Genomic DNA, 57,671 nt, shown 5'->3' with positions numbered 1-57,671 from the left:
TTGCGCATTGCGTTGCCCGAAGGTTATGAGGCGCAGATCAGGCCTCGTAGCGGATTGGCCTTGAAGAAAGGCATTACCGTGCTCAATAGTCCCGGAACGGTGGACGCTGATTACCGAGGTGAAGTGATGGTGCTGCTGATAAATTTCTCGCAAGATGACTTCGTGATAGAAGATGGAGAGCGTATTGCGCAGATGGTGATAGCCCGTCATGAGCAGGTAGCCTTTGAAGAGGTGGAGTTATTGGATGAAACCGAAAGGGGTACGGGCGGTTATGGCCATACCGGCGTGAAATAGCCGGTGTGGGACTGTGGCTTCGGTATCGGAATATCCCATGTGATATGCTAAATAATATTCGACATATTTTATTCTTGTTTTGGGTGACGTTGCTTTGTGGCGTGGCCCAAAAAGCCGTTGCGGGTGATACGTTGTCGTATCAAGAGCAGCGGCGTTATGACTATTTTTTCTTGGAAGGACTGCGTCAATATCATGCGGAGAAATTCGACGCGGCCTTCGATTTGCTCAATCATGCATTGCAAATCAATCCCAAAGGAGCTGAGACTTATTATCTGCTGGCTATGTTTCAAAGTGAACTTGAGCAGGACAGCCTCGCCATGACCTATCTTCAGAAGGCGGTGAATTTGCGTCCCCATAATGTGACCTACCGTGAACAGTTGGCCCGCTATTATGTCAATGCCAAACAATTCGACAAGGCTTTGCAGGCGTATGAGGACTTATATCAGACCGACAAGAGCCGCACCGATGTGCTTGAAATCCTGATTCAAATCTATCAACAGCAGAAAAACTATGAGAAAATGTTGAGCTGTTTGGAGCGAATGGAGCTGGTAGATGGGAACAGTGAGGAGCTGACCTTGTCGAAAGTGAGGGTCTATGAGCTTACTAATAATAAGAAGGCGGCTTACAAAGCATTGAAGTTATTGGCCGATGAACACCCTTATGACTTGAATTATCGGGTGATGTTGGGTAATTGGCTCATTCAAAATGAAAGGGAGAAAGAAGCCTATAAGCTATTCAAATCGGCATTGGAAGAGGAGCCTGACAATGGTTACGCGTTGAGTTCCATGTATGATTATTACCGAGCCGTGGGCAATGAGCGTGAAGCTAAAATGCTGGCTGATCGTATATTGGGCAGTCGTAAAATGACGACGCAGGCCAAGGCGGGTATCATCCGACAGTTGATTCAGGAGTCGGAAGCGCAGGGTGGGGACAGTATTAAGGTACTCAAACTGTTCGATAAGGCGCTCGATGTCAACCCCACTGATACGGATATGTACGCCATGAAAGTAGCTTACATGACGTTGAAGAAAATGCCTGAAGATTCTATCAACTTGGAGTTGGGGCGTTGGCTTCAGATAGCGCCCGACAATGCTGGGGCCAGAATGCAGTTGGTACAGAACCTATGGACTAAGCAGAAGTGGGATGAGGTGATTAAAGTGTGCAAGCCTGCCACGGAATATAACCCCGATGAAATGGCCTTTTTCTATTTCTTGGGAATGGCAAATTTCCAAAAAGACCAATACGAGGAAGCCCTTGACGCTTTCAGGCGTGGGGTAAGCGAAATCCGACCGACCAGCAATCGCGACATTGTTTCGGATTTTTATGCCATCATGGGTGACATCTTGCATCAAAAAGGAAACACGAAAGAAGCCTTTGCCGCCTATGACAGTTGCCTGCAATGGAAGCCTGACCACTATAGTTGCCTGAATAATTACGCTTACTACTTGAGTGAGGAGAATATTAATTTGGAGCGGGCGGCCGAAATGAGTGCCAAAACAGTGAAGGCAGAGCCCAAGAATGCCACTTATTTAGATACGTATGCTTGGATATTATATAGGGATGAACGATTTGCCGAAGCTAAGATATACATAGATCAGGCCGTGGCAAATCTTGACTCTACACAGCATAATAATGTGATTTATGACCATGCCGGTGACATTCATGAGCGCCTTGGCGAGCATGAGGCAGCCTTGAGCTATTGGCAGAAAGCAATAGAAGCCGGTGGCGAAAAAGCTGTGATAGAGCGGAAAATGCACCCTAAAGCAATTGTGAAACCAAAGAAAAAAAGATAATGAATAGACTGAATATCCTAATGCCTTTGGCACTGGCAGGCTTGCTGTTGGTGTCATCGTGCGCCTCAAAGAAAAATATTGTGCGTGACACAGTGCCGTCCTCGGATTCCAGACCCTCGGTGGCCGTGGCCGAACAGAAGGCACAAGTGGAGAGTGCTCGTGAGTTACAGTTGCGTCAATTGCAGTTCGCGCAACGGGTATCCGATACGAAGGTGTATGTGAAAAACATCGTCGGAGATATGAAATTCAATATTAAGGCGGGTTCAAAGAACATCACCGTGCCCGGCGCCTTGCGGATGCGCAAGGATGAAGTCATCAGATTACAAATCTATATGCCCTTGTTGGGAACGGAGATAGGTCGTGTTGAGTTTACCCCCACGCACGTCTTGGTAATCGACCGTTTGCATAAGGAGTATGTGAAGGCCGATTATAACCAGCTCGATTTTTTGAAAGCAAATGGCTTGAACTTCTATACTTTGCAGGCCTTGTTTTGGAACCAGTTGTTCATTCCCGGACAGAAAGAAGTAGCAGAGCGAGATTTGGGCCAGTATGAGGTTAAGTTCGCTTCCGATGTAACTACGCTGTCTACGCGTAAGGGTAGCTTGTCCGTAGAGTGGTTAGCGAGCTCTAAGGCCGCGCAAATCATGGCCGCGACGGTGAAATATATATCCCAAAAGCATGGAGAGTCAACACTGGGCTGGGCGTATAATGATTTTAAGGCTGTTGGGTTGAAGAGTTTTCCTGCTACGCATAAGATACTTTTCCAAACGACGTCCGCAAAGAAGAAGCAGAATGTTACGGTAACCATCAATATGAGTGAAGTCACGACCAAGGATAATTGGGAGGCAACCACTAAAATCTCCGATCGTTACAAGCAAATTCAGGCGCAAGATGCCTTAAAGAAAATCATGAATCTCGGAATATGAGAAGAATCATTATCCTACTCTTAGCTGCAATGATGACGATGACCGTAGGCGCGCAAAAGCGGAATACGGCCAAAAAGAAGTCGACCCCCACAGTGAGTAAGTCGGCAAGGAAATCCGTTGCGTCGAAGAGAACATCGAAAAAAACAACTAAAAATACCGTTGCCCACTCGAATTCTTCTATTCGAGGACTACAGAAAGAACGTTCGCAAATACAGAAGAAGATACGTCAGCAGGAGCAAGCATTGCGGGCCAATCAGGCCGATGTCAAGAAGCGATTACAGAACCTGATGACCCTCAACTCCGCCATTGACGAGCGGCAAAAGTCGATTGATGGCATTCAGAGCGACATACATCATATTGAAGGCAACATTGATATATTGAAAACACAGCTCAAAACGCTCGAAGAACAGTTGCAGGAGCGTAAGGCAAAGTATATTAAGTCCATGCGCTACATGGCCCGCCATCAGACGATGCAGGATAAACTGATGTTTATTTTCTCCGCCAAGAACATGGCGCAGATGTATCGTCGTCTGCGTTTCGTGCGCGAATACGCCAACTATCAGCGGGCCCAAGGCGAGATGGTGAAGACCAAGCAGGCGCAGGTAGATAGCAAGCACGAGCAACTGAAGCAGGTACATGGCCAAAAGAACAACTTGTTATACAAGGACAAGAAGGAAAAATCGGCATTGCAGGGCCAGCAGGATGAGCAGCAGAAGATTGTCGCTTCCTTGAAAAACCAACAAAAAACGATACAAAAAATCATTGCGGAGCAGCGTCAGAAAGATGCGGCTTTGAACGCTCAAATCGATAAGTTGGTAGCCATAGAAGTGGAAAAGGCCCGTCAGCGGGCCATCGCTGAGGCCAAGCGCAAGAAGGAAGCGGCCGAGGCTGCCCGTCGTAGGGAGGCAGAATTGGCAAGGAAAAAGGCCGAAGCCGAGGCTGCCGCTCGTGAGAATGCCCGCCGAATAGAGGAAGCCAAGGCACGTGAAGCCAAACTGAAGGCCGAGGCTGAAGCTGCTGCCAAAGCCGCGGCGGAGGCTAAGAAGAATGAGGAAACCGCAGCCGCGGCCCGCCGGGAAAATGCCGAGCGAATAGCGAAAGCGGCCGAAGAGCGTAGGGCTAAGACCGAGCAGGCTGCCCGAGAGGCTGTGGCTGCCCGTCAGGCTGCCGAGTTGAAAGCCAAGACCGAGGAGAAACGGAATCGGCAAGAGATAACCGAAGCCCGTGAGAGCATGGCCGAAGCCCAACGGTTATCGACCGTCGACCGTATGGTTAGTGGTGGATTTGAGGCCAATAGAGGCCGACTGCCCATGCCGATTACCGGAAACTATAAGATTGTGAGCCACTACGGACAATATAATGTGGAAGGCTTGAAGGATGTGAAGCTCGATAATAAGGGTATCAACATTCTTGGTCAGCCGGGCAGCATGGCCCGTTCCATCTATGATGGTGAGGTCAGCGCGGTTTACGGATGGCAGGGAACGATGTTGGTCATGGTGCGTCATGGCGCGTATATTTCTATCTATTGCAACCTGAAATCTGTCAGTGTGAGCAAGGGACAGAAAGTTTCAGCCCGACAAGCCTTGGGCGCGATAGGTGCTGACAATATCCTTCAATTCCAATTAAGAAAAGAAACGGCCAAACTCAATCCGGAATTTTGGTTGGGCAGATAAGTCCCAATGTTATCCGATAGGTTGAGTAAGATTTGCTCATTGGTGTTTAAATAATTCATCGGGCATACTGAACTCAAGCGCCACCTTAATTCGTTCATCGATTAAGGTGGCGCTTGTCGTATTTCGGTTTGTATTTCTGAAATATTTTTTTGACCTTATATGTTTCAAATATCAAGGTATCTTTGAACGTTAAAAGCATAATATGTTGCATTTTACGTAAAATACGTTATTTTTGTAATAGGGCTGCTTTTAAAAAGTTAAAGATATTTTTCGTTTTTAAAAGAAATACTTATCTTTGTAATCTAATAAAAGAAATTTTTTTTATGCAAATAGAATGTCATCTGTCAGCACTTGTCCATGAACAGGCCAAAAAGTATGGTGATAACCCGGTTTTGACCTTTCGTAGTTTTGGAAGTCTGAAGTGGAAGACGGTTTCATGGAAGCAGTTCTCTTTGCGGGTAAAGCAAGTCAGCAATGCTCTTTTGAACCTTGGCATGAAACCACAAGAAAAGATTGCCGTCTTTTCGCAGAATTGTATTCATTATCTTTATACTGATTTTGGCGCTTATGGCGACAGAATTGTTTCTATACCTATTTATTCTACCAGCAGCGAACAGCAGATACAATATATCGTAAACGATGCGCAAGTGCGCTTCTTGTTCGTAGGCGAGCAGGAACAATACGACAAGGCACATAGGATTTTTGCGCTATGTCCGTCGTTGGAGCGTATCATTATCTTTGATGATAGCGTAAGAATCAGCGCTCATGACCCCGCGACTTTATATTTCGAGGACTTTATTAAGTTGGGCGAAGGCTTGCCTCGCCAGTCTGAAGTGGAAACTTTGTTGGGTCAAGCGTGCGAGGAGGACATCTGCAATATCCTTTATACCAGCGGTACTACCGGCGACAGCAAGGGCGTAGTCCTGACTTATAAGCAGTATCATGCGGCCATGAAAGCCAATGGTATGTGTGTCCCCGTGACGGGAAAAGACCGTGTTATCAATTTCCTTCCTTTCGCTCATGTGTTTGAACGTGCGTGGGCTTACTTGTCATTGACGGTCGGTGCGCAGCTGATTATCAATACTTATCCCAAGGAAATACAGCAAAGCATGCGCGAGACCCACCCCACTTCCATGGCCAGTGTGCCCCGTTTCTGGGAAAAAGTGTATGTGGCCGTGAAGCAGCGTATCGAAGATTCCAATCCCGTAGAGAAAGCCTTATTCAAGCGTGCGTTGGCTATCGGCCGCAAACGCAATATAGAATACTTGAGTAGAGGTAAGCGAGTGCCTTTGGCTTTGGAGCTACAATACAAGGTAGTGAACAACTCCGTGCTCAGCCTTGTGCGCAAACAGTTGGGCTTGACCAATCCCAATATCTTCCCGACGGCAGGCGCTTATGTCTCTCCCGAGGTTGAAGAGTTCGCTCACTCCATAGGACTTGACATGTTGGTGGGCTACGGTCTGACCGAAAGTCTCGCTACCGTTACCTGCGACCATCGTGGAAAAGCTTACACGGTAGGGTCGGTTGGCCGACCAATTGACGGCATTGAGATAAAGATAGGTGAGAATGATGAGGTCCTGCTCAAAGGTCCAACCATCACACCGGGTTATTACATGCGTGACTCCATTAACGAGGAAGCCTTCGATAAGGACGGTTTTTTCCATACGGGAGACGCCGGTTATATGGAGAATGGTGAGCTTTTCCTTAAAGAACGTATTAAAGACCTCTATAAAACATCGAATGGTAAATATGTCGCCCCGCAGCAGGTGGAAGCCTTGTTGCTCGTGGATAAGTACATAGATCAATGTGCCGTTATCGCCGACCAGCGCAAGTTCGTGTCAGCCTTGATAGTACCTGAGTTCAAGATGATAGAGGAATGGGCCCGCGATCATCAGGTAAAATTCGACGACCGTGAGCAACTTTGCGCAAGCCCGCAGGTTCATGACATGCTGATGGAGCGCATTGAGACCCTCCAACAAGGCTTGGCCCATTATGAACAAATCAAGCGTATAACGATTTTACCTCGTTATTTTTCAATGGAAACGGGTGAGCTTACCAATACGTTGAAGCTCAAACGTCCGGTAATTAATAAAATATACAAAGCGCTCATCGACAAAATGTACGAGGAGTAAACGAATTATGATAACCATAGATCAATTGAAAGATGTAGTGGAACGTGCGGAAGCACTCCATAAATATCTGAATATAGACCAAAAACAAGTAGAATTTGAGGAGGAACAACTCCGTACACAAGCACCCGACTTTTGGGAAGATCCCGAGCGGGCACAGGCTCAGATGAAGCTGGTAAAAGGCCTTGAGAAATGGCTCAAGGGCTATAAGGAAGTAAAACAAATGGCCGATGAATTGCAATTGGCCTTTGACTTCTATAAAGATGAAATGGTTACAGAGGACGAAGTCGACCGTGATTATGCCAAGGCCATTGAGGCCATTGAGGCGCTTGAGCTGAAAAACATGCTCCGACAGACGGAAGATCCCATGGAGTGTGTGCTGAAAATCAACTCCGGAGCAGGGGGTACCGAGAGTCAGGACTGGGCCTCCATGCTGATGAGAATGTACATGCGCTGGGCCGAGGCCCATGGCTATAAAACATCGATCATTAACTTGCAGGATGGCGATGAGGCCGGAATCAAGAGCGTGACGATGGAAATTACCGGAGGAGAATATGCCTACGGCTTCCTGAAAAGCGAGAATGGCGTGCATCGTTTGGTACGTGTCAGTCCTTTCAACGCCCAAGGTAAGCGCATGACGAGCTTCGCCTCGGTGTTTGTCTCGCCTTTGGTTGACGACACGATAGAGGTGTTTGTCGATCCCGCGCGCTTGTCATGGGACACTTTCCGTTCGGGAGGCGCCGGTGGTCAGAACGTCAACAAGGTGGAGTCGGGCGTGCGTCTGCGTTATTGGTATCAAGATCCTGACACGGGAGAGGAGGAAGAAATCCTCATCGAGAATACCGAAACGCGCGACCAACCCAAGAACCGGGCCAAGGCTATGTTGTTGTTGAAGAGCCAATTGTACGACCGGGCGATGAAAAAACGCTTGGAAGCACAAGCTAAGATTGAAGCGGGAAAGAAGAAAATAGAGTGGGGCAGTCAGATACGCAGCTATGTCTTTGACGACCGTCGTGTGAAAGACCACCGCACAAACTACCAGACTGCCGATGTCGATGGCGTGATGGATGGCAAGATAGACGAGTTTATCAAGGCCTATCTGATGGAATTCCCCGTCACCGATGAATAAAAATTTTCCGATAATAGGGGGAAATTGGTCTTTTTGCCTTTTATATATAAGAGAACGGTAAATAAAGTAACAAATCATACATCGGTAGGTTGCATTATGTCACATTTCAGGAATACATGTGCGCCCAACCACTTTTAGAAAACAGATATTATAACAAACAATATTTAATATAATCTGAACAGTCTATTTTAATAACCCAAGTGTCAGTTCATGACACACCTCATTCAAAGGTGGATGGGGTCATTTAAAAGATTTAGGTACAATGAGTGACAAGAGTAAAATGAATCGCGTACGACGTGAAGCAAGGCAGGAAGAACAGGCCAAGAAAGTTATCAATGGCATATTCGGCACTTTGATCATTTTGGCTATATTGTTTATGATTTATTCAATCATCATGTAATGAGCTCTTTGGAGATAGAACGTAAGTTTTTAATAAGAGGAGGCGACATCTTCAAGGATGTCGCCTTTTCTTCTTCCTATATCCGTCAGGGATATATTCCGGCCGACGGTGCCACTGTCAGGGTGCGCACACGTGACGACAAGGCCTATCTGACCATTAAGTCGCATGCCGGGGAGAATGGGCTGACCCGTTATGAGTTTGAGAAAGAAATAACGATGGAGGAGGCCCTTCAGTTGCTGAAACTCTGCAAGGGAGGCGTGATAGAGAAGCGGCGCTACTTGGTGGCCGTCGGCCGACACACCTTTGAAGTGGACGAGTTTTATGGCGACAATGAGGGGTTGGTCATGGCCGAAGTGGAGCTGAAAAGCGAGGATGAGGCTTTTGAAAAGCCCGATTTCATCGGTCAGGAGGTGACGGGCGATCGCCGTTATTACAATTCTAATTTGCTCACCAACCCTTACAAACGCTGGAAAGATAGGCTGTAAGAGCCCTATGGCTTAGCGAACGGAGCCTGCCAATAGGCACTGTCGACAAACTGACGTTAAGCATTGGAAGGTTATGGCTTAGGAAATGAAGCCCAACGGCAGGTTTTTTCAAATGGATATTCAAGGAATCTCTTTCGGTTATGGAGGAGGTTCCTTTTTGTGTTTGGTGGGGTTCCTTTGTATGGTTAATGATGTTTCTTTTTATGGTTAGTGAGAATTCTTTTTATGATTGATAAAATTTCCTTTTGCTGTTTGTGAGATGCGGTTTCGTGGTGGAGAGATTTTAAAAAAGCAAATCCGTGTTTCTTATTTTCTTATCGGGGAAACCTTTGCTTCTTATTCGGTCGTCGACTTTCATTCATAATGAATCTTTGTTTTGACCGTGAAAAACGTTTGCTTTATTCATAAAAGGCCTGCTTTTGGTTATGAATTGCTTTAAAAGTACGAAATAATTTTATACTTTTGTGCTTGAAAACCAAAAGTTACTTACAAATGTCACACGGACGGGCGAGTTTTGGTAGCAAAATAGGAATGATTTTAGCTACCGCGGGCGGTGCAGTAGGCCTTGGAAACGTTTGGCGTTTCCCTTATATGACCGGTGAGAATGGTGGCGCCGCCTTTATCTTAGTTTATTTATGCTGTGTCTTTGTGCTTGGTATTCCCTGCATGATTTCAGAGTTTATCATCGGCCGCCATGGCTCCGCGAACACCTATCGGGCCTTTGCCAAGCTGTCGCCCCGCGGCTCTTGGAAGCTGGTAGGCCTGATGGGGGTGCTCACGGGCTATCTTATCACGGGCTACTATGCCGTGGTGTCGGGCTGGTGTTTGCAATATGTCTACGCCTCGGTGATGGGCGAGCTCAAGGGCAATCCCGACTATGTGCTCCATTATTTTCAGTCTTTTTCATCCAATCCGATACGCCCCGTATTTTGGACAGTGGCCATATTGCTGCTTGCCCACTTCATTATCATTCATGGAATACGTGGGGGCATAGAGAAAGCCTCGAAGTTGCTCATGCCCACACTGTTTATCCTGCTGCTCGTTATCGTGGGAGCGTCGCTGTTGTTGCCCAATGCCGGCAAGGGCGTTGAGTTTCTGTTGAAGCCCGATTTCGGGCGTGTCGACCGCAATGTGTTCCTCGGTGCGCTCGGCCAGTCGTTCTATTCGTTGAGCATAGCCATGGGTTGCATGTGCACCTATGCCTCTTATTACAGCCGAAGCGTCAACCTGCTGAACTCCTCTTTGCAGATAGCGGCCATCGATACGTTCGTCGCCATCTTGGCCGGACTGATGATTTTCCCCGCCGCTTTCTCCGTGGGTGTCAATCCGGGCAGCGGCCCTTCGCTCATCTTTATCACCTTGCCCAATGTCTTCAATCAGGCTTTTAGCGGCATGCCCATGGTCGGTTGGCTTGTGTCCCTTATGTTCTACACGCTTTTGGCCTTAGCGGCGCTGACGTCGTTGATGTCGCTTCACGAGGTGAGCACGGCCTTTATCTACGAGGAGCTCCATATTTCGAGAAAGCGAGGAGCCGTCATGGTGACCGTAACCACTTGTATTATCGGCGCGTTTTGTTCGCTGTCGCTCGGAGCGGTCGATTTCCTGAGCTTTGGCGGCAAGTCTTTGTTCGACTGGTTCGACTTCGTTACGGGACAGATTTTCCTGCCCGTGGGCGGTTTGTTGACGTGTTTGTTCCTTGGATGGTTCGTTCCCCGGCAAATCGTCAGGGACGAGTTTACCAATTGGGGCACCGTCAGCCGGCGTTTCTTCGGCCTTTATCTGTTTCTCGTCAGGTACTTCTGCCCACTCGCCATATTGGCCATTCTGCTCCATCAGTTCAGCGTTATTTAACCGTCCGTAACGGAATGGGCGCCTTGCTTCGACCCTATTCCGCTATGGGCCTTACGTGCCGACTTTCCCAAAGCTGCCTTTCCGCCCGCTAATAGTGGCCTTCTGACCCGCTCGAAGGGCTGCTTTCAGGCGCTCAAAGCGGCTCTTTCGCAAAACCACTCCGTATGAAATGGAATAACCTTACCTATTTCCTGAAAAGCGACCGCATTGTACTGATTACATTGCTCATTACGGCTTTCCTCTTTATCCTCGGCATTTACTTCACTTCCGAGGGGCTCGATAAGTCGACGGCCATTGTCGGCGACACGCTGACGGCCTATTCGCATAGGCCGAGAAGCTATCATCGCCATTCCCACGGCTACTATAACGTGCCGTCGAAGGCCGCTGTCCTTTTCGATTTCGACCCCAATACGGCTGACAGCACGCAGTTCTTAGCCCTCGGTTTGCGTCCTTGGCAGGTGAGAAACATCTACAAGTATAGGGCCAAAGGGGGCATTTATCGCCGTCCCACTGACTTTGCCCGCCTTTATGGGCTTACCCGCAAGGAGTTTCAACGTCTTTTGCCCCATATCAAGATAGGCGCCGATTATCAGCCTGCCGCCACTTTGGCCGAGGCTGTTCCCGCCTTTGAGCGCGACACGTTGAAGTATCCCCGCAAGTTGCAGGCCCATGAGCGCATAGACCTTAACACGGCCGACACGACCCTATTGCGCCGTGTGCCGGGCATAGGTTCGTACTTTGCCCGTCAGATCGTGAACTACCGCCGCCATTTGGGTGGCTTTTACAGTGTTGGGCAGCTTCAGGAAATCGAGGACTTTCCCGAGGAATCGCTGGCGTATTTCGTTCTTTCCGACGCCTCCGTGCATCGTCTCAACGTTAATACCGCCACCCTTTCGCAGCTCAGTCGCCACCCCTATATCACCTATACGCAGGCCCGTGACATGGTAGACTTTCGTCGTCTCCGCGGCCCCATTCGCACCCTTGCCGACCTGCGGCTGCTCAAGTCGTTCGACAGTCGCTCCCTCAGCCGTGTGGAACCCTATCTGGCGTATTGATGATTTTTCAATAGCAATGAATAGGAAATGGGTAATTCTTGATGTTTTTCAAACCTATTATGAGAATAATTCAACCGTTTTGTCCGAAATAGGTGCTACTTTTGCATTTGTGAGAAACGCCCTTTTGTAGTTTCTCCCAAGCCTAATAGCAATGAAAAAGATAGCAATAGCAAAAACAGAAGAGCAGTTTGACGCCTTGGCAGCCTCACGAGTTATCGGCCAAATCATGCGCCGTCCCTCAAGCGTCATAGGTCTGTCAACCGGGCGTACCACCCATAACATGCACCGGGTGATAGCCCGTTTTTTCTCACAGTTCGACTTTGACCTCCATGATGTCACCTTTTTTGGAGTTGACGAGGTTATGAATGTGCCCCGGGAGTACGTGGGTGCCTGTTACACCATGCTCCGAAATGAGCTTATTGACGATCTTCGGATAGATGATTCCCATTTTCTAATGCTCCCGACCCATTCCGATGACTATCCGCGGACGTGCCATGCGTTTGAGCAAACCTTGGAAAGCTGTGGCGGTATTGACCTTTTGATATTGGGATTGGGTGAGAATGGCCATTTGGGATTTAATCAGCCGGGTACTCCTTTTGAGTCGGTCACTCGAGCGACACGGATGGACGAGCAACTCGAAAAACGTATTCGACGAGAAACGAATACCCCTTCTGATGTACTTCTTGGTGGGGTTTCGCTTGGGTTGAAGACCATCATGCACAGCCGTAAGATAGTGCTTGTGGCCAAGGGAGCGCATAAGGCCGATATGGTTCGCCAAATGTTGGAAGGTCCTATTACGCCCGATGTACCCGCATCTGTCCTTCAGCTCCATCCCGATTGTGAATTCCTATTAGATACTCAAGCAGCTAAATATCTTCAACATGAATACCAATAGCCCTCGCCATGAACGCAGTTACTTGCTGCCTTTCCTCTCAATGGTCCTTTTGTTCTTCATCGTTGGCTTCCTGACAACGGCCAACGCGCAGTTTCAAGCCCCATTGCGAAGTGCTTTCCTCTCGCAGGTGGGTGGCATGAAGAATAGCTTGGTAACCCTCATAACCTTCTCATGGTTCTTGGCTTATCCCCTTACAGGACCCTTGGGAGCACGTTGGGTCGATCGTCATGGTTATAAGTCGACGCTTATCCGAGGGCTTATGGTCATGGCTGTGGGGCTTGGGCTGTTCAGTCTTTCGTCGATAGTCACGTCGGCTTGGCCTTCCTCGATGGTTTGTATAGGCAGCGGTGCCATTCCCGTGGGCTTCTTCGTATTCCTGCTTGGGTCGTTTGTGGCCGGTGCTTCGGCCACGATTTTGCAGGTGGTCATCAACCCTTATCTCGTGGCTTGTGAGGTGCGCCACACGCAAGGCGTGCAACGCATGGCCATGGGAGGTACGGCCAATTCCATAGGAACTACGTTAGCACCTTATTTTGTCTCGGGAATCATCTTCGGCGGGCTGTCGGTCGAGGAAGTCAGTGTGGATAGGCTGACATGGCCTTTCCTGATTCTTATGAGCTTTATCATAATCCTTATCCTCGTACTCTCACGCTTCTCGTTGCCCGATATTCAGAAAGCGCATGTCGCCCGGGGCGAGAAGCTGAAGGAGAGTGTGTGGTCGTTCAGCCATCTGACATTAGGAGTTGTGGCCATCTTCTTTTATGTAGGCTGCGAGGTTTGTATTGGTGGAAATATCAATCTTTATGTAATCTCCGACCTTCATGGCAGCGTTGCCTCGGCCACACTGATGGCCACGCTCTATTGGGGTGGGTTGTTGGTAGGCCGGCTCATATCGAGTATGCTCAGCAAAGTGTCGCCTCGGGCACAGCTCACCTTTACTACGACGGCTGCCATAGCCCTTGTAACGGCCGCCATGCTGACCGATAATCCTTGGCTACTCATAGCGGTGGGACTTTGTCACAGCATTATGTGGGGGTGCATCTACACTTTGGCCGTGGCTCATTTGGGCAAATACATGTCCGCGGCGTCGGGAGTTTTCATGATAGGAGTCATCGGTGGCGCCGTCTTACCGCTCGTTCAGGGCATTATGGCCGATGGACTTGGAAGCTGGCGATGGTCATGGTCCATTGTGCTGGTGGGCGAAGTGTGTATGCTGGCCTATGCTTTGGTGGGGTCAAGAATCTATAAAACAGCTGACGAATGAAAGGATTGCGCGTATTACTACTGTTAGTCTTGTTGCCATGGACCATGGTTCAAGCTCAGCGATTGTGTCCTGACACGCTGCTAAGTCGGCAGCTCCATGCCTCGGCATTGCTCCATCGGCCGCTTCCCGTTGACCGTTCGCGCCAATTGGAAACCCTTACGGGCAGCAAACGGGTGGTGCGTGAAGGGGGACTTTCCTCACTTCGGTGGCACCATGAGGGCTTTGGCAGGGTGTATTCCCTGCCTGAAGGTTTCGGAATGGCTTTTCCCCGGCTTACCGGACAAAGGGCGCAAGGACGCCCTGATGACCCTGATTATGCCATTTATGGGCGTTGTCAGGCCATTGCCGAGCTGCCATCGCGGGATTGGACTGGCTATAATTGCCTTATGATGGACGTTAGGGCGGAGAGTGAAGGTACGGATGTGGTCAACCTGAATTTGATCATTGATGATGTACAAACTCACTCGTTAGGTGCTCACCTTATCAATTTGGATAATCATAAGTGCCGAAGGGTTTACTTTGAGTTGGGTGATCTACCCCGCAAAGCCGTGCGACGGCTCACTTTTTATGCCGATTTGAAGGGGTGTGATGCCACCATGGGCGACACGCTTCGTTATGACGTGACGGGCCTGCGCTTGTTGCAGGTGGAGCGTCCCGATAAGGAATGGGGATGGGAACCGCAGGAAGGAGAGGTGGCTTACTCCATGTCGGGGTATCTGCCAGACTACCAAAAGACGGCCATATTGAGGCTTCAGGATTTTCCGGTCGACTCTTTCCGCTTGATGAATGCCCACAGTGGGAAGGTGGCTTATCGCGGACGGATCAGGCCACAGCGTACGGGAATAGGTTCGTTTGGCATAATCGACTTTACGTCTTTTAGGTCGATAGGCGACTATTACCTGCAAATAGGTCCTTCTTATCGCTCGCCGGCTTTCCGCATTGGCACTGACGCCTTTGTCAATGCTACGTGGCGATTACTTAATTATGTCTTTTGTCAGCGTTGCGGCTATGCTGTGCCCGGCATTCACGGCCGTTGTCACACCGATTTATTTTCTGTTTTTCAAGGCGATACGCTCTCTTATGGTGGTGGATGGCATGACGCCGGCGACCTTTCGCAGCAGACATTGCAGACGGCCGATGTCGTTATGGCGTTGTTGGAGCTGGCTGTTCGTCGGCAGAAGGACCATCCGATACTCTCTTCAAGATTGAGAGAAGAGGCGGAATGGGGGCTTCGCTTCCTTATGCAGACCCGTTTTCCAAAAGGTTACCATGCCAGTAGCATGGGATTGTTGCATTGGACCGACAGCCAGAAGGGTACCGATGACGACATATTTAGCGTGAGGAAGCAGCATAACGCCTTTGATAATTACTTGTATGCGGCCTGCGAAGCCTATGCCGTCATGGCGTTGGGGGCAAAGCATGGTTATGCTGACAGCCTGCGGAAAATGGCCTTGGCCGACTTTGAATTTGCGCAGGAAAAGTTGAAGACCGATGGAATCGATGATTTCTCGATACCGATGGAGCACACGTATGCTACCTCCGCAAGTCTTTTTCATGCGGCCCGCAGTTGGTCGGCGTCAATCCTTTACCGGCTCACGGGAAAGAAACGCTATGCGGAGGTGGCCCGATCATCGGCTCGCTACATGCTTGCTTGTCAGGAACAGTGTGGGAATCGGCCCGAAATCAATGGCTTTTTCTATTGCGATACGACTCGTCGGGCTATTGTGCATGCCATTCATCAGTCGCGGTTGGAGCTGTTTGCCCGAGCCTTGACGGCTCTTTGCCAAAGCCAACACCAAGCGCCTGAGTATGGACGTTGGTCAACAGCCTTGCGACTTTATGCCTATTACCTGAAAAGCATGGTCCCTTATACGGCTCCCTACGACATGGCGGCCTGTGGTATCTACCTTCATGATGAATATAAAGACAGCATAGGTTTTTCAAAACTTCATCTATGGGCGCCCGCTCATGCCGATTCGCTCTTTCGTGTACAGCTTTCGGAGGGAGTCAAGCTCGATAATCGGCATTATGTAAAGCGTTTTCCCGCATGGTTCTCCATCTTCAATGGCAATGAGGCAATCATCCTTTCGCTGGGTAAGGCTGCGGCTCTTTGCGGGCAATTCTTGGGTGACCGTCAGTTGATGAATATAGGTTTGGGACAACTCTATTGGACTGTGGGGAAGAATCCGTTCTGCCAATCGCTCATCTATGGTGAGGGTTATCGCTATCCTTCGATGGATAGCTTTTCGTCGGGAGAGCTTACCGGTGCTATCCCAGTGGGTATTCGGTCGCTCGGGAATACGGATTTGCCTTATTGGCCGCTGGTCAACAATGCCTGCTACAAGGAAGTATGGATGACCTCGGCGGCCAAATTCATGTCTTTGTTGTCCGAGTATGAGTAAGTAAAATGAATGAATCGACATGCTAAGTATCATAATAATTATAATTCTGTTGTTAACGGTTGCAGGGCTTTTGGCCATGCTACTGCGCTTGAAAAAGGAGATCTCGAACTTGAAATCATCCCTTGTTACGGAGGATTCTGTACCCGAAGTGGGGGCCATGGGTAATAGGGAAGAGGCTCGGAATGAGGCTGCTGCCGAGCGGGAGTTGATATTGGTGGCTTCAGAGGATAGGCATGTGCTTCACGAACTGACCGAAGCATTGTCTGATAGTTATGAGGTTGTGCGGGCAGAGGATGGAAATAAGGTAGTTCAACTGGCGGGCGAAAGCAATCCGGCCATCATTATTGCCGACATGATGTTGCCCGGTATTACGGGCTTGGAGCTTTGTCGGCAAGTGAGGGGCACGATAGAAACCAGTCATATCGCCGTTATCTTGTTCTCATCGATGTATGAGCGCGAGAATGTTATCTATGCGTTGGAGGCTGGTGCGGATGAGTTTTTCACCACACCCTTTGACATTGAGATTATGAAGGTGAGACTTCGTAACATTTTGAATCGTTCTCAACTGTTGCGTGAAGAGGTTTCGACGATGAGCAAAGAGCCCGATCAGATAGATTATAAGAGTTTGCTCGACAAGGAATTCATGGACCGTGTGCTTAAAATCATTGAGCGTCAGATGGATAATGCTGACTTTACGATTAATGAGTTCTGTTCAGAGTTGGCCATGAGTCGCTCATCGGTCTATCATAAACTCAAGACCCTGACCGGCAATGGTCCCAATGATGTGATAAGGGTAGTGAGGCTTAATCGGGCCAAGGAGTTGCTTGAGCAACACCGTTATAATATCTCTGAGGTGTCTATGATGGTGGGTTTCTCTGATCCAAAGTATTTCAGCACTTGTTTTAAAAAGCAATTTGGCATGAGTCCCAGTAAGGTATAGATTGGGAAGAAGCCAACATATAAAGTTTTATTGATTAGCTATTTTAAGGATTATGGCACATACTTTTTTAGGAATTGTATTGGGAGGAACCCGTCTGATGATAGGCGAAATCAGCTTACAAGGTGAATTGCTGCGGAAGAAAGATTACAAAACGGTGTTTTTCAATCAGGCATCGGCACAAGACATGATAATCTCTTCCCTGCATGATTATGAGTCTCATGTGGGTTGGGTAGGCGTTAAGCCCGTTGCGATGGGTGTCGGTTTGATAGGACGGGTTGACTCTGAGCGTGGTATTTGGCAGCAGATAGACCCCGATAGGACGCATCCCATCAATTTGGCACACACGCTTGAGGAGACTTTTGGCATGCCTTGTTTCATTGATAATGACGTGAAGGCGTCCACACGGGCCGTTATGCGATGGGGAGCAGGCCACGAGAGCAACAACTTTATCTACCTTTATATCGGTACGGGAATAGCTGCCAGTATCGTCATTGACGGTCAGCAGATTCGTGGCGCCCACTTTAATGCGGGTGAGGTAGGCCATTTAAAAGTGGGCACGAGTGTGGGTGTGCGTTGTGCTTGCGGCCGTACCGACTGCGTGGAGACCATCGCTTCATCGGTGGGTATTGACCGATGCGCCCGTATTCTGCGGAAAGATTATCCTGATACGGCATTGCAGGTGCCCAATAATGAGCGGGTCAGTGTGGAGGAAGTATTCAGATTGTCAAAGACCGGTGACCCTTTGTGTGTGCGATTGGCTGATAATGCGGCTAATGCTTTGGCTGACCTGATTATGAATCTGGTGCGAGTGACCGACCCGGACACCATTATTTTGGGAGGTGAAATGTTGGGTATAGAGGGTTTCTTGGACCAAGTGAAAATGAAACTTCAACCTATTACCATGCGCTTTGTGACGAAAGGAGTGGTGCCTACCCGACTTGACGCCCGCTATATTGGTCTTATTGGCGCAGGGGCTGTAGCCATTGATGGAATCGAAAAACAATCTAATCAATCATAAAACTAACATGAAAAAGCAATTCTATACATTATTCTTAATCATGATTTGTGCGCTTTTGCAGTTCAATGGCATGTCGGTTTGGGCGCAATCTGCCCGAAAGAGTCTTGTAACAGCGCCCCGTAGCGTGTTGGTACTGGCCGAGCAAGGCACGGGTCATCAAGGTTTTGTCGATGCGGCAACGAAGTGGCTCGACAGCGTTGCTGACAGTTTGAATTTGAAACTTACCTATGTAGCTGACATGAAAACTATGAAGGAGGGTGAGATATTTAAGTACAAAGCCATTATTCAGCTGAATTATCCACCTTATGCGTGGAGTAATGCCTCGGCCAAAGATTTTCAACGCTATATTGATGAGGGGCGAGGTGGATACGTAGGGCTTCATCATGCCACGCTCTTAGGTGACATCTTTGATGGTTATAAGATGTGGCAATGGTTCTCAGAGTTCATGGGTGGCATTCGTTTTGACCGTTACATAGCGCCTTTGGCCGATGGAACGGTGTGCGTGGAAGACGGAAAACATCCCGTTATGCGTGGCGTACCATCGGTTTTTGTGATACCTAATGATGAATGGTACACCTATGATCGCAATCCACGGGCCAATGTTCACGTGCTGGCTCATGTGGATGAAGCCAGCTATAAGCCGGTGTCGGATATTCGGATGGGCGATCATCCCGTTATTTGGACGAACCCTTCGAAAGCTGCTCGCAATGTTTATTTCCAAATAGGTCACCATGCTGACCTTATGTCAACACCGGCCTTTGTGCGTATGATGGGTAATGCCATTCGGTGGGCATTGGGCGATGATGATTAACATTGGGCTTAAATAATAGTAAAACTTTTAAAACTTAATATTCTATGAAACTGTTTTTTCGTTGCCTCTTTACGGTTTTGATATTGTGGTTTTGCACACCGGCACAAGGGCAAAGTGATTATCCGGCCAATTATGCCAAAGCTCCTCGCTTCAAGGCGCTTGTGTTTTATGACCCTACGGCTGAAGAAGCGCATGTTGAGTTTGACAAACAAGCAGTCCGGTTCTTCTACAAACTCACTTATGGTGAAGGCTTCTTACTCGATGTTACTACTGATTTCGGTAAATACAGTGGTCGTCTCAACGATTACGATGTGGTGATAATGCTCAATGCCATGCCCATGGACAAGGACCAGCGTCAGGCTTTTGAGCGCTATATGGAGAATGGTGGAGGCTGGGTAGGCTTCCATGCGGCCGGTTATAATGATAAGAACACAGGTTGGCCGTGGTTCAATAAGTTTTTGGGATGTGGCCATTTCCTCTGTAACAATTGGCCTCCTCAACCGGCACTGGTTGAGAATGATAAAGCTGATCATACCGTCATGTGTACGCTCCCATCCACTTTTATAGCTCCGGCCAGCGAGTTCTATCAGTGGAATCCCAGCCCTCGCCTCAATACAGACGTGGAAGTGCTGCTTTCCATTTCGCCAAAGATGTATCCTTTTGGCATTAAGGATGTTGTGAACTTTGGCGATTTCCCCGTTGTGTGGACCAATAAGAAGTATCGAATGATATACCTTAACATGGGACATGGTGATGAATGCTTTATTGACGCCACGCAAAATCTGCTCTTTGTCAATGCTTTCCGTTGGGTTGTAAGCCGTTCGCCGAAGGGTGATCCTTTTAAGAAATAAAGGTCTTACATATCGTGTTTGCGGCATAAAGCCGTTGAAGTTTGATAAATAAGTTAGTTGTGTTACCGGGTTGCATGCGTGAGTATGCAACCCGGTAAGTGTTTTTACTTGTCTGTAAACTTATTAATCATTTGATCATCGTCCGAGAACATACTATAAAAGGTTAAGGCCTTACCCGTTCTTCACAGAGCAGTGTAAGACCTTAACCTTAATTTAAACTGTCTTATTGTATGGATATACCCTCTCGGCATGTCCCTTTTAAAATGTAAATATACGCTGTATTTACATTATTTCGTGTATTCTTTTTATTCAGAAGTAAAGCACCAGTGCGTAGATATGGACGCCCATGCCGGATCGGTGAGGATAGCTCCCGGGTCGGGTTCTATGAGTACAAGTTCCTGATTGCTTAATACTGCTACATCATAGGTGCCCGACGATGGCTTCCCATCATAGTAAGTATAGCCTGCCGGTAGGGAAACGCCACTGAGTTTGAGTGTTCCTATCCACCCCGTTCCGGTAGGCGTACCGTTGCGGAATGCAGGTTTTAAGGCAGCCTTGTCGGCAGTTGTGCCAATGGTGAACGAAAAACTACCTTTTACGATGGTACCATCAGCCTTGTGCAAGGTGGCGTTGGCTCCTCCATTGAGGTCGAAAGTGATATATTCATCGGCCGAAACGGTAATGCCACCACTTGTCGTTTCACCCACCTTAGAGCATGACCAGTTAGGTACATCGGCACTCCATCCATAGCCACCCGCACCGTAACATCCCCAACTTCCACGTCCGGGATTGGGGTCCCAACGCCAAGTTTTTCCCTTGGCGGTAGCTCCTGCCAGCATAGCCCACGCAGGATTAAGCGGGTGATCAATCTTTTCAATGGTGACTTTCTTCTCTACTACCACCTGTCCTCCTCCGCAAGTGGCATAGAATTTCAGTGTTTGCTCACCCAAGAAGGGCAGTAGTACCGTGTCAACGGGTAAGGTTGTCGTACCTACAAGGTAGTCCCACATGCCGGCTATGCCCTTATTTTTATTGGTGATAATTAGCATGTTGCTGCCCGGTGTTACGCCATGTATGTCAAGATTGGCAGCAATCTCGTCGGCTGATTGTGTGCTTCCCAGCGACTCGCTATCAGTCGCGGCGTCGAGGCAGGACGCCATTGTCAGTGTGATAAGCGCTACTGACAAGGTATAGAAGATATTTTTTAGTTTCATATTTTCTGCTATTTATATGTTGTAAGTAAACTGTTCTCCATGCGAAATCAGAAGTTTCCCTCGTCGCTTTTCCATCCTTCATTTTGTATGAGCACACCTTGTGACTTTTGAATTTCCTCATCAGGGATGGGCAAAAATCCGTGAGTTTCCTTTCGGAAAGGTAAAGAGAGTGTCGCATCCTTCTTCTGATTGCGTACCTTTACGTTGTGACGATGCGTCGTAATGAGGTCTTCCTTGTGCCAACGCAGCAGGTCATAGTAGCGTATTCCTTCAAAAGCAAGCTCCCATCGGCGCTCATTTTGAATGTTCTCTGCCGTTACGGGGACCGACGCAAGCCCAACCCGCTTGCGTACCCGGTCGAGATATTCCTGCGCGTGGCCGCTTCCAAGCTCTGCCCCCATGAGCAATACGTCGGAGAAGCGGATGAGATAGAAATCCTGAAGGTTGTTCGATTGATAATCGAGCGTGTTCAATGACGGATACAAATGCCAATAGAGAGGTTCTATTCCCTTACCGAGATAGTTCTCTGTGGTCGCATCGTCAGCCTTGGTGCTGATGGCCGTGTACTTCTTATTCCAAAGATGGGTGTCTTGTACCTGATTCTGCGCGCCGTCCACATAGTTCTTGAAACCTTCATTCGGGTCGTCTACATTGAGTATGGAGCCCGTTCTTCGAGGGTCATTCTTCGGCCAGTTCTCGTAAAGTTCGCAATTCACGGGTCCTACGCCCCATCCTTCGCCATAAGGATAGCAGTCCATCCATTTGTTGCCACCCTCGTCCTGATAGCGCAAACTGAAGAAAAGAGCTTCATTGTTGCGGGCTTCCCATTCGGCTCCGGAGTGCTTTATCACCATTACGGCTTCAGGATTATTGCCGTCTTCGCCTATCCACGACAGATGATTGCTTACGTTATACGTGTAATCGGGCACAGCCGAATAAGGCCAAAGATTACGGAATTCCGGCAACAAGCTGTGCCCCGATTGGGCCACACAATCGTCGATATAGCCGATAACCTTGTCTTTTGTCAGTTCTCCGCCATCGCCGGGCAGCTTTATAGCGCTTTGGTTGTAATATCCTGTGTAGAAAAGGAACACCCGGGCAAGCATGGCTTCGCCGGCCCATTTCGTGGCGTGACCGTCTGACCCCACCCCCGTTTTCCATTTATCAGCAGGGAGCAGGTTGATGGCTTGCAACAAGTCAGCCGCTATCTGTCCGTACATGACCTCAGGAGTAGCCTGCGGGTTGTTCTGCGGATCGGGCGTCAATACGAGTGGAACATTGCCGAAGGCACGGGCCAACTCAAAGTAATAATAGGCTCTGAGGAAGTAAGTCTCGCCTATAATCCGATTATGTACCCCGTCATTGTCCCAATTGATGCGATTCTCTTGCTGCAAAAGAAAGTTAGCTCGATAGATACCTTCCCAACGCAAGTCCCAAAAGCTGGCGTACATATTCTCACTTGTCTTGGTAAATGAGGCAATGGCCTGCATGTCGTGGTCATCCGTTCCTCCACCGGCCAGCCGATCATCGCTCATCAGTTCGGCCGTAAGGAAACTGGAACTCTGCGGCATGTTGGCATTGCCCATTATGGGGCGATACATCGCCGTGAGCACTTCCTCGGCGTCACTTGTCGATACCGGGAAGATACCACTGTCTTTCTTTGTCAGGTTCTGCGTGTCAAGAAAACTGTCAGAACAGCTTCCCAGCACGGCAATCATGCTTATTAATAAAAATATTTTTTTCATAGTGATGTCAGAATTTAATGTTAGCTCCAATGATAAATGTGCGGGTTGAGGGATAGTTTCCTATGTCGACACCTTGTGACCAGCCCGCATAAGCGCCGTAACCTACCTCGGGATCCATGCCTTTATAGCCCGTGATGGTGAACAGATTGTTCATCGATATATAGAGGCGAAGCTGTGACAGAGGCAGTCGAGGGGCCACTTCTTTAAAGTCATAACCCAAGGTTATGTTGCTCATTCTGAAGTAATCGGCATTGTCAATGTAAATATCGGATATGTATTTCCAGTTGGAGTTAGGCGAAGCGGAAATCTTCGGATAGCGGTTCGAGGTACCTTCTCCATGCCAGCGGTGGGCAGCCAAATCCATCGTAAAGTTGTCTTTGGGATTATCACCGAAGTCTCTGTAAGAGTGAGCTATCTGTTGTCCGAAGGCACCGGTGCCGCTGAAAGAGAAGTCGAAGCCCTTGTATGCGGCATTGAAGTTCAGTCCTAAGATTACGTCGGGGTGGGGATCGCCAATCATCGTGCGGTCTTCGGCCGATATGATACCGTCCTCGTTCACGTCCTTGAAGATGACATCGCCCGGCGTGGCACCCGGCATGATGGGCCGACCGTCCTTGTTCACATAGGCCTTTACTTGCTCCATGTTCTGGAATATGCCGAGTGTCTTGTAGCCATAGAAGAACCCGATGGGCCTACCCACTTGCACACGGGTGATGAAATCGGTCTGTGTGGAGAGGGCGTCGCTGCTTCCGTTGATGATACCTTCGCCGTTAGCCAATCGTGTCACCTCATTTTTATTGTAGCCAAAGTTGAGCGATGCGCCGTAAGTAAGCCCGAAAGCTGTGCGATCATTCCAGTTAAGTCCCAGCTCAACACCGCTGTTCCTGATGTCGCCACCATTGATATAGGGCGCTCCCGTGCCATAAGAAGCCAAGACGGGAGCCTGAACCAGCCAATCCTTAGTGGTCTTTACGTAGTAGTCGAAGGCCAGTCCGAGCCGGCTTTTCAGGAAACGTGCGTCCAAACCGAGGTCAAACTGCTCCGATGTTTCCCAAGTAATGTCCTCATTGGCCAGTATGTCGGGATAGGAGCCAATGGTCTTTGAGCTTTTGTCTGGGCCAAAGAAATAAGGCGCGCCGCCTACATTGATGGTGGCCAAGTATTGAAAGTTGGCAATGGAACAGTTGCCGTTGCGGCCCCAGCTGGCACGGAGTTTCAGGTAGTCGAGCCAGTTCTTGGTTGTTTCCATGAACTTTTCGTTAGTTACGTTCCAACCTGCCGATACCGAGGGGAAAGTGCCCCAACGGTGGTGTTTGGCAAAATTGGAAGAACCGTCGGTACGTAGAATCACGGTAGCCATGTAACGATTGTCGTAATCATAGTTCACGCGAGCGAAGTAAGAGAGCAGGCCTCCTTTGCCGGAAGGGTTGCCCCACATGCCCCAAGTCGATATGGCCGCCTGCTGCTCTGTGTTGGATAAGTAGGCATGTTGCCAATCGCCAAAGGTGGATTTCTGTCGATTGCCACCCACACTCTCGCCCAATCCCCATCTTTCAGCCGACATTCCGGCCAGCAAGTCTACGTGATGAAGGCGCTTAATATCCAGCTTATAGTTGGCCGTATTCTCCCAAGACCAAGCATAGTCGTTGCCCGATCCCTGCGACGTATCGTTGTTGGTACGCTGAAAACTGCCACCTAAGTCGTAGGTGTCGGCAAAGCTCCGGCTGGTCCAACCGGCATAGCCGAAGCCTAAGGTAGAACGTATGAGGAGGTCCTTGATGGGTTGTAGCACAATGTAGAAGTTGCCCCGGGCCGAATAGTTCTTGCTACTGTTGTTCTTGCCGTCGTACCATAGGCGGGCCACAGGGTTGGCACGTAGCGAGCTCCATGAGCTGACGGTCTTGGAGAAGTTGCCATTCTCGTCATATACGGTTTGAAAAGGAAAGGCTTCCATGGCCCAACGTATGTTGTTATTGTAAGGCCCGTCGGTCTGTACTCCCAAGCCTTTGTTGGTCGTCATGTTAAGAGTCAGGTTCTGGCCAAGCCTCAATATGTTGTATCGAGAGCCCTTGATGGCTGTCCATTCAGAATTGAACCGGCCCGTATAACGTTCATATTTTGACTCGAAATACTTACGTCCGATGATACCCTCCTGCGCCGTATAGCCTATGCCCAGTGAGTAGTTGCCGTTGTCGTTGCCTCCTGATAGTCCCAAGGAGTAGTTCTGCTGGGGTGCGTCCTTGCCCACTATTTCGTTTATCCAATTGGTTCCTTGCCACGTACCATCCTCTATTTTGTCCCAATTGGGGACGATAGTGGCGAAGTCGAAAGGCATGAGCCCGTCATTGATTTGCGCCTCGTTCATGATGGTGGCATATTCCTTTGCATTGAGCATTTGGGGCTTTCGTGCAATGTTTTGCCATCCCACATAAGCGTCAAACGTAAGTTGGGCCTTACCGGCCTTGCCTTTCTTGGTTGTCACGAGGATGACACCATTGGCCGCACGTGCGCCATAGATGGCCGTGGAGGCGGCGTCTTTCAGAATGTCGATTGACTCTATGTCTTCAGGGTTGAGGTCGTTAAGATTGCCGATACCGCCCACCAATCCGTCGATAACGCAGATAGGCGAGGCGTCGCCCATGGTTCCGAGTCCGCGGATGGATACCTTAAAGCCTGCCCCGGGCTTGCCCGAGTTAGATACGATCTGCACGCCCGGCGTCATACTGCTCAACGCTCCCACGGGCGAAACCATGTTCATCTTGGCTATATCGTCACCTTTTACTTGCACGGTGGCACCGGTCACCAATTTCTTTTTCTGCACTCCGTAGCCCACTACGACCACTTCGTTGAGCGATTGGGGACTGTCTTGCAGCGTGATGGTTACGGGGCGGCCCGATGAGTTGACGGTAACTTCCGCGGTCGTGTAGCCCACAAAGGATATGACAAAGGTCTCCCCGGCTTTGGCGGATAAAGAAAACTTGCCATCAAGGTCGGTAACGGTACCTCTTCCTGTGCCTTTCACTTGCACGCTGGCTCCCGTCACAGGTTCTCCGGAATTGTCGCGCACGGTTCCTTCTACGTTGACTTGTTGTGCCATCAGTGTGATGCAGCAGCAAAATAGCGTAAAGAAGGTTAGAATAAGTCTTTTTCGCATAAATGTAATTATTAGGTTAAATCAAGTTTGTTGGCGCAAAGATACGCCCTAAACAAGCAGGGGTGGGTTTGAAAAAAGATATTTAAGGTTGATAAAAATACTTTTTTGAGAGTGGCTGTGGTCGTGAGGTTGAAAAACAAGCAAATAGCGGTGGTTTTTTAAACCTTTTGCTCTTTAAAAGTCAAAGTTGCCCTTTCGTCGGCTCAAAGCAGGCTTCCTGCGACGTCATTGCGGGCCTTTGGAACGGTCGAAAAGGCCCTTTCGTAAAGTGGGAGTGAAGTTGTGATCGGTAGGGAGTGTCTATACCTGAATATCAAGGGATTCGTGATGTGATATGATTTCCGGCCGGCGTGGTGTTAATAAATAGGTGGAAAACAAGTCATGGCTGCAAGTTCGTTGGACGATTCATGCGGTGGAAAGGGATATTTCGGCAGTGGTTGAAATTTTATCGGCGATGGTTTGTTCTTTGATATATTTACGCTATTTGTCTGTTTTTCTACTTTAATTATTTTGTTTTCAACCCGTTCGCGGTCGGCTTTCCCTACTTTTGCGTCAGAAGTTTTTATCAACCTAATATCTATAACGCTAAATCTTATGGAAATAATGCTAAATCTTTCTTCATGGTTCCGAGACGGAGTCCATCGAAGAGCCTTATTGTCTTTCCTCTGTCTGCTGCTGACGATGGGCTTGCAGGCGCAGGAAGTTAAAATCAGTGGTCATGTAAGGTCGGCTTCCGACGGTGAACCTTTGGTGGGAGTAAGCGTCGCCTTGGCGGGTAGAGCGGGCGGCAGCGTGACCGATATAGATGGAAATTACACGCTGGTGGCCCGTGTGGGCGACCGACTTGTGTTTAGTTATGTAGGCTTTATGCCTGCCGAGGCCAACGTTGTAAGCGGTAAGACGGTTTACGACATGGCGCTTCGGGAAGACGCCAAGTCGCTCGAGGAAGTCGTGGTCGTGGGCTATGGCGTGCAGCGAAAGAGCGTCCTCACCTCCGCGGTAAGCAGAGTTACGGGTGACGAACTCGATAAAGGAAGTCCTACCAACATAGAGAATGCGCTCAAAGGTAAGGTGTCGGGCGTCATGATAACGTCGGAGTCGGGCCAGCCCGGCGCCTCATCTAAGGTGAGAATCCGCGGTGTCGGTACGGTTAACAATTCGGAACCACTCTATATTGTTGACGGAATGCCGTCGGAAAGCGGTATCGATAACCTTAATCCCGCTGACATCGAGTCGGTTGAAATATTGAAAGACGCCGCCTCGGCCGCCATCTACGGTGCACGGGGAGCCAACGGCGTGGTGCTCGTGACGACCAAAAGCGGGCGAACGGGTAAGGTAAGCGTGAATTACGAAGTAAGCTATGGTCTTCAGAATCCTGACAAACACCTCGACCTCTTGGGCAGCAAGGATTATCAAATGCTGATAAACGAAATGGCGACCAACTCGGGAAAGGCGGCTTATTTCGCCCGGCCGGTGAGCGTGGATACCGATTGGCAGAAGGCGGTGCGCCATGACAATGCCCCCATCGTGCGGCATAAGCTGGCCGTGAGCGGCGGTACTGACAGGCAGACTTTCTATTTGTCGCTGGGTTATATTGACCAAGACGGCATATTCGGAAAGGGATATACGGGCTACAGTCGTACCAACTTCAGGTTGAATTACAGCAATGTGCTGCTCGATACGCAGTCGCGTAACTGGCTGAACCGCATACAGATGGGAGCCATCGTGAGCCATTCGCGGGCCAAACTGAAAGGCTCGACCATCGGAAACAGTGAAGTGGGCGGACTGATGGCCTCGCTCAACATGCTGCCCCCTACCGAGCCGGTGTACCAAACCGACGCCGACGTATTGTCGACCTATGACCTTACTTATCCCAATCACGTGGTGGCGCCCGACGGAAGGGCCTATAACATCATTGAAATGCGTGAGATAGTGAATCCGCTGGCCGATCTTCAGGTAAATCATAACCAAGTGAATATACCGGTGACCCATAGCTATAACTTCAATGTAGACTTCAGTCTGTTGCCCGGATTGAAGTTGAAGACTACCTTCGGTCTTAGCTATCGCAACGCCACCACACGGCGGGTGGTGCCGGCGTATGAGCTGAATGCCACCTCGAAAAACGCCACTTCATTGGTACAGAACGATAAGTCTGATAGTCGTTTCTGGCAATGGGAGAACGTATTGTCCTACAATAAGGCCTTCGGACTTCACGGACTGGGCGCCTTGGTGGGTACCAGCATGTCGGCCTATCACCACGACTGGCTCGGAGGGTCGGACTTCAACCTGCTAAGCACGGCGCTGTCGAAGGGTTATATTGACACGGCCACGGCGCCCGATGAGGATTCGAGGATATGGGGAAGCGCCGGTGACCATCGCATGGCCTCACTCTTTACCCGTTTGAATTACAATTACGCCGAGAAATATTTGGCCGAAGTAGTGGTACGTCGTGACGGTTCGTCCAATTTCAGCCGTGCTCATCAGTACGCGACGTTCCCCTCCGTGTCGTTGGGATGGGTCATCAGCAAGGAACGTTTCATGGAGTCCTTGTCGTCATGGCTCGACTTTGCCAAGCTCAGACTTAGCTGGGGGCAGAACGGCAACGAGAATATAGGCGCCTTTCAGTACACCACGATGATGGCCCAAGGCAAGAACGCCGTGATTGACGGTAAGGTATATACGGGCATGTTGCCGGCCGGTTACTCCAATGCGGAGCTGAAATGGGAGACTTCCGAACAAACCGATTTAGGACTCGACCTTTATTTCTTCAAGCGTGCGCTTACGTTCTCGGTTGATTATTTTGTGAAAACCACGAAGGACATGTTGCTTTGGAAGCCTATTCCCCTTTATACCAGCTATGGCGGGATGACCGTTAATGGCGGCAAGGTGCGCAACGAGGGCGTCGAAATGGAATTGGGGTATAAGTTTGGTTCCGGCGATTTCAGGTTCGGACTAACGGCCAATGCCTCGTATATAAAGAACAAGGTGGTAGACCAAGGCAATGACCGTACGGGTATTGACGGTATCACCGGTGGTATGGGAGGACAGGTGACCTACAGTGAGAATGGACGTCCTTATGGCTTCTTCTATGGTTATCAGACGTTAGGCGTGTTTCAGAATCAAAGCGAAATCGATAATTACAAGACTCCCGACGGCGTAGTATGTCAGCCCGGAGCCAAGCCCGGCGACTTAAAGTTCCGTGATCGTGACGGTAAGAACGGTGTTGACGCCAATGACCGGACGATGATTGGTAACCCTATTCCCGAATGGACATACGGTCTTACCTTGAATGCCTCATGGCGGGGATGGGACGCTACGGCCTTTGTTCAGGGTACTATAGGTAATGACATTTATAAACTTTATCGGCGGTCAAACGTGGCTTTGGGTAATTTTGAGAAGATGTGGCTCAACCGTTGGCACGGAGAAGGAACTTCCAATACGGTGCCTCGAATCGTGGAAGGCGATAACAATAACTATCAGATTTCGGACTTCTTTGTTCAGGACGGTTCTTATCTGCGACTGAAAGTGGCCCAGATAGGCTATACGTTGCCCGAGACGATGACACGTAGGTGGGGTGTAGAGAAGCTGCGTTTATTCCTGCAAGGAGAGAATTTGTTTACCATTACGGGCTACGATGGCTACGATCCTGAAGTGGGCACACGCAATGGGCTTGATTCGGGTACCTATCCGCAGGCCAGAGTGTTGACCGTTGGCGCAAGTATTTCATTTTAAACATTAAGCAATCATTATGAAAACAATATATAAAACCATATTGGGCACCGCGGCTTTCATGGCTGTGGGCTTGGAATTTACGGCTTGTTCGGACTTCTTGGAAACGGAACCGGCCTCGCAGATTTCCGAGAGTGAGTATTATACCACGGAGGAAGAAATGATGAAAGGGCTATATGCCTTGATGGACGAAGTGCAGATTCGACTGATGGAAGTGTGGTCTTACTCTTCGTTGTTGTCTGATGAGTCGGAAACGGGTGGCGGCATAGGTGAAGGTTCTTACAAGACAAAGTGGGACCACTTCAGCTATGATGGCAACAGTTGTTTCGGCGCTTGGGGCTATGGCTCGTGGTGGAACGAGTGGGACTATGGACTTTACAACGGTGTCATAGCTGCCAATAAACTGATAGATCACCTTGCGGGAAGCAGTCTTAATGGCGACTTCGTGAAGCGAGTTGACGCAGAGGCAAAATTTTATAGAGCCCTTTTCTACAATTATTTGTGGATGGGGTATGAGGAGATTCCACTCATTACACGGTCAATGTCGCCCGCTGAAATGTATGAGGTGCATAAAGGGAGCAGGCAGGAAGTGTATGATTTTATGCTCTCAGACCTTGCCGATGAGGTTACGCAGAACCTGCCTGAACGGACCGGGACGCCACAAGGTAGGGTGTGTCGTGACGCGGCCAAGCTGTTGCGCACGAAGATCATTCTCTTTCATAGGGATGAGGCCAAGTATCAGCAGGCGCTCAATGACATGAAGGAAATTATTAACAGCGGTCGTTATGCGCTCAATCCTGACTATCAAAGCCTTTGGTGGAAAAAAGGCGAATGGGGCAGGGAGTCTATTTACGAAGTGGCCTTTGCCGGCAATAATACGGGCGAGGGCAACAGTGTTTGTCGCTCGGTGGGCGGACGAAACATCATCGATCCGCGGAGCGCGGAGCAGGGTGGACTGTGCGAGGGCTATGGTCAGAACACCATGCCATCGACCATCTATAAGATGTTTGAGCCGGGCGATACCCGTAGGGAAGGCACGGTTATCGTGTGGGCCGATGAAATGAAGAAGGTGAATGACCTCGTGTCGGCGGGAAAACTGGCCGCGGGAAGTCGTTTTAATGTGAGTGAGCAGCAGGAGAATTACGAAGGATTGGGCCATTATAAATATCAACCGCGCAAGGAGAGTGCGTCTGATGTGAATCCGCTTTACAACTATGCGGCCTCTTATCGGTTCTATCGCTATGCCGATGTGCTCCTATTGGCTACCGAATTGCAAGCTCGAATCCATGGAAAGGTGGATGGCGAAGGGCAGAAATGGTTTGACCAGATTAGGGATAGGGCCTTTGGCGACACAGCGCATAGGCTGAATCTGTCGGCTATGTCTAAGCAGCAACTGTTGGATGTCATCTTTAAGGAGCGTGGTTATGAGTTTATCGACGAGATGCAACGCTGGTTTGATATTCTGAGATTTGATAAAGGAACGGAGATTTTGGCCGCGAAAGGTTGGACGGAAAAGTATAGGTATTTCCCGATAGACCAGTCGGAAATAGATCGTTCTAAAGGTCATCTGACGCAGAATCCCGGTTGGAGCAAGTAATAGTTTGATAAGTGAAATCATTTTATTCATTAGTCGGCCGGGAGAAAGCGCCCGGCCGGCTATCAAATAACAATGCTATATGAAAATAGGTGTAGATGTTGGAGGAACAAATCTCAGGGCCGGACTTGTTGACGGAGGGCAATTGATAGAGGTTATTGATGTGAATTGTCCCGCCGATGGATCGGAACAAGAGGTCATGGAGGCTATTTTTGATGTGATAGGTCGCTTGTGGATTCCTTCGGTGATGGGCATAGGAGTGGGTATTCCTTCATTGGTTGACGCAGAAAAGGGGATTGTATATAATGTTGTGAATATCCCTTCATGGAAAAAAGTGTACCTCAAGGAAGCCTTGGAGAACCGTTTTAAGGTGGAAGTGGGTATCAATAACGATGTCAACTGTTTTGCCTTAGGCACTCATTGTTATGGGGCGGGCCAAAGTTTTCAGCATATTGTGGCCATAACCTTGGGCACGGGGCTGGGCGCCGGCCTGATTATCAATGACCGACTGTACGGAGGTAATAATACGGGAGCAGGCGAGATAGGTTGTCTGCCCTATTTGGAGCATAACTTTGAGTACTACTGTAGCAATGCTTTTTTTAAGCGTAATTACCATTGCTGTGCGGCGGATCTTTCGTCAAAATTTGATGAGAAAACCATGGTGCGGGCTTGGAATGAGTTTGGTCAGCACTTGGGACGATTGGTGTGTGCGGTGATTGACGCCTATGATCCCCAAGCCATCGTCTTTGGAGGAGGCATTTCGAGGAGCTTTGATTGCTTTCGGCCTGCTATGTTGGCTGAAGTTTCCCGCTTTCCTTTCCCCGAAACGGTGCGGCGTTTGCGTATTTTAAGAGAAGAGACTACCCATGTGGCGCTGTTGGGAGCCTCGTTGTTGATAGGATAGAAAAAGGCCGTGACCAACAAATGATTGGGTCACGGCCTTTTTGTTTGTATGTATTGAAAAAGTGGAAATGCTTTTCCGGCTTGTGATTCGATGGTCGGGTTAGTCGTTAAACTGGTTCTCGACAATCTCGGTCAGGACGTTTTTGATGTCAAGTCCTGCGGCACTTACCTGCTGGGGAATGAAGCTGGTGACGGTCATTCCGGGCGTGGTGTTGATTTCGAGCATGTTGATCTTGTCGTTACCGTCCTTGTCTTTCGATATGATATAGTCAATACGAATGATTCCGTTGGCATGAAGAATATCGTAGATGCGGCTGGTTTCTTTGGCTACTTGCTCTGTTGTTTCCTTTGAAAGACGGGCGGGAGTGATCTCCTGAACCTGTCCGTTGTACTTGGCATCATAGTCGAAGAACTCGTTGCTGGTGACAACTTCAGTGGCGGGAAGCACAACCGTGTGTTCTCTTGTCTTGTAAATACCTTGTGAGATTTCGGTTCCTTCAAGGAAAGATTCGACCATTACTTCGTCGCTTTCCATGAAAGCCACGCGTAAGGCGGGAGCCAATTGGTCGATATTCTTTACTTTCGATACGCCGAAACTGCTGCCGTCGGCTGCGGGTTTCACGAAACAAGGCATTCCTATGCGCTTTTCGATGGCTTCCTCGTCGTAGTCTTCGCCTCTGCGGAGCAAGAGACTGTCGGCCACATTGACGCCAAAGCCACGCAGGTAGTTATTGAGTACGTATTTGTCAAAGGTCATTGCCTCCACCAAAACGCCGCTGGTACTGTAGGGAATGCCCAAGAGCTCAAAGTAACTTTGCATCAGTCCGTTCTCACCGGGCTGTCCGTGGATGGTGATATAGGCGTAATCAAAGAGCACTGCCTTACCGTTGAGCAGGAAAGAGAAGTCGTTTTTGTCGATTTGGGCAGTTTCTCCATTCTCCAAATCCACGTGCCAATCTTGACCTTTGATGTCAACGATGTAGATGTTGTACTTCTCTTTGTCGAAAAAAGAATAGAGTCCTTGGGCTGATCGCAAGGATACATCATGTTCGGATGAGTCTCCACCGCATACGATGGCAATGTTTCTCTTTAATATTTCCATTTATCTTGTCTTTTATTTTATTCAAATGTGTTTGCTGTGGTGCCCTTAATGAAGTGGCGCCATTTATCTATGAGTTGGGCAAAGTCGGTTGGCCACTCGCTGTTGAAGTCCATTTGCTGCTTTGTCGTGGGGTGGATGAAGCCCAATGTCTTTGCGTGGAGCGCCTGTCGTGGGCATAATTTAAAGCAGTTTTGTATGAATGCCTTGTAGGTGCTGCTGCGTTGACCGCGCAAGACTTCGTTTCCACCGTAGCGCTCGTCACAAAACAAGGGGTGACCGATGTGCTTCATGTGGGCACGTATCTGATGTGTGCGGCCCGTTTCGAGGATACATTCCACTAATGTTGTATAGCCGTAGCGCTCTATCACACGATAATGGGTGACCGCGGGCTTGCCTATCTCGGAGTCGGGAGCAAAGACTTTCATGCGCAGACGGTCTTTGGGGTCGCGTCCGATATTGCCTTCGATGCGTCCTTCGTCATCTATCAGGTTGCCCCATACGAGTGCATGATAGCTTCGATGCGTGGTTTTGTTGAAGAATTGTTTGCCTAATACGGTCTTGGCCTCGGGTGTCTTGGCTACGACCAGCAGGCCGCTGGTATCTTTGTCAATGCGATGTACGAGGCCCACTTCGGGATCGTTAGGGTCAAATTCCTTGACATCTTTCATGTGCCAAGCCACCGCGTTGATCAGTGTTCCCGTGAAATTACCGGCTCCGGGGTGCACCACCATCCCTGCTTCCTTATTAATGACCATCAATTGGTCGTCTTCGTAGACGATGGTCAAGGGTATATCCTCGGCTACAACGGATGAGTCGTGCTTCGGTTTGTCAAGCATGAGGGTGATAACATCGGCCGGTCTAACCTTATAATTGCTCTTGACCGGAGTGCCGTTTACAAAGATGAAACCTGCGTCGGCCGCGTTCTGAATACGGTTTCGGCTCTGATAAGGATTCTTCTCTGCCAGATATTTATCGATTCTGACAGGGCTTTGGCCCGGATCAACCTCTATTTTCCAATGTTCATAGAGCCCCGGTTCGGTATCACTACTTGGAAAAACACTCTCTTCAAGCAGGTCATCCTCTAAGGGACTCATCATATTTGGTTCAATCATATATTATGGGTTAGCCGGCTTTTGAGGTGTTTCCGATTTGGGATCGGTAGGAGTTGGCTCGGGAGATGTTACGACATCAAACTCATCCACGTCACTTTCTTCCGTCTCAAAGGGTTGTTCTACCGGGTCAATATAATTAATGTCGTCTTCAGCACTGCGCATTCCATTGCCTACTTGTATGACAAGAGAATCCTCGATGGATATTCTTTCACCGACAACTACATGTTTTCCTTTCACCAAAACTCCATAAACCCAGTCTTTTTCGCCAGTGACGAATTCCGGATTTCCTAATTTAAAGCCCATTGCGGTCAGCTTTGCCATGGCTTCCCTGAGCGAACTGTTGTCTATAATGTCGGGAAGGGTAAGCGTGGGGGAGTGGTTTGAGTTGATGGTTACATAGATAATGTGTCCCGATTTTACTTTTGTACCCGGTGCCGGACTTTGTTCGAGGATGCAATCAGCCGGTAAGTTCTTGACATATCCCGTATCGCTGACCTCCATTTCCAATCCCTTGTCGTTCAGGATGTGCAGGGCGTCAGCGTATTTCATGTGTTTCATATTGGGGATTTCAATGGCTTCTCCGTGATGGGTATAAAGGTCGAGGCCATATCTTACGCCAAAGATGAGCGCGATTACTACCGCAATCATCGCCAAGATATTACCCCATAAATACCAACTTTTAAACTTCATGATAAATTCTGAAGACTTCATACCATAGATTCGTGTGCACAAAAGTACAAAAAAAACAGAAAGAAGCAAAGATAACTCTTTACTTCTTTCTGTTTTCTGCTAATATTCCGTTTGAGTGGTAATTACTTACCGTGGTGCTCATCAGAAACAGTTAACTTTTTACGGCCGTGTGCACGACGTGAAGCCAATACGCGACGACCATTCTTTGTTGACATGCGCTCGCGGAAGCCGTGCTTGTTTACGCGGCGACGATTGTGAGGCTGAAATGTTCTTTTCATTTTGCTATGTTATTTTATTGTTTATTATTCGCTTTTGAATATCCGCAGGAAACGGACGAAAAGGGCTCAAAGCTGCCTTCGAACCTTTTGGGTTGCAAAATTACTCATATTTTTCTAAATACCAAAGAATAAACGGTTTTTTCATGCTATTTTTTTTGTAATCTTCCCATTTTACCGTAACTTTGCAGCCATATTTTGACACTTTTATCAGAATAATATACATATTGAATATAAAAAATGATTAATTCACAGGAAATTAAAATCGGAACTTGCATCCGTATGGATGGCGGTATCTGGAGATGTATTGATTTTCAGCACCGTAAGCCGGGAAAAGGAAACACAGTAATGAATACAAAGCTGAAGAATGTTGCTGACGGCCGTGTGCTCGAGCGTACATTCCAAGTAGGCTTCAAGTTGGACGACGTGCGTGTTGAGCACCGTCCTTACCAGTATCTTTACGAAGATCCTACGGGATTCATCTTTATGAATCAGGAAACATTTGAGCAGATTCCAATCGCTAAGGATCAGATAACCGGCGTTGAGTTCATGAAGGAAGGCGATATAGTTGACATCGTTACAGACACTTCCGATGGCACAATCCTTTCCGCTGAAATGCCGGTTAAGACCAATTTGCGTGTCGCTCACAGCGAGCCGGGTATCAAAGGTGATACCGCAACCAACGCCACGAAGCCTGCGACATTGGAGACCGGCGTAGAAGTTCGTGTACCTTTGTTTATCAATGAGGGTGACCTCATTCAGGTAGATACACGCGACGGTAGCTACTTGAGCCGCGTTAAAGAATAAAATCCCGCCGGGATTGACGATAGATGTTGGGTGATGGGTGAAATGGTTGGTCAACCATGGCCCTTCACCCAACATTGTTTTTATCATCGCCATGCTGCGTTTGGCATTTATATTCCTATGAAATATTTTGCATAGAAATAAAGAATGGCCTTGCGGTAGTTGCGCTTAGCATTTATATTCCCATGAAATACTCTGTAATAGTACCCGTGTTCAATCGTCCCGACGAGGTGGATGAATTGTTGGAAAGTCTTTTGACGCAATCGGTAAAGGATTTTGAAGTGATAGTGGTAGAGGACGGTTCTACCGTTTCCTGCCAATCGGTTTGTGAGAAATACAGCGACCGTCTTGACCTGAAATATTACTACAAGCAGAACAGTGGGCCCGGCCAGAGCCGTAATTACGGGGCCGAACGGGCTGCCGGCGAGTATCTTATCGTGCTCGACAGCGACGTGGTATTGCCGCAGGATTATTTCAAGAATGTTGACGCCGAGTTACGACGGGAGCCTGCCGACGCTTTTGGTGGTCCCGACAAAGCCCACGATTCGTTTACCGATGTGCAGAAAGCCATTTCTTACTCCATGACAAGTTTCTTCACGACAGGCGGCATTCGCGGTGGAAAAAAGAAGCTCGATAAGTTTTATCCCCGTTCTTTCAATATGGGCATACGCCGTGATACTTACATGAGTTTGGGCGGATTCAGCAAGATGCGCTTTGGAGAGGACATCGATTTCTCCATCCGTATCTTCAAGGCAGGCTATCGTTGCAGGCTCTTTCCGCAGGCTTGGGTATGGCATAAGCGCCGCACTGACTTCCGCAAATTTTGGCGACAAGTGTATAACAGTGGCATTGCCCGCATCAATTTGTATAAGAAATATCCCGAAAGTCTGAAGCTCGTACATCTTTTACCGATGGTTTTCACGGTGGGATGTGCCTTCTTGGGCTTGATGTTTGTATTGGGAATCGTGCTCTTTTTCTTGCTTCCGGCCGGTATGCAGCAGGCCTTGGGCTGTGTCATCAGCCTATTGGCATTGGCCCCATTGGTACTCTACAGCCTGATGATTTTCGTTGACGCTACGCGGGAAAATGGCAGTGCCAAGATAGGACTGCTCAGCATTTTGTCGGCTTTCATTCAGCTCACGGGCTACGGTTGTGGCTTTTTGGAGGCGTGGTGGCGGCGCTGTGTGCGGGGGCAAAGCGAGTTCCAAGCCTATAGCAAGACCTTTTATAAGTAAAAAGGTGGTCCATTATCAATCATGCAAGGCCTATTTATAATAATGTATGGGCCGGCAAGAGGCGTATAACTTATGACAAAACTTACGATTACCGACTGGGCCGAGGAAGACCGTCCACGTGAAAAAATGGAACGACTAGGCGCCGCGGCCTTGAGCAATGCGGAGCTGTTGGCCATTCTCATAGGCTCGGGCTCACCCAAGGAGAGCGCCGTCGATCTGATGAAACGGGTGATGAGCGATTGCAACAACAACCTGAACACGCTCGGAAAGCTGACCATTCGCCAGTTGGAAGCCTATAACGGCGTGGGACCGGCCAAGGCCATCACCATTCTTGCGGCCTGCGAGTTGGGTAAGCGACGCATGATGGAACGGCCCGAGGAGCGTGTCGACTTAGGTTCGGCTACGGCCATATACAACTATATGCACCCCCGCATGCAGGATTTAGACGTGGAGGAGGCTTGGATATTGCTGATGAATCAGAATTACAAGCTCATAAAGGCCGTGCGAGTGAGCCATGGCGGGTTGAGCGAAACGGCTGTTGACGTGAGAGTTATCATGAAAGAAGCGTTGCTCAACAACGCTACCATCATGGCCTTATGCCACAACCATCCCAGCAACCATGCCCAACCCAGCACGATGGACGACCAGTTGACCCAACGAATGAAGAAAGCCTGCGAGCTCATGCGCATTTATTTTCTCGACCATGTCATCATTACCGATGGCCGATATTATTCTTACAACGAGGAAGGACGCTTGTAAGTCCGGCCACGTTACTGATAACTAAGGTCCCGTTTTTAAGCAAATTAGTTCTTACCTTTATATAAAAAGATTAAGCACAATGGATATTCATCAACTTTATGAAATCTATCTGAACCACCCTGTCATTACCACTGACAGCCGCGACTGCCCGGAGGGCAGCCTTTTCATCGCCCTGAAAGGCGACTCGTTCGATGGTAATAAGTTCGCTGCCATGGCGTTGTCAAAAGGTTGCAGCTACGCCATCGTGGACGATCCGGCCTGCGTCGTGCCGGGCGATGACCGCTTTATCCTCGTCGATAACGCCCTTACGGCTTTTAAAGAGTTGGCCCGAGAGCATCGTCGCCGGTTCGATATTCCCGTCATAGGTATCACCGGTACCAACGGTAAAACCACCACCAAAGAATTGATTTCGGCCGTGTTGGCCGAGAAATACGAGGTGATGCACACGCTCGGCAATTACAATAATGACGTCGGTGTGCCCAAGACGCTCATGCGCCTGCAGCCCTCCCACGAGATTGCCGTGGTGGAAATGGGCGCCAGCCATCCCGGCGACATCAAGCAATTGGTAGACTATGTGGAGCCGACATGCGGCCTTGTGACCAACGTGGGGCGTGCCCATTTGCAGGGATTTGGCAGTTTTGAGGGCGTAAAGCGTACCAAAGGCGAGCTCTACGACTATCTCAAGGCCAATGATTGCACCGTTTTCCTCAATGAGAGCAATGCCGACCTCGTGGAAATGGCTCGACAGCGCGAGCTCGACAGGGTTATCAGCTACGGTCAAGGCGACGCTTACCGGGTGAGCGGGGAAGTCATCGGTTGCGCTCCTTTCCTGAAATTTGAGTGGCATGCCGTCCTCGCCGCCGGTTCGTTGCCCGTCACTTGCGAGGTACAAACACAGCTCATCGGCGCTTATAACATAGATAACATGCTGGCAGCGATAGCCGTCGGCCTTAGTTTCGGCCTGACTCCGGAGCAGATTAACCATGCTTTGGAAACCTATGTGCCTACCAATAACCGCAGCCAACTGACCGTTACGCCCACCAACAAGCTCTTGGTAGACGCCTACAATGCCAATCCTTCGAGCATGAACGCGGCCATTGACAACTTCAAGCTCATGGATGTAGCGAAGAAAATGGCCATTTTGGGCGACATGCGTGAGCTGGGCGACGTGTCGGAAGCCGAACATCAGAAGGTGGTCGATAAGCTGCGAGAGGATGGTTTTACGGAAGTGTGGCTCGTGGGCGACGAGTTTTGCCAAACGATCACCGACTTCCGCAAGTTCCATAACGTGGAGGAAGTGAAGGCCGAGATAGCCAAGTGCCGCCCCGAGGATTATTATATCCTCATCAAAGGCAGTAATGGCATAAGGCTGTTTGAATTGCCCGAACTGCTATAACATAAGAAATAAGGTGAAAGCCGCCCCCGCTTCATTGAGCCGGGGCGGCTTTTTTGTGTACTATAAGATAAGGAATAGGAAGAAAATTATCCGCTTCCCATGAAGCTATATCTATCTTTTCTTGTTTTATAAGGTATGGGATAAAAAGAAAGCCGCTCACTCTCCGAAGAGAAGTAAGCGGCATAATGAAAGGAGGAGTGGTGCCACCAGGAATCGAACCGGGGACACAAGGATTTTCAGTCCTTTGCTCTACCAACTGAGCTATGGCACCTTGCATATTTCCTTAAAGCGAGTGCAAAGGTATAGTTTTTATGCGGTATAAGCAAATTTTTCGCAAGAAAATTATCTTATATGGGAAAAATAGCTTATCTTTGCACCCGCAATGAGATTACTATTCGTTAGAAATCAGGTTGCAATCGGGATGTAGCGCAGTTGGTAGCGCACTACGTTCGGGACGTAGGGGTCGCCAGTTCGAATCCGGTCATCCCGACAGCAAGGAAGCAGGTTGAATGATTTCAACCTGCTTTTTTCGTATTCTTTTGTGGCGTGAGGGTGGCTTTGGGGCAATGGGCCTTGGCGCTTGAGGCTAAAGGGGCTTGGCAGCGCTGTTTTCAAAGCAGGCCTTTTACCGTGTGAAAGGCCAGCTTTGAGGTTGTCAGAAGGCTGCTTTGAGCGGGCGAAAGGGCAGTGATGAGGTCAGACAAGTCGGACTGGTCAGACCGGTCGGAACAGCTTTAGATAAATAAATAGCCCGCTTGGCTCTTTTTATTAAAATAGTTTTGAAACTTTAATAGCCAATCTTTGTGGGCACGGGGGATTATTGTATCTTTGCAATAATAGACAACCTAAAACGACATAAACAATTTTCAACATGGAATACGCAGCTATTGAGACCATTCTTCGCTCCTTTTTGATGGAGGGAACCGTTGAGGCTATCAAGCCATTGGGCAACGGACTGATTAACGACACATTTAAAATAACGACACAAGAGGCCGACAAGCCCGACTATGTTTTGCAGCGAATTAACAACGCCGTGTTCACGGATGTGGACTTGTTGCAGCATAACATCGAGGTGGTAACACATCATATCCGCCGTAAATTAGAGGCGCAGGGCACGGCCGACATCGATCGGAAGGTGTTGACTTTCGTGGCCACGCAAGACGGCAAGACCTATGTGAAGGACGAAAAGGAGCAGTATTGGCGCCTTTCGGTGTTCATTCCACGGTCGGTGACGGTGGAAAGTGTGACGCCGGAAAGCTCACGCTATGCGGGCGAAGCCTTCGGACAGTTCGAGGCAATGCTCGTGGACGTGCCCGAAGAGTTGGGCGAAACCATTCCCGACTTCCATAACATGGGTTTCAGGTTGCGCCAACTGAACGACGCCGTGGCGGCCGATGTGAAGGGAAGGGCTAAGGAGGTGAAGGCCGAATTGGACCTCATCGCCGAGCATGCCGAGCAAATGTGCTTTGCCGAGCGGCTCCATCAGGCCGGCAAATTGCCCAAGCGACTGTGTCATTGCGACACGAAGGTGAATAACATGCTGTTCGATGAGGAGGGCAATGTGCTCTGTGTAATCGATCTCGACACCGTTATGCCCAGCTTTGTGTTCTCTGATTTCGGCGACTTTATGCGCACCGCGGCCAACAACACGACCGAAGAAGACGCTTGTTTGGATAATGTAGGTTTCAAGATGGATATTTACCGGGCTTTTACCGAGGGCTATCTGCGTTCGGCCGGCGTGTTCCTGACGGAGGAGGAGATAAGCCATCTGCCTTTGGCGGCGGCCATGTTCCCCTTTATGCAGGCCGTAAGATTCTTGGCCGATTACCTCAATGGCGACGTGTATTACAAGACCCAATATGCCGAGCATAACCTCGTGAGAACCCGAAACCAGTTGAGACTCTTCACCGATGTGATGGCGAAGCTCCCCGAAATGGAGGCTTATTTGGCTTCGATAAGGAAATAACACGTCGTTCGGAAACCATGAACAGTGTGTGGAAAAAGGCGGGTTGGCTGGCCGTCGTGGCGCTCGGGTTGAGCGTTCGGCTGTCGGCGCAGGTGGAAGTGGCCGATTCGGCTGTCATCAATGGCTACATGCGCCATTTCAAGATGGTCATTCCCCAAGGCATGAAGGCCAAGGCTCCGCTGGTGATGGTGCTCCATGGGTATGGCAGCAGCTATCTGAAAAAGAAGACATACATGCGCAAGGCGGCCGAAAGGCATGGCTTCGCGCTCTGCGTGCCCGACGGTTTGAAAGACCCCAAGGGCAAGCGCAGTTGGAACGTGGGCTATCCGCAGCAGGACGGATGGCGTGAGGATGATGTTGACAACCTATGCAAGTTGGCCGTCCGGGTGCAGCGTAAATACGGCTTGAGCAAGGAAAATACTTTCTTGACGGGGATGTCTAACGGTGGTGATATTTGCTATCTGTTGGCCGGTCGCAAACAGTCTACCTTCAAGGCCATGGCTTCGGTGTCGGGACAGCTTATGAAATGGATTTACACGGGGCCGTGGGCCGGGCAGGCTATGCCCTTTATGGAGATTCACGGCACGGCCGATCCCACGTCGCTCTTCGATGGCGACCTGACGGGTGTTGGCGGATGGGGTGCTTATCTGCCGGTAAGAATGGCCGTGAATGCCATGGCGGCCCACAACCGTTGCCTGCAAGTAGAGACCGAGGAGCGTGAGGGGCTGACGCCGACTAACGGCCATAAGGTAACCATCATGCGCTACTCGGGTGGCAGGAATGGGGCCGACGTGTGGTTCTACGAGATAAAGGGCGCCGTCCATAGCTGGCACATGGCCGATATTGACACCGGTGAGGAAATATGGAAGTTCTTTTCCCGATACCTTGTTGGAGTAGTTGACGAGTGAACGAGTAGACAAGTTAACGAGTTGTTTGCTTGCAGTTGACGAGTTTTTAGTTAACGAGTTAACAAGTTGTTTGCTTAGTTTTTGGCTACAGTTTATTAGCTATAAACATAAAACGGATGACCAATGGCCATCCGTTTTTATTTGTGTGTTGATAGAAAGGCTATCAACTTGTCAACTAATAACTTGTCTACTCGTCTACTCGTACACTCGTCTACTAAGCTAATAACTTGTCAACTTGTCTACTCGTACACTTGTCTACTAAGCTAACAACTCGTTAACTCGTCAACTTGTACACTCGTTAACTAAGAAAATTTACTTGATTTTCTCATATACATAAAGCTCATGTACCTCACCGGTGTAGCCTTCTTCGGTGAAAGGACCGATGGGCATGCCGAGCAATATTTGGTTACCACGGTTGTTGAGCACCACAAGATCATCGTTGGTGGGGTCGATAGAGAGGCCCTCTATCTCACCGGCACGGCGGAAATCGCCCATTTCGCGGAAGAGCTGGATGCGTCCTGCCATGGCGCCTGCGGCCACCTTGCCGGGCTTCTTCACAGCCTTAAAATTCTCAACGGACACTTGTGTACCGTCTTTCAAACCGGTATAGGGCACGCTGGTGATGTCGGCCACGTAGATATTGTCGGCAATGCCGAAGGTAGACTCGCCGTCGTCAGCGGCAAAAAGCATTTTACCATCGGCGATAAAGATACCCTGACACCAGTAAGGACATGGACGACACTGCATCTTGGTGTAGTATTTGCCCGTTTCAAGGCTGTAGCAATAAACGTAACGGCTGTCTACCCAGTCGCTCATCCATACCATGTTCTTCTCTCGGTCGACGGCAAGTCCGGAGCATTCTACTTGTCCCGACTCGGCAATCCATGGAATGGTACGTTTCCATTTCAAGGTCTTGGCGTCGTAAACGTCAACGGAAATGTTGTGACCCTGACCGAATTCAAACTTCTCATTGCCGGTATAGATTTCTCCATTGAAGATGTCTATGTCGCCAAAGTGGTTGGCTAATTCAGGATTTTTGAAGGGTTGGTCGTTCTTCATGACGAGGTTGCCCTCCTTATCGTACTTGTAGAGCGCCTTTGTATCGCTCACGTAATAGTAGTCTTTGTCAATGGCAATGCCCTGACGGCCCTTTACCGGGATGACTTTTTTCAACCGATACTCTGTGCCTAAGTGCTGAGCGCTGGCTATCATGCTGACGCAGCAGAGAGCCAACATTAAGAATGTTTTTCTCATTTGTATTTAATTTTGGTTGTTAAATGATTTCTTTATGAAAAAGGTTGGAATGTTTTTAGAATTTGAAAAGACCCATAACTTGGATTTTGCTGGCGCTTGATTTGTCGTTATTGACGAGCTTTGCCTCGTCCTTATACATGGTATGAACGTAGTTGGCTTGGAATTTCAGGCGGGCGTTTACGTGATAGGTCACGCCGAAGAGCAATTGGTTGTAGTTATTGAGGGTAGCTTTATTGACCTTATCGCTGTACATGGAGTATCTTACGATGGGCAACCATGCGCCAATATGATAACCGGCGAGGGCGTAGAAAGCGTCTTCTTTAACAATGTCGGCACCGTCTTTCTTGGATCCGATGTGGCCATATTCGGCACGGAGGTCGAGGCCTTGCGGGTCGTTATACCATGCACCGAAGATGTAACGGGTCATGTCGAGGTTCTTATGCTGTACTGCGCCGATGGTTCCATCGTACTCGCCCCAGTTGAAAGAAGCCTTAACATTGAACTTGTCGATAGGCCGAACGGTCACGGCGGCTACGATGTCCTTGCTCTTGTTGTTGTCATCTTTGTTGGGAAGGGAGCCGTTTGTGACAGAAAAATTGTAGGAAAGATAGTTGAAACCCTTGTCCGAGGGGAGCAAATCGCCCATCAACATGACACCGAGATCACGGCCGTAATCTACGTAGTCGTAGGCAATGGCGTTGCGGCAAACCATGCGATAGCAAACGTCGGAGAAGTCGACGCTCTCGAGCGTGGCCGGAGAGATGTCGTAGTTCTCATAGCCCATGGGGATGTAATACTGACCGGCACGAACCTTGAAGGCGTCGCTTAGCTTGATGGTGGCAAAGGCGTCCATCACCTGAAGATTCTTTTGGCCACGGCCGTTGGTCGTTCCTGAGATACCGCTGAAGGCTTCTATTTGCAAGCGGAAGCTGACATTGTTGCTCACGTTGCCATCGGCGATAAGGCGGAGGCGCTTGGCTTGGAATGAGGAAGAGTGTTTACCGGCGCTGTTGTATTGGTAACCCGTCTGGAGATAGCCCGATATTTTAGGCAATTTCTCTAAGGCTTTTTCCCATCCGGTCTTCTCGGCTGTCGTCTCTTCAGTGGCAGCTACCGCGGCTGTTTCGGGTGTCGTGGCCACGATTTTGCTTTCTTCGGTTGTTTCATGGTTAACGATGTCATTGGCTTGTACTGCTGTTGATACGGCCAAAAGTCCAATGAGGGAGTAAATAAACTGTTTCATAATAAGTTTTTTAAGTTAAAAATAGGATTTTCGTTAGTTATTTTTTCAGTGTAGAATCATAGAATGTGAATGATTCGTGAGGTTACAATATAGTTACATTCTTGTTACAATTACGAAATTAGTGCAATATTTCGTTTGTTATTCTTTTGGCCCCTTGCTTTTCGTTTATTTTAATTAAAATAAACCAAAGTTAAGTTAATATTACCCTATTTTCCTATTTTTATAAAATAACGCAAGCCCGTTCTTTTCGTTATAAAAGAATGGGCTTGCGAAAAATGTAAATAAGATAACTCGTATCTTTCTGTTTACGAAACTATAGTTGCTCTTGTATCTTGATGTTGTCGAGGTAGAGGCGGTTCTTGCCTTGGCCTATTCCCTTGAGGTCCTTGCCCCATTTGGGTCCGCCGATGAAGACTACTTGCGTAGCGGAGGTGGCACCTTTAATCTTGAACTGGAACTTGCTGCCGGCCTCTTTCCATGGGTCGTAGTTTTCACCATGCTCCTTCTTGGGAGAGTCGGGGAATACAGTGATGTCGAAAACGGCCACGGGATAGCTTGAACCTGCTATGTCGATAGTGGCTTTCTTGTCGGCTTCGATGGTACCGGGGCCGATGAGTCCGACGCTCAGCACGCCATCGTCTTTCTTTCCGGTGGTAGCGATGTAACCGATAGATTGGAAAGTCACGGTAACATTAGCCGAGCCCTTGATGGCTGACAAGGCGGGGGATACAAGGTCGCCGGCCACATTGGTCTTGCCTATCTTGGCATAGCCGCGGCCGCCATACATGGCATCGCCGAGTGTGTTCCAGCCCATGGCTTTCTCGGTGTCGTTCCATTTGCTGAACGGAACCTCGGGATAGTTGTAGAGGAAGTCCTCTTTACCTTCCTGCAACCAGTCGAAACGCTCGTTGAGGATAATGCCCGGAGCAGACTGGGTGATGGTGGTCTTGGTGACAAGGTTGCTGAATTCGCCCTCGCCTTGGCAGGTAAGAACCACTTCGCGCTTATCGTCTTCGTTCTTGTCGAAGGCGATGGTGACGCTATTTTCACTGACTGACTCTATCCGGGCCCAGCTAACGTTGTCAAGTGAGGGCTTCCATTTGACATTGGCGTCGACCGTTATCTGTATGTTTCCGGCCGTGGGCAGGGCTACGTAGCCGGTTTCGGCATTGAGAATGGCAAGCGAAGGCACGCTGGCGTCTTGCACGATTTCGAGTGATTTCACTTTTTCATTGCCTGAATATACGTCAATGTGACCTTGGCGGCCAGTGAATGCGGGGTTGGGATCGACCCAATAATAGAAGATTCCGTCATCTTCGCCTTCCGTGATGTAGGTGTGAAGCCATTGACTGTCCTCTTCTGAGGTCCTGATCGTCCAATCGCGGTTGGAGCGAAGGGTGACAGGCGCCATGTTGGTTTTGGTGATACCGGCAATGCTTACGTTGACAGTTTCGAGGTTACCGTCGAAAGCGTAGTAGGGATCGCCGCTGTTTTTGGAGTCGTCAGCGCAGGAACTGAAGCTGAATGAGCCCAGCAGGAGCGCTCCTAATATGAATATGTTTCTTGTTTTCATCGTGATACGGTTTTAGAATTATTTACCTGATTCAATTGCGCTCTTGCTCCACCACACGGGTGTTTTCATGTCATTGGCACCTCCCATGCGCTTGAGCGCGGCCTCGGCGTTGTCATGATTGGTGGCTATGGTTGTGTTAGGATAAGCAAAACGGGTAGGAAGAACGCCGTCGTTCATCCACGACTCGTCTATCTTGAGCTCGGGATAGCCTGTTCTACGGTATTCGGACCAACCCTCCATACCTATCATGAAGGCTGCCAAATAGCGCTGTTGACCAATGAGCTTTAGCTTATTGGCAGCGTCGTCCCATGAAGCGAGGGGGCTCACGAGGAAGTCTTCGATGGCCTCATCGGTAATCGTGTTGTCAGGATTGGTAGCCGCACCAAAAGCAGACCACTTCTTTAGCGAGGCCTTTACGGCGTTGAGATAGTGCGTCTTTGCTGTTTCCTCGCCACCGCTGATCCATCCTTTCATGGCAGCCTCTGCCAAAATAAACTCTACTTCGGCGTAATCCATTAGCCATTCATCGGCTGTATAGCGAACGAAAGAGGTATAATTAAGGTAATCACCGCCACCAAAGTCGCCCTTGTTTTGGTTCATGCCGGTGCCTTTCCAGTAGGCACGGCCTTTCGCCATCTTAGCGATGATAGGTAAACGGGGGTCAACATTCATGTCGACTTTCTCATTAGAGGGTTGCTTGAGCACCATGAGGCCAATGAGATTTGGCGTGGTGCGGTAGACTTCTAAATCGGACTGAGTGTATTCTCCCGGGTCAAACTCGCTGTAGTAGGGGGCAACACCTGAGAAAACCACGGTGGCATTATCGTCGTTGGAGGCGATGATGGGGTAGGATTCGGGCTCTGTGACAATCTGTTTGATCTTCTCTGTCACGGTCGTACTGCCATCGACGGTAGTTTGAGGACGGCCACTGACGCGGCAGAGCAGGCGCAGATAGAGCGAGTTATTGAATTTACGCCATTTCTCCATGTCGAGTTTATACATTCCGTCGAGCGCTTTCTCGGCCTCATTGACGGTAGGTTTGCCGGCATAAATCTTATTGGCAGCCTCCAAGTCGGCGAACATCTGCTTGTAGACATCCTCTTGTGAGTCAAATATAGGGGTCTTGATGCCTTCCGTGGCTTTGAAAGCTTCACCGTAAGGAATGTCTCCGAATACATCGGTCAGTCCATTCGTATAGAGCACTTTCATCGTGAGCGCCACAGCCTCGAGGGCTTTATTATTTTGTATGGTGGCCAATCGGTGCATTTCCACGGAGTTGGTGGCATAGCGTGCGTAGGTATTCCAAACGGAAGTCCAGTTGGCGTCGCCAATATCATACTTGTAAACACGGCCCAGCGAGTTACCGGTCAGCGCGAAGTATTGGGCCAATTCGTTGTTCCAATAGTAGCTGTAGTAAGTCAAAGCGTTGGCGCCGCCGTAGAGCAAAGGCTCGAACATAGAGCTGGCGCTGAGCTTTCCGCCTGCAACCGTTATCTTGTTAGGGTTGGTATTGGTCTGGTCGAAGTTGTCAGTACATGCTGTTGTCATGAGCAGACCACAGGCCAATAGCGCTATTGTTGGGATTTTGATATTCTTCATAATCAATTAGAATGAAAGTTTTACATTGATACCATAGGTTCGAGTCATAGGTGATGACATGGTTTCGATACCTGCGTGGATGTCGGCTCCATTCACCATGGCCGTTTCCGGGTCGTATTGAGGGAAGCTGGTCAGGCAGAACAAGTTAGTAGCATACACGCCGAGGCTGGCGTTTGTCAAGAATTTAGTCTGCTTGCAGAGCTTGGCGGGCAGGGTGTAGTCAAGGCGTACCTCTTTCAGTTTGAGGTAAGAAGTGCTGAAAGTGTTCTCTTCGCCGTTGTCGCGGTTCCACACATACGTATTATAATAGGTCTGCGCGCTGGCAAATACCGTGTTGTTCAGCGTGTAAACACCCGGTTCGCCGGTGGCTTGCACACCTTCTACGACCATTCCGTCGTAGCGTCCTTCGAGTGAGTTCTTTAACTTGCCTTGGTAAGACAGCGCAAAGTTGGTAACAGAATAGCAATGGCCGCCATACTGTCCGGCAAAAGCCATGGAGAGATTGAAGTTCTTGTAGCGAATGCTGGTGTTCAAACCACCGGTCCAATCGGGGGTAACCTTTCCTAAATCAATCAACTCACTCTTGTCAAGCGTGGGATAACCTTGCTTGTTAATGACTTTCATGCCGCTGCAGTCTATCTTGTTTCCCTTGTCGTCAAGGTAGTAAGAACCTTCCGGGGCACGTGTGTAGCCGTGGCTGTAAAGGTGATACATTTCCTTACCTAAGTAGGAGTAAACATATACACGGTTGCCGATGGTGGTACCCATGTCGGTCTGATAGGGAGTGGCGGGGTCCCAACCATCTTGCAGTCTTTCAAGTTTGTTCCAGTTCTTTGACCAGTTTATGTTGACGTTCCATTCCCAATCACGTGTCTTAACGGGAGTGAAGCCTAAGGTAAACTCAAGTCCCTTGCTGCTGATCTCGCCCGCATTGATGGTATAACCTGTAGCTCCGGTGATTTGATCGGCGGCTACAGAGACGATCTGATTGGTGGTGCTGGTGGAATAAGCGGTGAAGTCGAAGCTGACGCGGCCGCCAAACAATTTACCTTCCAAGCCACCTTCCCAACTTTCTTGGTTCTCTGGTTTGATGTTAATATCGGGTATTGTGCCGGAGATAGTGTAGCCGCCATAGTATTTGGTGGCGTTATAATAGCGGTCAAGGGTATAGGGTGATGTGTCGGTACCTACGTTAGCCCATGACAGTTTGAGCTTGAGCATGTCTACCCACTGGGTTTTCTTGTTAAGGTTAAGGACCTTATCGAGCAGGATACTGGCTGAAACAGAAGGATAGTTGTACGAGCGGTTGCCTGCGCTTAAGGTACTTGACCAGTCGTTGCGGTCGGTAAGTTCAAGGTAATAGGTATTGTCCCAACTGAAGGAAGCAAAGCCGTAGAAGCTGTTTACTTTCTTCTTGGAATGATAACTGAACACGTCGGGACTGTAACCGGATGGAACATTGTACACGTTATATACGCCATCGTTCTGCAAACGGTTCAAAGTGACGCGGTTGTTATAGTATTTGTAGTTGAGACTGTTGCCTCCGAACGAAGCGGAAAAGCCGAGACGGTCGCCAACTAACTTATTATTGACGTATGTAAATAGGAAATCGTTGTTGATGTTGTAGGTTCTTGTGGCTTGCTCACGGTAGAATCCTTCTTGATACCCTGATGTATAGAATGGTTTTTGCTGCGTTCTCCACTGGTCAGTAAAGTCGAGTGAGGAGCGAAGTTTCAGAGTCAGACCTTTCATAAGGTGGATATTGAGCGATACATTGCCATAAATACGGTTCTTGTTCATGGCGTTGGTCTCTTCATAGATATTCCTATAAGGATTCAAGGGCTGGTCAGAGCGGTAGACAACGCTTTTTCCGTGCTCACCTTTTCCATTAAAGTTCTCTAACGTGTAGCGTCCGCCGAAGTATTCGTCGGCATAAACAGAAGCCGGTTGGTTGGTATATGCCATAGTAAGGGCATAGATAGGGTTCTGTGAGGAATAACCGGTTGCGGGAAGGTTGTTGCTTCGTTTGTTGAGGAAATTCACACGACTGCTCACGCTGATGTTCTTGCTGATGGGACTGTCGAAGGCAAGTGCGATGGCGTCGCTGGTGTAACCGGTGTTTGGCATAATCCAATTGTTGCGTGTATCGGTAAGCGATACACGAGCGTTAGTGCCTTTTCCATTGCCTCCACTGACCGTTATGCTGTTTCTGTAGGTGGCACCTGTCTCGAAGAAACCGGTGTACCAATCATCCGCATATTGCCATGGAAGTTTGGTAAACTTACCCGTTTCCCAATCTTTTGAAAGGTATTGATAGCGCAATTGGTTAGAATCATATTTCTCACCAAAGGCATAGCGTGAAATGTGATCGGTCGTTGCGATACCGTCGGGGGCCTCTTCGGCCGTTAATTTCCAGAAACTGAAGGGCTCACGTCCCATGTCGCTACCGGGTCCATAGGTCTTTTGGAAGTCGGGCCAATAGCCTGCTTTCTCAAATGTGACGGAAGAGTTAAGGGTTACGCCCCATCCTTTCTTACCGCTTCCGCCTTTGGTTGTGATGACGATAGCGCCGTTACCGGCCATTGAACCATAAAGAGCTGTGGCGGCAGCACCCTTCAATACGGTTACTGACTCTATGTCTTCAGGGTTAATATCGCCCGCGCCGTTACCGAAATCCACGGGCGCATCCTGATTGCTATAGGTGGCTCCACTACCCGTGGAAACCGTTCCGGAGGTAACGGGCACGCCGTCTACCACAAAGAGTGCTTCACTATTACCGTAGTTCAGTGAGTGATCACCACGCAAAGTCACACGCATCGAACCCATGGGACCGGTACCGGCTTCGATCATGGATAGACCTGCAACCTTTCCTTTCATGCCATTCATCCAGTTGCCGCTGACCGTTTTGTTCAAGTCTTCGCCTGAAACTTTGGAAACGGAGTAGCCCAATGACTTTTCTTCACGTTTGATACCAAGCGCTGTTACGACAACATCTTTGAGCGTCTTGGCGTCCTCTTGCATGATGACAGTGAGCGTGCGCTTGTTACCAACCTTCACTTGTTGGGCGTCATAGCCTATATAAGTGAAATTAAGAATGGGCTCTTTGCCTGTTACGGTGATGGTGAAGTTACCATCAATGTCGGTGATGGCCCCGCCTTTGGCGCCCACCTGTTTAACAGTAACACCAAGCAGGGGTGTAGTGCCGTCAGCGTCGAGGACCTTACCCTTTACTTGTGTTTGAGCAGAGAGTGACATTGCAAAGACACAGAACAGTCCAAGCAAGATCATGTGCTTTAGATTTGACAATTGCTTCATATCGCTTTAGATTTATAAATTATACTTTTTTATTGTTGTAATTCTTATAGGTAGGTTTTATTTCATGTATGTATCAAATGCTTTAGGCCTTGCCATGGTCTCCTCGAAAGTGTTTCCAAAACTGTCCGTCACTTTAATATGGAGCGTTGATGTGGCATTTGAGGCCTTTACTTTAAATAGGTGTGCGGTGCGTGTTGTGACAAAAGCGCCGGTAGGTTCCTTGTTGTCGGCACATCTTGGGGCCTCATAGCAGAGGATGTGGAGTGGATCATAGCCTACCGTTCTTCTGACAGTTAGCGGTTTACCGTCCTCGGTTACTTCTATGTTCCATCCTTTATCGAAGTTCCAAACATTGATAAGAACCTCATTGTTGTTATTGGTTTTGTTATAACCACGGGCATAAGAGCTGAATAGCTTTGTGTTTCCATTTACTTGTTCCGGGCTTATATATACTTTGTTCAGGTCGTATGTTCTGAACTGATAGCCTTTGTCATGGCCCTTACTCTTGTAATACCACTCCAAATTGTTGTCGTTAAATAGGTAAACGCCATAGCCTCCGGGCGTTCCGTCACGACAAATGTGCTGTCGGTTGTTGGTTAGTTTGTTAGTCCACCACCATGTCGCGCAGATGGCACTTGTGTTATGTTCGTGGATATTATTCAGTTTTGCTATGTTATAGTTGTCGTGTGTGTGGCCTGAAAGCACTTGGACGTTCTTGAATTCTCTCAAAAGGTCGGTAAATTCCTGCGCGTTATCCAATTGATATGTGGCAGTAGGATTGCCCAATATGTCTAAACCGGGCGACCGATAGAGTGGTGCGTGGAACGCGATGACCAACGGTTGTGTCTTGTCTTTCACGAGTGCCAAGTCTTTTTTCAGCCATTCCATCTGTTCTTTGATGATGGTCGTATTATAACTTCTGTCACCTATCGTGCCCAAACTTCCACCATTGTTCAGATATTCTATATTGTCAAGGACCACATAATGAGAGTTTCCCGCATTGAAGGAATAATAAATGGGGAAACAATCAATGAAAGCTTTCTCGGCCATCCAGTCATTTGCGTAATAAGGGTCGTTGTCATGATTGCCCATGCAATGGAAAACCGGAGCGTCGATTTTCTTGATTTGCTGTACGGCCTCCTTGATATTGAATTGTCTCTCATACCAATATACATCCCAGCTTTCGTCTCCCAAGCTCAGTCCGTACACCTTATAACCTTGTCGTTTGAGCCGGTCTATCGTCTCATTAATGTCCGAGGCAACCTCCGCAAACTGCTTCAGGTCATCGTTGCGGTTGGCCAAATGGAAATCGGCCATGGCCACAATGGCATGTTTTTGGTTATCGACTTTTGTCAAAGTAAAGTCATGCTGTTCCACCATATTGGCTTTAATGCTGTTTACTTTCCTGAAGAAGTCGGGCATGTTTCCGTTTTTCGTTGCCACCTCATAGCCTGCCGGAATGGTGATAAACACGTAACCGTATTTCTTCTTGGATGGTAAATAGTAGACACCCTGCTCATTCGTGGTTGTCACTTCTATGCCATCCGACACGACTACTTGTGCCACGGCCTTGCCCTCGCAGGTTATTTTCCCCTTAATGGTCATGCCTTGTTTGTCGGGAATGCCCGTGTTTACTTCGGGTTTAGGGGTAGGCTCCTTCTTATTTTCATTGGAATCAGAACCCGAGCAAGCCGTTGCGCTCCAGCCAAACATGCTGCAAAAGAGCAGCAATGTGATGGCATACGTAAATTTCCAAAGCCTTTGATGTGTCTTCATCGGTTAGTTTTATTTTGTTTATTCTCCATGTGATTTCAGCAACAGTTTGCCAAATTCTTCTATATTCAGCGCTGTGATGTCGGGCTGACGCTCATAGTCGAGAGACATCTCCAATGTAGTTTCACCCGATAAGACGAGCACTCCCAGTGAACCGGCGTTCTGTGCAGTGGCCACATCCGTATAGATACGGTCTCCGCACATGGCGATTTCATCGGATTGCAGCCCGTATTTGTCGCGTATACAGTAGAGCATGTTAGGGTTAGGCTTACCTATTACGAGGTCAGGCTGGCGTTGGGTCGCCCCTTCTATGGCTTTGCAGATAGAGCCACAGTCTACCAATATCGTTTCCTCATCGGTGGGACAAACCCAGTCGGGGTTGGTAGCGATGTAGGGAATATCCTTCTTTGAGGCCCACCAAGCCGCACGGCATAAGCGTGAATACTCCAGTGTCATGTCGAAAGCCACCACTAATATATCGGGCCTATCGCCGGCGTCATCCTTGCAGAGCGTGAATCCTGCTTTCTCAAATTCGGCCTGCATGCTCGGCGTTCCTAAGCAAAACAGCCGTTTGGCTTCGGGATGATTCAAGTGAATGTAGTCAATAGTCGCTATCGAAGAGGTGTACATCTGCTTTTCCGTAGCCTCAATTCCCAGTCGTGCCAGCTTAGCCAAGTAGTCCTTGTTGCTTTTCGTTGGGTTATTCGTCAGGAAAGAATAGGATATGCCATGCCGTGTGAGCATGTCGAGAAAGCTCTTTGTATAAGGAAACAGCGTGCTTCCTAAATAGATGGTACCATCCATGTCAAGCGCCACATGCTTGATTTTGGCGCACGCCTCCATCAGTTTTTCTTCCGATAGGGGCGTGATGTATTTATCAAAATGGGTCATAAGCGATTATTCTTCGTCGTAATTGATTTGTTGACTGCGTGCGTAACCGTCGCGGGGAGCCTTCCACATCGAAATGAGAATGAACATACCGATGATGGCAACGATGATAATTGTCTCGAAAACACGGGTCCATCCATAGATGTCGGCTACATAACCTACGAGCAATCCGCTGAATCCTGAGCCGATGTAGCCTAATATTCCGGCAATACCATTGGCTCGTGCCGAGGCTTCTTTCGTGGCCTGATTCCCCAGTTCTATACCGATGAGCGCCTGCGGGCCGTAAATGCAGAATCCCGCTCCAATGAGAACGGCAGCCGTAACGGTTATGCCGGCGTCTTGGGGGAGGAAGCGGAAGATGGTCATAAAGATGGCCGCGCCCAGCATGCACATCACACACATGCGGTGGCCCTTACCATTGAAGAGATGGTCAGTGGCCCAGCCGGCAAACAAGGTGCCCACGATACCGGCTATCTCAAAGGCCGCTACCGTCCATCCGGCGGTGGAAATATCCATTCCTCGGCTCTCCGTGAGGAATTTAGGTCCCCAATCGAGCACACCCATACGTACCACATAAACAAACATATTGGCTATGCAGAAAGTCCATACCCAACGATTTTGCCACACCATCACCTTCTCAAACTTCTTGCGAGCTTGCTTGCTCATGCTCTGTGAGTAGCCACCCAGCGAGGTGTCGGGCAGGTCGGGCAGGTTCACATCCTTAGGCTCATCGCGCAGACCTATGAAAATAAAGATGGCACCGCATACGGCCAAGCAGGCCGGAATCCAAAAACACCATTTCCATGCGCCGATGTGAGCGGCATAGGTCAGGGCTTGTGTGGCGGCATTGGCCACGTCGTTGTTTGATAGGTTGGCGGTAATTTGACTTACAACCTCGGCGTTATCGCTCATGTTGGTACCCATCGTGCCCATGATATAGCCACAGACTATCACGGCGCAGGCGGCGCCAATGGAGTGCGACGTGTTCCATATCGACATCTTGGTAGCCAACTCGCTGGGGTGAATCCAGTGGGGCAGAATGCGGGCGCATGGAGGATAGCCCATACCTTGGCAATACTGGTTGAAGATAATGGTGATACCCATGAGCAGAATCAGCGTGCTCGTAAAGTCGGGACCACTCGTTGTGCCCGTGAACACTTGGCTCAGGTTGACGCCGAAGCCAAACGCGAAGTTGGCCACAGCGCAGAGCAGCAGTCCCACGGCCATGACGATTCGGCCTTTCACACGGTCAACCGTGTAGCCGTTAATGAAGCGGGAGAAACCATAGACCAATGAGCTGGCGAAAATAATCCAGCCAAAGCTCTTGTTGGTAATTCCATATTCAGCCGTCAGACCCGGCATGGCCAAAGAGAAATTCTTTCTTACAAAGTAGAAAGTGGCATAGCCTATCATGGTTACCAAGATGGTTCTCATCTGCCAGCTCATGAACTTCTTACGTTGATTGCCTAACGAACTGTAGACATCTACTTTTTCCATAGTGTTGATAGATTGTTGTTGTTATGTGTTTATTTTTGATTTTTCTTGATAAGGTATTGCTCTTCCTTGTAGGTAAGGCCCATGAAAAGGATAGATAGGATGCAGGCTCCTATCAGCAGGATGAACGTCCAGCTCCATCCCGCGGCGTCGGCCACATAGCCTATTACCACGTTGGCCAGCAGGGCGGTACCCAATACGTAGCCCATGAACCCCGTTAGTCCGGCGGCTGTTCCGGCGGCGTTTTTAGGCGCTAAGTCAAGGGCTTGTACGCCAATGAGCATGACCGGACCGTAAATAAAGAAGCCGATGGCGATAAGACAGATTATCACCACGTTGATGTTGTCGAAGTTCTGCCAATATATAAAGATGAATACGGCCACGATGATCATAAAGAGAATGGTGGGCAATGCCCTGCGACCATTGAACACACGGTCCGAAAGCCATCCGCAGATGATGGTGCCGGGGATGGCCGCCATTTCGTAAGCAAAGTATGCCCAGCCCGCGTTTTTGAGGTCAATGCCCTGCTCTGTCAGGATGGTGGGTGCCCAGTCTAAGCATCCATATCTGACCATGTAGACAAAAGCGTTGGCAAAGGCGATGTACCAAAGGAATTTATTGGTGAGCACGGTCTTGAAAATCTCTTTCGTGCTGAGCACTTCCTCGGCTTTCTCATTATAGGTCTTGCCATAGTCATTACGCCATTTCTCAATGGCGGGCAGCCCGCATGACTGCGGCGTGTCACGAATCAGGCAGTAAGCTATGAGGGCTATGAGAATGGCCACGCAGGCCGGGAACAGATAGGTTCCTATGAGAAAGTAGCGTTGTTCGTCGGCGCCGTAGAACCAATTGCCAAACCATATAGCCCCATAAACGGCCATGGGACCTACCAAGGCGCCACCTACGTTATGGGCACAGTTCCATATCGACATCCATGTGCCGCGCTCCTTTATGCTGAACCAATGGGTCATCACACGGCCGCAAGGAGGCCATCCCATTCCGTTAAACCAACCCACGAGGAAGTTGAGCACGGCCATCAGCGTAATGGCAAGCCCTTTACTGTCGGGGCCGAGGTACTGCACGGGCACTATCATGAACATCATCGACAAGGCGGCAAGCACCAACCCCAAGGGCAGGAAGCGGCGGGCGTTACTGCGATCGGACACGCTGGCCATGATGAATTTAGAAAAGCCGTAGGCGATAGCGTTCATGGAGAGTACCACTCCCAGCTCCCCTTTCTCAAAACCGAACGGGGCCAGCATAGGAATGGCCATGGAGAAATTCTTGCGAACGATATAGAAGCCGGCATAGCCAATGAATATTCCCAAAAACACTTGCCATCGCAAGGCTCTATAACGTGCGTCGGCCGCGGGGCCGGATTGTTCTGCTTGGTAAGCAGGTGGTGCTAAAAAGTTCCACATGATGGGTTAGGTTTTAATTACTTTCTATTTTAGCTGAGTGCAAAGTTACTAATTATTTAGGTTTTGGTTTTGTACCAACTATTACATTCTTGTTAATTATGGCCTTTTTCAGGCTCTTGTTTGGCTGTTGAGTTGTCGTGTTTTCTCCACGTCAAGGGCCTTTGCGATTATGCTGATAGGATTCTCCACGGCGTAGCCCGTCGACATTTCTATTTGCCATTTGCAGGTCTCACAGTCGGTCGAAACGCAGTCGGGGTTCACCTCTTTTATTTGTTTGAAAACGGGAGAGCCTATCTTTTGTGAGCGCTCGTAGTTCTCTTTCTTGAATCCGTAGGTGCCCGCTATGCCGCAGCATTGGCTCTCGAGCATTATCAACTCAAGTCCGGGAATCATCTTCAGCAGGCCCGTGGAGTAAGGTATCCATCCCAATTTCTCCATGTGGCAGGCGCTGTGATAGGCCGTTTTCATTTTGAAATCATCACGGAAGGCCAATTTTAGCTTGCCGTCCTCTATCATGCGGTAGAGCCACCGGGTAGCCAGCGACAGGCTGTCACGCACGTCGCTGTTGTCTATTCCGAGCAGGTGGCTGTATTCATCACGCATGGTGAA

The 57,671-nt window shown here is 49.0% G+C and carries 42 protein-coding genes and 2 tRNA genes (1 of these 44 running past the window's edge); 26 read left to right on the top strand and 18 right to left on the bottom strand.

Annotated elements, in window-relative coordinates; genetic code table 11:
• The 16 genes from dut to VIR50_RS10425 all read left to right on the top strand — a co-directional run.
• Nucleotides 1-294: the 3' portion of a dUTP diphosphatase gene (gene dut / locus VIR50_RS10500; protein WP_331935079.1), read on the top strand. 144 nt of this gene lie to the left of the window's left edge; 294 of the gene's 438 nt are visible here — the last part of the coding sequence; its start codon lies off the left edge, out of view; its stop codon occupies nucleotides 292-294.
• 44 nt (nucleotides 295-338) lie between these two features.
• Nucleotides 339-2,087 carry a tetratricopeptide repeat protein gene (locus tag VIR50_RS10495; protein ID WP_331935078.1) on the top strand — a complete coding sequence of 583 codons (1,749 nt, stop codon included), beginning with the start codon at nucleotides 339-341 and terminating at the stop codon, nucleotides 2,085-2,087.
• Nucleotides 2,087-3,013: a DUF4292 domain-containing protein gene (locus VIR50_RS10490; RefSeq protein WP_331935077.1), complete on the top strand. Its 927-nt coding sequence runs from the start codon at nucleotides 2,087-2,089 to the stop codon at nucleotides 3,011-3,013. Before VIR50_RS10495 ends, VIR50_RS10490 begins: the two co-directional genes overlap by 1 nt.
• Nucleotides 3,010-4,686 (top strand): murein hydrolase activator EnvC family protein, encoded by a 1,677-nt coding sequence (locus VIR50_RS10485; RefSeq protein ID WP_331935076.1) that lies wholly within the window; start codon nucleotides 3,010-3,012, stop codon nucleotides 4,684-4,686. The genes VIR50_RS10490 and VIR50_RS10485 overlap by 4 nt, the downstream gene beginning before the upstream one ends.
• Before the next feature lie 323 nt (nucleotides 4,687-5,009).
• Nucleotides 5,010-6,818: an AMP-dependent synthetase/ligase gene (locus VIR50_RS10480; protein ID WP_331935075.1), complete on the top strand. Its 1,809-nt coding sequence runs from the start codon at nucleotides 5,010-5,012 to the stop codon at nucleotides 6,816-6,818.
• A gap of 7 nt (nucleotides 6,819-6,825) precedes the next feature.
• On the top strand, nucleotides 6,826-7,944 hold the full coding sequence (gene prfB / locus VIR50_RS10475) for a peptide chain release factor 2 (RefSeq protein WP_331935074.1): 1,119 nt from the start codon (nucleotides 6,826-6,828) through the stop codon (nucleotides 7,942-7,944).
• A 399-nt stretch (nucleotides 7,945-8,343) separates the two neighbouring features.
• Nucleotides 8,344-8,829, top strand: coding sequence for a CYTH domain-containing protein (locus tag VIR50_RS10470; protein ID WP_331935073.1), 486 nt, complete (start codon nucleotides 8,344-8,346; stop codon nucleotides 8,827-8,829).
• Nucleotides 8,830-9,321: 492 nt separating this feature from the next.
• Nucleotides 9,322-10,680, top strand: coding sequence for a sodium-dependent transporter (locus VIR50_RS10465; protein ID WP_331935072.1), 1,359 nt, complete (start codon nucleotides 9,322-9,324; stop codon nucleotides 10,678-10,680).
• A 164-nt stretch (nucleotides 10,681-10,844) separates the two neighbouring features.
• A complete protein-coding gene (locus VIR50_RS10460; protein ID WP_331935071.1) occupies nucleotides 10,845-11,735 on the top strand; it encodes a helix-hairpin-helix domain-containing protein in 891 nt (296 codons plus the stop codon).
• 151 nt (nucleotides 11,736-11,886) lie between these two features.
• Entirely contained in the window at nucleotides 11,887-12,630 is a 744-nt protein-coding gene (locus VIR50_RS10455; RefSeq protein ID WP_331935070.1) for a 6-phosphogluconolactonase, read from the top strand.
• Entirely contained in the window at nucleotides 12,617-13,894 is a 1,278-nt protein-coding gene (locus tag VIR50_RS10450; RefSeq protein ID WP_331935069.1) for an MFS transporter, read from the top strand. The genes VIR50_RS10455 and VIR50_RS10450 overlap by 14 nt, the downstream gene beginning before the upstream one ends.
• Nucleotides 13,891-16,296: a glycoside hydrolase family 9 protein gene (locus VIR50_RS10445; protein WP_331935068.1), complete on the top strand. Its 2,406-nt coding sequence runs from the start codon at nucleotides 13,891-13,893 to the stop codon at nucleotides 16,294-16,296. The genes VIR50_RS10450 and VIR50_RS10445 overlap by 4 nt, the downstream gene beginning before the upstream one ends.
• Before the next feature lie 109 nt (nucleotides 16,297-16,405).
• Nucleotides 16,406-17,236, top strand: coding sequence for a response regulator transcription factor (locus VIR50_RS10440; RefSeq protein WP_331935067.1), 831 nt, complete (start codon nucleotides 16,406-16,408; stop codon nucleotides 17,234-17,236).
• 52 nt (nucleotides 17,237-17,288) lie between these two features.
• Nucleotides 17,289-18,254: an ROK family protein gene (locus tag VIR50_RS10435; RefSeq protein ID WP_331935066.1), complete on the top strand. Its 966-nt coding sequence runs from the start codon at nucleotides 17,289-17,291 to the stop codon at nucleotides 18,252-18,254.
• Between the two features lie 7 nt (nucleotides 18,255-18,261).
• A complete protein-coding gene (locus VIR50_RS10430; protein ID WP_331935065.1) occupies nucleotides 18,262-19,065 on the top strand; it encodes a ThuA domain-containing protein in 804 nt (267 codons plus the stop codon).
• 44 nt (nucleotides 19,066-19,109) lie between these two features.
• Complete coding sequence (locus VIR50_RS10425) at nucleotides 19,110-19,916, top strand: ThuA domain-containing protein (protein WP_331935064.1); 807 nt, start codon at nucleotides 19,110-19,112, stop codon at nucleotides 19,914-19,916.
• 305 nt (nucleotides 19,917-20,221) lie between these two features.
• On the opposite strand, the gene VIR50_RS10420 is transcribed toward VIR50_RS10425, so the two are convergent.
• From VIR50_RS10420 to VIR50_RS10410, 3 genes are read right to left on the bottom strand one after another with little or no spacing between them, the layout of a single operon-like run.
• The gene (locus tag VIR50_RS10420; protein WP_331935063.1) at nucleotides 20,222-21,130 is read right to left on the bottom strand and encodes a hypothetical protein; all 909 of its coding nucleotides are present in this window, start codon (nucleotides 21,128-21,130) and stop codon (nucleotides 20,222-20,224) included.
• A gap of 47 nt (nucleotides 21,131-21,177) precedes the next feature.
• Nucleotides 21,178-22,875 (bottom strand): RagB/SusD family nutrient uptake outer membrane protein, encoded by a 1,698-nt coding sequence (locus VIR50_RS10415; RefSeq protein ID WP_331935062.1) that lies wholly within the window; start codon nucleotides 22,873-22,875, stop codon nucleotides 21,178-21,180.
• A gap of 7 nt (nucleotides 22,876-22,882) precedes the next feature.
• The gene (locus VIR50_RS10410) at nucleotides 22,883-26,029 is read right to left on the bottom strand and encodes a SusC/RagA family TonB-linked outer membrane protein (RefSeq protein WP_331935061.1); all 3,147 of its coding nucleotides are present in this window, start codon (nucleotides 26,027-26,029) and stop codon (nucleotides 22,883-22,885) included.
• A 594-nt stretch (nucleotides 26,030-26,623) separates the two neighbouring features.
• Between VIR50_RS10410 and VIR50_RS10405 the strand changes: the two genes are divergently transcribed.
• The 3 genes from VIR50_RS10405 (at nucleotide 26,624) to VIR50_RS10395 (ending at nucleotide 32,256) form a co-directional block, all read left to right on the top strand.
• Complete coding sequence (locus VIR50_RS10405) at nucleotides 26,624-29,761, top strand: SusC/RagA family TonB-linked outer membrane protein (protein ID WP_331935060.1); 3,138 nt, start codon at nucleotides 26,624-26,626, stop codon at nucleotides 29,759-29,761.
• A gap of 16 nt (nucleotides 29,762-29,777) precedes the next feature.
• A complete protein-coding gene (locus tag VIR50_RS10400; protein ID WP_331935059.1) occupies nucleotides 29,778-31,355 on the top strand; it encodes a RagB/SusD family nutrient uptake outer membrane protein in 1,578 nt (525 codons plus the stop codon).
• Nucleotides 31,356-31,434: 79 nt separating this feature from the next.
• Nucleotides 31,435-32,256, top strand: coding sequence for an ROK family protein (locus tag VIR50_RS10395; protein WP_331935058.1), 822 nt, complete (start codon nucleotides 31,435-31,437; stop codon nucleotides 32,254-32,256).
• Nucleotides 32,257-32,355: 99 nt separating this feature from the next.
• On the opposite strand, the gene VIR50_RS10390 is transcribed toward VIR50_RS10395, so the two are convergent.
• The 4 genes from VIR50_RS10390 to rpmH form a co-directional block, all read right to left on the bottom strand.
• A complete protein-coding gene (locus VIR50_RS10390) occupies nucleotides 32,356-33,357 on the bottom strand; it encodes a D-alanine--D-alanine ligase (protein WP_331935057.1) in 1,002 nt (333 codons plus the stop codon).
• Nucleotides 33,358-33,374: 17 nt separating this feature from the next.
• Nucleotides 33,375-34,451, bottom strand: coding sequence for an RluA family pseudouridine synthase (locus tag VIR50_RS10385; protein ID WP_331935084.1), 1,077 nt, complete (start codon nucleotides 34,449-34,451; stop codon nucleotides 33,375-33,377).
• Between the two features lie 21 nt (nucleotides 34,452-34,472).
• Nucleotides 34,473-35,180 (bottom strand): PASTA domain-containing protein, encoded by a 708-nt coding sequence (locus VIR50_RS10380; protein WP_331935056.1) that lies wholly within the window; start codon nucleotides 35,178-35,180, stop codon nucleotides 34,473-34,475.
• A 101-nt stretch (nucleotides 35,181-35,281) separates the two neighbouring features.
• Nucleotides 35,282-35,437, bottom strand: a complete 156-nt coding sequence (rpmH, locus tag VIR50_RS10375) for a 50S ribosomal protein L34 (protein ID WP_021994181.1) — start codon at nucleotides 35,435-35,437, stop codon at nucleotides 35,282-35,284.
• Nucleotides 35,438-35,674: 237 nt separating this feature from the next.
• On the opposite strand from rpmH, the gene efp reads away from it, so the two are divergent.
• From efp to VIR50_RS10355, 4 genes are all read left to right on the top strand, one after another.
• Entirely contained in the window at nucleotides 35,675-36,241 is a 567-nt protein-coding gene (gene efp, locus VIR50_RS10370) for an elongation factor P (RefSeq protein WP_331935055.1), read from the top strand.
• A gap of 182 nt (nucleotides 36,242-36,423) precedes the next feature.
• Nucleotides 36,424-37,473, top strand: coding sequence for a glycosyltransferase (locus VIR50_RS10365; RefSeq protein ID WP_331935054.1), 1,050 nt, complete (start codon nucleotides 36,424-36,426; stop codon nucleotides 37,471-37,473).
• 72 nt (nucleotides 37,474-37,545) lie between these two features.
• A complete protein-coding gene (gene radC / locus VIR50_RS10360) occupies nucleotides 37,546-38,232 on the top strand; it encodes a RadC family protein (RefSeq protein WP_331935053.1) in 687 nt (228 codons plus the stop codon).
• A gap of 79 nt (nucleotides 38,233-38,311) precedes the next feature.
• Nucleotides 38,312-39,628: a UDP-N-acetylmuramoyl-tripeptide--D-alanyl-D-alanine ligase gene (locus tag VIR50_RS10355; protein WP_331935052.1), complete on the top strand. Its 1,317-nt coding sequence runs from the start codon at nucleotides 38,312-38,314 to the stop codon at nucleotides 39,626-39,628.
• Nucleotides 39,629-39,826: 198 nt separating this feature from the next.
• Here the strand turns inward: VIR50_RS10355 and VIR50_RS10350 are convergent.
• Nucleotides 39,827-39,899: transfer RNA gene (locus VIR50_RS10350), tRNA-Phe, on the bottom strand.
• 146 nt (nucleotides 39,900-40,045) lie between these two features.
• Here VIR50_RS10350 and VIR50_RS10345 point away from each other — a divergent pair.
• The 3 genes from VIR50_RS10345 (at nucleotide 40,046) to VIR50_RS10335 (ending at nucleotide 42,502) form a co-directional block, all read left to right on the top strand.
• Nucleotides 40,046-40,118, top strand: a tRNA-Pro gene (locus VIR50_RS10345).
• Nucleotides 40,119-40,499: 381 nt separating this feature from the next.
• Nucleotides 40,500-41,594 (top strand): phosphotransferase enzyme family protein, encoded by a 1,095-nt coding sequence (locus VIR50_RS10340; protein WP_331935051.1) that lies wholly within the window; start codon nucleotides 40,500-40,502, stop codon nucleotides 41,592-41,594.
• 17 nt (nucleotides 41,595-41,611) lie between these two features.
• Nucleotides 41,612-42,502 (top strand): alpha/beta hydrolase family esterase, encoded by an 891-nt coding sequence (locus tag VIR50_RS10335; RefSeq protein WP_331935050.1) that lies wholly within the window; start codon nucleotides 41,612-41,614, stop codon nucleotides 42,500-42,502.
• Nucleotides 42,503-42,814: 312 nt separating this feature from the next.
• Here VIR50_RS10335 and VIR50_RS10330 read toward each other — a convergent pair whose 3' ends face one another.
• The 10 genes from VIR50_RS10330 to VIR50_RS10285 all read right to left on the bottom strand — a co-directional run.
• Nucleotides 42,815-43,756: a hypothetical protein gene (locus VIR50_RS10330; protein WP_331935049.1), complete on the bottom strand. Its 942-nt coding sequence runs from the start codon at nucleotides 43,754-43,756 to the stop codon at nucleotides 42,815-42,817.
• 55 nt (nucleotides 43,757-43,811) lie between these two features.
• On the bottom strand, nucleotides 43,812-44,999 hold the full coding sequence (locus tag VIR50_RS10325; RefSeq protein WP_331935048.1) for a porin: 1,188 nt from the start codon (nucleotides 44,997-44,999) through the stop codon (nucleotides 43,812-43,814).
• A gap of 313 nt (nucleotides 45,000-45,312) precedes the next feature.
• Nucleotides 45,313-46,572: a BACON domain-containing protein gene (locus VIR50_RS10320; RefSeq protein ID WP_331935047.1), complete on the bottom strand. Its 1,260-nt coding sequence runs from the start codon at nucleotides 46,570-46,572 to the stop codon at nucleotides 45,313-45,315.
• Nucleotides 46,573-46,590: 18 nt separating this feature from the next.
• Nucleotides 46,591-48,171, bottom strand: a complete 1,581-nt coding sequence (locus tag VIR50_RS10315; protein ID WP_331935046.1) for a SusD/RagB family nutrient-binding outer membrane lipoprotein — start codon at nucleotides 48,169-48,171, stop codon at nucleotides 46,591-46,593.
• 6 nt (nucleotides 48,172-48,177) lie between these two features.
• Nucleotides 48,178-51,486 carry a SusC/RagA family TonB-linked outer membrane protein gene (locus VIR50_RS10310; protein ID WP_331935045.1) on the bottom strand — a complete coding sequence of 1,103 codons (3,309 nt, stop codon included), beginning with the start codon at nucleotides 51,484-51,486 and terminating at the stop codon, nucleotides 48,178-48,180.
• 57 nt (nucleotides 51,487-51,543) lie between these two features.
• Nucleotides 51,544-53,262 carry a calcineurin-like phosphoesterase family protein gene (locus VIR50_RS10305; protein WP_331935044.1) on the bottom strand — a complete coding sequence of 573 codons (1,719 nt, stop codon included), beginning with the start codon at nucleotides 53,260-53,262 and terminating at the stop codon, nucleotides 51,544-51,546.
• A gap of 18 nt (nucleotides 53,263-53,280) precedes the next feature.
• Nucleotides 53,281-54,150, bottom strand: coding sequence for an HAD-IIA family hydrolase (locus tag VIR50_RS10300; protein ID WP_331935043.1), 870 nt, complete (start codon nucleotides 54,148-54,150; stop codon nucleotides 53,281-53,283).
• Nucleotides 54,151-54,156: 6 nt separating this feature from the next.
• Nucleotides 54,157-55,644: an MFS transporter gene (locus VIR50_RS10295; protein ID WP_331935042.1), complete on the bottom strand. Its 1,488-nt coding sequence runs from the start codon at nucleotides 55,642-55,644 to the stop codon at nucleotides 54,157-54,159.
• A gap of 29 nt (nucleotides 55,645-55,673) precedes the next feature.
• The gene (gene pgtP / locus VIR50_RS10290; RefSeq protein WP_331935041.1) at nucleotides 55,674-57,062 is read right to left on the bottom strand and encodes a phosphoglycerate transporter protein PgtP; all 1,389 of its coding nucleotides are present in this window, start codon (nucleotides 57,060-57,062) and stop codon (nucleotides 55,674-55,676) included.
• A 108-nt stretch (nucleotides 57,063-57,170) separates the two neighbouring features.
• Nucleotides 57,171-57,671 (bottom strand): heterodisulfide reductase-related iron-sulfur binding cluster (locus VIR50_RS10285; RefSeq protein ID WP_331935040.1); only part of this gene is annotated, 501 nt, incomplete at its 5' end.

The sequence above is a fragment of the Prevotella sp. genome, from assembly GCF_036570325.1.
GTDB lineage: Bacteria > Bacteroidota > Bacteroidia > Bacteroidales > Bacteroidaceae > Prevotella.
The sequence above is the reverse complement of the archived record's forward strand: the minus strand, read 5'-3'. Positions and strand labels throughout refer to the sequence as shown.

Bases quoted from the DNA above. Each gene is read 5' to 3' on its own strand.
- VIR50_RS10295 (WP_331935042.1), bottom strand. From the start codon at position 55,644: ATGGAAAAAGTAGATGTCTACAGTTCGTTAGGCAATCAACGTAAGAAG.
- VIR50_RS10380 (WP_331935056.1), bottom strand. From the start codon at position 35,180: ATGAAGTCTTCAGAATTTATCATGAAGTTTAAAAGTTGGTATTTATGG.
- VIR50_RS10420 (WP_331935063.1), bottom strand. From the start codon at position 21,130: ATGAAACTAAAAAATATCTTCTATACCTTGTCAGTAGCGCTTATCACA.
- VIR50_RS10450 (WP_331935069.1), top strand. From the start codon at position 12,617: ATGAATACCAATAGCCCTCGCCATGAACGCAGTTACTTGCTGCCTTTC.
- VIR50_RS10325 (WP_331935048.1), bottom strand. From the start codon at position 44,999: ATGAAACAGTTTATTTACTCCCTCATTGGACTTTTGGCCGTATCAACA.
- VIR50_RS10365 (WP_331935054.1), top strand. From the start codon at position 36,424: ATGAAATACTCTGTAATAGTACCCGTGTTCAATCGTCCCGACGAGGTG.
- VIR50_RS10355 (WP_331935052.1), top strand. From the start codon at position 38,312: ATGGATATTCATCAACTTTATGAAATCTATCTGAACCACCCTGTCATT.
- pgtP (WP_331935041.1), bottom strand. From the start codon at position 57,062: ATGTGGAACTTTTTAGCACCACCTGCTTACCAAGCAGAACAATCCGGC.
- VIR50_RS10435 (WP_331935066.1), top strand. From the start codon at position 17,289: ATGGCACATACTTTTTTAGGAATTGTATTGGGAGGAACCCGTCTGATG.
- radC (WP_331935053.1), top strand. From the start codon at position 37,546: ATGACAAAACTTACGATTACCGACTGGGCCGAGGAAGACCGTCCACGT.
- VIR50_RS10470 (WP_331935073.1), top strand. From the start codon at position 8,344: ATGAGCTCTTTGGAGATAGAACGTAAGTTTTTAATAAGAGGAGGCGAC.
- efp (WP_331935055.1), top strand. From the start codon at position 35,675: ATGATTAATTCACAGGAAATTAAAATCGGAACTTGCATCCGTATGGAT.
- VIR50_RS10335 (WP_331935050.1), top strand. From the start codon at position 41,612: ATGAACAGTGTGTGGAAAAAGGCGGGTTGGCTGGCCGTCGTGGCGCTC.
- VIR50_RS10485 (WP_331935076.1), top strand. From the start codon at position 3,010: ATGAGAAGAATCATTATCCTACTCTTAGCTGCAATGATGACGATGACC.
- VIR50_RS10430 (WP_331935065.1), top strand. From the start codon at position 18,262: ATGAAAAAGCAATTCTATACATTATTCTTAATCATGATTTGTGCGCTT.
- prfB (WP_331935074.1), top strand. From the start codon at position 6,826: ATGATAACCATAGATCAATTGAAAGATGTAGTGGAACGTGCGGAAGCA.
- VIR50_RS10310 (WP_331935045.1), bottom strand. From the start codon at position 51,486: ATGAAGCAATTGTCAAATCTAAAGCACATGATCTTGCTTGGACTGTTC.
- VIR50_RS10490 (WP_331935077.1), top strand. From the start codon at position 2,087: ATGAATAGACTGAATATCCTAATGCCTTTGGCACTGGCAGGCTTGCTG.
- VIR50_RS10305 (WP_331935044.1), bottom strand. From the start codon at position 53,262: ATGAAGACACATCAAAGGCTTTGGAAATTTACGTATGCCATCACATTG.
- rpmH (WP_021994181.1), bottom strand. From the start codon at position 35,437: ATGAAAAGAACATTTCAGCCTCACAATCGTCGCCGCGTAAACAAGCAC.
- VIR50_RS10480 (WP_331935075.1), top strand. From the start codon at position 5,010: ATGCAAATAGAATGTCATCTGTCAGCACTTGTCCATGAACAGGCCAAA.
- VIR50_RS10300 (WP_331935043.1), bottom strand. From the start codon at position 54,150: ATGACCCATTTTGATAAATACATCACGCCCCTATCGGAAGAAAAACTG.
- VIR50_RS10400 (WP_331935059.1), top strand. From the start codon at position 29,778: ATGAAAACAATATATAAAACCATATTGGGCACCGCGGCTTTCATGGCT.
- VIR50_RS10315 (WP_331935046.1), bottom strand. From the start codon at position 48,171: ATGAAGAATATCAAAATCCCAACAATAGCGCTATTGGCCTGTGGTCTG.
- VIR50_RS10395 (WP_331935058.1), top strand. From the start codon at position 31,435: ATGAAAATAGGTGTAGATGTTGGAGGAACAAATCTCAGGGCCGGACTT.
- VIR50_RS10330 (WP_331935049.1), bottom strand. From the start codon at position 43,756: ATGAGAAAAACATTCTTAATGTTGGCTCTCTGCTGCGTCAGCATGATA.
- VIR50_RS10425 (WP_331935064.1), top strand. From the start codon at position 19,110: ATGAAACTGTTTTTTCGTTGCCTCTTTACGGTTTTGATATTGTGGTTT.
- VIR50_RS10495 (WP_331935078.1), top strand. From the start codon at position 339: ATGCTAAATAATATTCGACATATTTTATTCTTGTTTTGGGTGACGTTG.
- VIR50_RS10390 (WP_331935057.1), bottom strand. From the start codon at position 33,357: ATGGAAATATTAAAGAGAAACATTGCCATCGTATGCGGTGGAGACTCA.
- VIR50_RS10415 (WP_331935062.1), bottom strand. From the start codon at position 22,875: ATGAAAAAAATATTTTTATTAATAAGCATGATTGCCGTGCTGGGAAGC.
- VIR50_RS10385 (WP_331935084.1), bottom strand. From the start codon at position 34,451: ATGAGTCCCTTAGAGGATGACCTGCTTGAAGAGAGTGTTTTTCCAAGT.
- VIR50_RS10465 (WP_331935072.1), top strand. From the start codon at position 9,322: ATGTCACACGGACGGGCGAGTTTTGGTAGCAAAATAGGAATGATTTTA.
- VIR50_RS10320 (WP_331935047.1), bottom strand. From the start codon at position 46,572: ATGAAAACAAGAAACATATTCATATTAGGAGCGCTCCTGCTGGGCTCA.
- VIR50_RS10340 (WP_331935051.1), top strand. From the start codon at position 40,500: ATGGAATACGCAGCTATTGAGACCATTCTTCGCTCCTTTTTGATGGAG.
- VIR50_RS10405 (WP_331935060.1), top strand. From the start codon at position 26,624: ATGGAAATAATGCTAAATCTTTCTTCATGGTTCCGAGACGGAGTCCAT.
- VIR50_RS10410 (WP_331935061.1), bottom strand. From the start codon at position 26,029: ATGCGAAAAAGACTTATTCTAACCTTCTTTACGCTATTTTGCTGCTGC.
- VIR50_RS10460 (WP_331935071.1), top strand. From the start codon at position 10,845: ATGAAATGGAATAACCTTACCTATTTCCTGAAAAGCGACCGCATTGTA.
- VIR50_RS10455 (WP_331935070.1), top strand. From the start codon at position 11,887: ATGAAAAAGATAGCAATAGCAAAAACAGAAGAGCAGTTTGACGCCTTG.
- VIR50_RS10445 (WP_331935068.1), top strand. From the start codon at position 13,891: ATGAAAGGATTGCGCGTATTACTACTGTTAGTCTTGTTGCCATGGACC.